Here is a 47,920-nt window from a genome sequence, read left to right as displayed (position 1 = left end):
GAGGACCGGGAGGAACGCACCGCTGGTGTACCTGTTATCGTGCCAACGGTAAACGCAGGGTAGCCATGTGCGGAGCGGATAACCGCTGAAAGCATCTAAGTGGGAAGCCCACCTCAAGATGAGTGCTCTCATGGGTTAACCCAGTAAGGTCACGGGCAGATTACCCGTTGATAGGTGCTCGGTGGAAGTCCAGCAATGGATGTAGCCAAGGCACACTAACAGACCGAGGGCTTGACCTCTGTTACTTCTGAAAACTACTCTATGCAGTCTTCTTTGTTTTGCTTATTTAACTTAATAGAATAGATAGAAAGTTAATTAAAGCTAACCTGAAAAACAAATAGGTTGGCTTTTGATTTGTTTATTATTATTTTGAATTTCAAAATCAAAAAAAGATCTACTCAAATCAAGTAGATCTAAGTCAAAAACATCAAACGATTCCACAAGTAACATTAACTGTTACGGTCTGGGACATACCGGAATTAAGTTAGCATTGAAAACGATTGTACCTGCTGGATTTTCATTGATTAAAATCGGATTACCTGTATCAACTTTAATCAATAGAGGATTTAAACTCAGACATTCCTGAATCAATTCACCCCATTCCTCAACTGCACGAGTATATTCTGCTCGGATACGAGGAATATCATCTAAAGTAACTCCATTCGGAATTGGGGGTAATGTAGCGAGAAAAACTTCGTCCGTAATAACAGCATCACTGGTAATGCTTTCATCAACCGCCATTTCATAAATGATTGGATATCTGAACGCACTCGGTAGAGTTCTATTTGGCCGATCTAGATTGGGTAAAGTTTCATAGATTGGCGGATCTACCTGATCCGGATTGGGATCAGTAAAGTCATCTGTAGATTCATCTTTTGGTTTGTATCGGTAATCAAAGTCCGACGGAACAGTAATTACACCAATTTGAGCTAAAGCTGACAGGGGTTGGCTAATGACCAGCATAGCGAACAACCCACCTAGAAGCTTAAACTTCTTCATGTTCATCTCCTCAGTTTCACCAAACTTAATAAAATTCAACGAACTCCAGCTCATAGCGAACTATCTAACCCAAAGCCTTCTTTGCTAAAAATAGCTTTTACTGACTGGCAATAGGCTTAATTCTCGCCAAAACTTGGAGTCCAGCAGAGCAATGCTTCCCTATATCATAGAGACATACTATCGCAATCTACCAAATTTTACCGAAGATATCAAGTTATGCTACGCTTATTACTCTACTTGTTCAAATTCCTGCCTGCTTATGTCTGTCGATGGGTTTGAGAACTTTACGATTCCGATTGCCCCGGATGGATACAAATCTGGCTTTGTAGGCATTATCGGCCGCCCCAACGTCGGCAAATCGACCTTAATGAATCAAATGGTCGGGCAGAAAATTGCCATTACTTCCCCTGTGGCTCAAACTACCCGTAATCGACTCCGAGGGATTTTAACCACACCGGAAGCGCAAATTATTTTTGTTGATACACCGGGAATTCATAAGCCTCATCATCAGCTTGGACAAGTTTTAGTTAAAAATGCTCAAATTGCCATTCGCTCAGTCGATGTTCTGCTGTTTGTGGTTGATGGTTCTGTGATGGCGGGAGGGGGTGATCGCTTCATTGCCGACCTACTCAACTCAACGAAAGTACCTGTTATTTTAGGACTCAATAAACTCGATCAACAACCTCAAGAACCTCAACGAATTAATGAAAGTTATCAACAGCTGATTGAATCTCATTCCTGGCCGATTCTTCAGTTTTCTGCACTGACAGGTGCCGGAGTTGATACCCTACAACATTTAATTATCGAACAACTTGAACCCGGCCCCTACTATTATCCCCCCGATTTAGTCACCGATCAACCTGAACGCTTCATTATGGGAGAACTCATCCGCGAACAAATTCTACTGCATACTCGCGAAGAAGTTCCTCACTCCGTTGCTATTTCTATTGATCGGGTAGAAGAAGATCCTAAAATCACTCGTATTTTAGCCACCATTCACGCTGAACGACCTTCTCAAAAAGGGATTTTAATCGGTAAAGGGGGTCAGATGCTCAAGACGATTGGAAGTGATGCACGTCAACAAATTCAAAAACTTGTTGCAGGTCAAGTTTACCTAGAATTATTTGTAAAAGTGCAACCCAAATGGCGACAATCTCGCAGTCGTTTGGCTGATTTGGGATATCGGGTTGAAGAATAAAGAGTTAAGATCACGTTTGCGCTGTTGATTCTTGAAATAAATCAAACTCTTGAGAACTAATTCGATTGGCTTGGTAGAGAGTGTCGGCAATTTCTGCTAACGATAGAACTGTATAACCTTGATAGCCATTACTTTTAAGTTTATCCATCACACCTCGACCATGATCAATAAACACGACAATATCTTCCACTTCTAATCCTGCTGATTTTAACTTTTCTGCCCCTCGCATGACACTATTTCCAGTAATCAAAATATCATCAACGACCACAATCTTTTCTCCTGCCTGAAAATGCCCTTCAATTAACCGTCCAGTTCCATAACTTTTGACTTCTTTACGAGGAAATATCATTGGACGTTCCATTCGCAGCGCTAAACCTGTCGCCGTCGGTAAAGAACCATAGGGAATCCCGGCAATCCGATCAAACTCTAAATCCTCAAGAATATCTGCATAAGCACTGACAATTTTATGAAAAATTTGGGGGATGGAAATAATCCGTCGCAAGTCAACATAGTAGGGAAAAATCTCCCCCGAAGATTGAACGTGTTCTCCAAAAATAATACAACCAATATCATAAAGCTGTAAAATCAAATTCCGATGGGGTTGATGCTCCAAAAAACAAATATCAGGCAACCATAAATTACAAGTCGGACTTCCCTGAACATCTTGGGAACGAATTTTATTAATTTTATCTCGAAATTCTGTAACAACTTGAGTGATATTTTCTGCTTCCAAGAAACAGGACGGAACTGGCAGCAATAAACCTTCTCTATTCTGATTTAATCCGGCTGCTAAAATCGGCGTTAATTCACTTTCTTCTATCAAATCATTTTCTTCAGATCTATCCCCTTCTAGTAAGATTAAGCGTTCTGGTGCAGTTTTTCTCACCCGAGCTAATGTATCTGCCATCATCCCAACTTCTAACCCCAGTTGTTCTAGCGTTCCCCAAGTTTGAGTTTCTTGGACTAATTGCAAATACAAAGATTGTTCAGGTGTTGGATATTCTTGCAATATTGTTGCGGAAGGATTAGAGGTTGCACACAACACAAATACTGCTTTATCTGGATAAACCAAAAACGGTGTTAGTTGATCTAATCCAGTGTAAGCTGAAACCGTACAAGCATCAATTTTCCACTGTTCAAAGATCAACTGAGCAAAAACATTGCTACTATTAATATCGCCGTATTTTGCATCTAAAATAATCGGTAAATCTGACGGAATAAACTGCACAATTTGTTCTAAAAGTTGTATTCCTTGCCAACCCAATGCTTGATAAAATCCTAAAGTAAGTTTATAAGCACAAACAACATCAACAGTTTGAGCAACAATAGATTTTAATTCATTATGCCATTGTTCAACAGTGATAACAGATTGATCAGGATTAAATGAATAACACTCAGGATTGGGATCAAGGGCAACATAAAGTAAGCTTTGATTGCGTTCAATCGCAGCGATTAGTTTATCAAAAAAGTTCATTGACGACTCAAATCACAAAAATAGGGATAATTTAAAGCAGTTAAGCCATTTGTATTGTAATCCCTAATTGAGAAGGGCAAATTAGAAAACAACAAAAATATATGTATCCAACCTGCCCTGACAATTTTTGTTTAAGCCAACTGACTCAACAACTGCTGAACATCAATTGCTAGAGTTTGCCCTAAATGTAACAACTTCCGCAATTGAGAAACTTGCCATTGACTTTCAACAGTCGTCTGAACCGCTACCCCAGAAAGAGTAGAGTGTTTTGCATTGACTTGAGGCGCATTCGCCTCTCGTTGACGTTGTAGCCACCCCAAACACAACGGAACAATCATTGTACCCAAAGAGTGCAAATATAACTCCTGAGCTTGAGCTAATGATAGATTGAGTTCTAAATGGTATCCGAGTTGAATTAATCGCTCTAAACTCTCAATTTCTACCTCTAGTGTTTTCGGATTATTCTGCTGTAAAATCAGGTACAGCGATCGCATAATTAACCGCTCTAAAGTCTCGCGAACTTCACTATTTTGAATTCGACAGCGCAATTGATGGGCTTCTGTGGTAATCACTTCTAACGCCGCTAAATGATTGAGACTTAAACCGTTACTACTTTCTGTTTCTAAGGCTCGTACTGTGGTTACACAACGATGAGTCAATGCCACTTCTACAGCAACCTGTAACTCTTGAGGAACGGGAAGATAATCTCGATGAAACGCCATAATCACCCCATAATTATCTCGATAAACTTGAGTATAAAGCTGATCCAAACGGGTCAGTGTTTCTTGAGACAATAACCCCATAATTCGCTGACGTTCTTCTGCAAATAAATCCTGCAAACTAAATGACTGCTCTCCAAATATTTTAACCATTGCTAAAATAACTTGAGGGGCGCTCGCTTGCTGTAACGCTTCAAACAAATGCTGTTTAAGTTTACTGTAAGCACGACGTCCGGCAAAAGGTTGAATGCAGCAATGAAAATCCCAACCCCCCAGATGCAAAACAGCAAATACAAAATCCATCTGTTCTCGGGTAATTTCAGAGGTTAATTGGACTCGACCCATAGCTAAGGTTAACGTGCCAATATGTCTGATTTGGTAATCGAGTTGCTGAGTATTATAACAATAAATTTGCTGTTGCCGAGTATAAGTGGTAAACAGTGAACTAATTGCGTAGTGTGCGGCAACTTGTTCAAAATTGATCTGAGCAGTTTTCACCAATTTACGGTAAACTTCATCTCCAGTTTGAAATAACTCTACATTACTGGGAGCGAAAGCTAATCTTTGTAAAAACTCCGCTTCTAAATCAATTCCTGTGACCTCAGATGCCAGTTCAATCGCCCGACAAGCATAGCGTAAAATTTGCGTCCCTTCTGGTCGAGAAATCTCCTCAAAAAACCAACCACAACTGGTAAACATCAACAAAGAATGACGCTGCATTTCTAACAAACGTAACGCATCAATTCGTTCTGTATCTGTTAATAAATGAGTTTGATGCTGAGTCAGAAAGTGATGAAGATTTGCCTCCGAACGATCGCCAATGACTCGAATATATTCATCGCGAACCTGCCAGGGATCATGAAAAAACTGATGTCCGTAGGTTTGATAAACCTCAATCAATTGATCCCGCAACCAATTGAGTGTATCTCGAAGCGGACGACGCCATTTCTGATGCCAAACACCACCTCCACCACAGCCACAATCATTCTGCCAACGTTCTACCCCATGAAAGCAACTCCAAGCGGTTACAGGCTTTAATTCAACTTCCCAGGTGGGAGGGTTTAAACTGAGGTAGTGGGCGAAGTTTGTAACAGTCCAACCCTGACGAGGAAATTCTTCAACAAAGGCATAAGCCAAACATTTCTCAGTACCTGTTTTGTGATGACCAAAGGTTTCCCCATCGGTAGCGACTGAAATCACCTGTGTGGGGCGTCCGTCCCCGTGAATGGCTTGGCTGAGTCGTCCGGCAAAATGTCCCGAACTACTGAGTACATCATCAAAGCCCATATCGCCAGAAATTGGCCCATCATAGAAGAAAATATCAAGATAACGGGATTTATCTTTTTCTCCCGTTTCATTTTTTAAATAACAACGATAGGGACGGGTGGGATCAATTTGACCTTCACCCACGTCTATCCATTCGGGTTCTGGTGTTTCTTCGGAGGCGAATAAACGACAGCGTTGGGCTTGAGAAGGGGCAAGGATGGTAAAACGAATTCCTTCATTAATTAATGCTTCTATGGTGGAATAATCAATGGCTGTTTCTGCTAACCACATTCCTTCGGGATCACGCCCAAACCGGGATTTAAAGTCGGCTTTTCCCCAACGAATTTGAGTGTATTTGTCTCGTTCGTTAGCCAGCGGCATAATCATATGATTGTAGACTTGGGCGATTGCATTTCCATGTCCATTGAGACGCTGACAACTGATGCGATCAGCTTCTATTATTCTCTGATAAACTTGCATATCATATCGTTCTAGCCAACTCATTAATGTCGGGCCGATGTTAAAGCTGAGATACTCATAGTTATTGATGATCCCCACCACTTCTCCGCGATCATTTAAGACTCTTGCTAATGTATTTGGGCGGTAACATTCATGGTAGATGCGTTCGTTCCAATCGTGATAGGGATCAGCACTGAGTTGAGATTCAACGGCGTTGAGATAGGGGTTTTCGCGAGGGGGTTGATAAAAATGACCGTGAATAACAACGTAAACTCCTGTTGCGGTTAACTGGGGATCATCGGTTGGAAATTGACGGGGATCAAGATCACTCTGGTGTTCTAAAGTGTATGAACTCTCGGTAGTATTTGTAACCGCTATAGATTGAAAATTGGAAGTAGAGGTCATAGTTTTTGTCCTGTAATGTTCAAATACTCACGCACATTCGCATCAATAGCCACAACAGAAGCTAAAGTCCGAGTAGAACTCAGTCGCATTCAGCCGATGTTTATTTGCTATAGAGTGGTGAAAATTTTGTTGACAGATCTAGCTTTGACAACTGACCAACGGATTGTTATGTTGATTGAAATGAAGACAGAAGCTCATTGAGTTATCGGACGTGAACTTAAGCTTTTGAAGTGAGAGTAATCAATTACTATTCTAGGATATAATATCTATCCGATTAGATATTAATACTTAACAAATATTTCAACAAAGATTGAGTTTAAAAAATTAACATTTGGAAAAGTTATGTTACCTTACTCTTGAAAAACTTAACACCCTAAATTTTAATGATTTTTTAAAGATTTCGCCGGAAGAAATATTTACCAGAGGTTGGGGCTAGGGCTGCGAATGGAAGTCAGAAGTTTTTTTCTCTCTGTCCCTATCTCTCCATCTCCCCACCTCCCTTTAACACCTGACACCTGTAAGCTACAAGCTGTAACCGATGACCTTTCTGGTCAATTTTCATGCTAATCTGCTAACCAATAGTGTCTTTTTTGCAAGTTAGTCTTGTTTCTAAGTTTGTTGTGCAACTGTGAGTGATCTCCTGGCGAGTCAATACTAATGCTGAATGCCAAAACAATCATTTCCGTCCTACTGATCTTCATTCCCATTTCCATTGCAGCTCACTTCTTAGAATGGGGTTCGACTGCTATTTTCATCACGTCTGCTATGGCGATTATTCCTTTAGCGGGTTGGATGGGAATTGCTACAGAAGAAATTGCTGTCGTTCTTGGCCCGAATTTGGGTGGACTGATGAATGCCACCTTCGGAAACGCTACAGAACTAATTATCGGTATTGTTGCTCTCAAAGCCGGACTATTGGATGTGGTGAAAGCCAGCATCACAGGTTCGATTATTGGCAACCTGCTGTTAGTGATGGGTTTATCGATGCTTCTCGGTGGCTTGCGCTACAAAGAACAAAAGTTTCAGTCCATTGTAGCTCGGTTGAATGCTTCGGCGATGAACTTGGCGGTGATTGCCATTTTAGTACCAACAGCAGTCCAGTATACTTCCACAGGCATTCAAGAAGCCACAATGCAAAATCTATCGAGTGCAGTGGCGATCGTGCTGATTGGCGTCTATATACTCACATTGCTGTTTTCGATGAAAACTCACGCTTATCTTTATGATGTGGGGATGGCTGAAACAGATGTTTCCGAACAATCTGAGGGACAAACAATTCCAATCTCAGAAGAATCTCATTCCAAGTCCTCTTTCTGGATATCGGTTGCGATTTTACTCGTTGCAACGATCGCAGTTGCATTTGAGTCTGAACTGTTGGTTGATAGTCTCGAAGAAGCAACAGAAAGCCTCGGACTAACATCTTTATTTACTGGAGTGATCTTGGTGCCGATCATTGGCAATGCGGCAGAACATACCACTGCGGTAACAGTCGCAATGAAAAACAAAATGGATTTATCCGTTTCTGTGGCGGTGGGTTCGAGTCTGCAAATTGCTTTGTTTGTCGCCCCTGTGTTGGTGCTTGTGGGTTATTTCATCGGTCAACCGATGGATCTTAACTTTAACCCCTTTGAACTGGTTGCAGTCATGGTGGCGGTTTTAATTGCCAACTCTGTCAGTTCAGATGGCCGATGTGACTGGTTAGAGGGGGTTCTCCTGTTGGCGGCATACACCGTTTTAGGACTGGCTTTTTACTTCCATCCGGTGATTGAAGGGTCTTTATAAGCGTCCCCAATTTCCGAACTCAAGACCTGGTAGGGGAGACAAAGCAGGAAAAGGAGAAACAACAACTCTAAGACTCTCAAGGGTTGCCCTCAAAGGCTTCTCTACCAACCTTCCTTCTGACTCTCCCCCCAAAGTTGTTTCATTAGCTGATCTTTCCTACAGGTATGAATTTCTCAGCCAGATGGTCAGCCTCTAAGTTATAGTGGAGTTAATCTGGCAACCTAGATTCGGGTTCTGGTTTTTGTGAGTTATTGCCTTAATCCCAACTGCCCAAGTCCAACTGACCCGTCGAATGAAAATCGACGTGTTTGTTGTCAATGCGGTTCAGATTTATTACTACAAGGTCGATATCGTGTTACCAAACAACTCGGCGGAGGTGGATTTGGTAAAACCTTTGAGATTACTGATGACCATACGGGGATCGACAAAGTTTTAAAAGTTTTGCTCAAAGAACATCCCAAAGCGGTTCAATTATTTCAGCAAGAAGCAAAGGTTTTAAGCAAACTTAAACATCCCGGGACTCCTAAAGTTGACAAGGATGGTTATTTTACCTTTATGCCCAAGGGAGGTAAAGAACCGATTCATTGTCTGGTGATGGAAAAAATCGAAGGTGATAACTTGCAAGACTGGATGAAAAGTCGCAAGAAAGAACCAATTTCCCAAGAACAGGCGATTGAGTGGTTAAAACAACTTGCAGAAATTTTAGATAAAGTTCATAGCTTAAACTATTTCCATCGGGATATTAAGCCTCAAAATATTATGCGAAAACCCGACGGTCAATTAGTCTTAATTGACTTTGGTACTGCACGGGAACAGACGGATACTTTTATTGCCAAAATGGAGGGAGGACAAAACGTTACAGGTATTATTTCTCCTGGCTATACTCCACCTGAACAAGCGAACGGAAAAGCAGTTCCTCAGTCTGACTTCTTTGCTTTAGGGCGAACTTTTGTTTATCTTTTAACAGGTAAACCTCCAACTGCATATCCAGAAAACCCCAGAACTGGAAAATTACTCTGGCGAAAAGGGGCACCTGATATTTCCACACAATTGGCGGATTTACTCGATTATCTGATGGCTACGTTTCCGGGAAATCGGCCTCAAACGCCTCAAGTCATTTTAAAGTGTCTTCGAGAAATTGATCTCACTCAACCCGTCTCCCCAAAACCTAAAGATCCTCCTCCTAAACCTCCGCCGAAGCCCAAGCCACGACCCAGAGAAGGAATACCATTTTATCGTCTACCTCGTCCCCTAATTAAATTAAATTTTCCGTTTAAATTTCTCTGGATTATGGGAACTTTCTTCTTAATGGGAGGTTTATTCTACACTCAGATTAATGGTTATTTACGGTATGGATTTATCCCGGCTAATCCAATTTTAATCCTCAAAAGTATACCGAGTAGTTTGTGGCTCCAGGAATATAAAAGTGCTGTTGGTCAAGTCTATACTGTGGCGATTAGTCCTGATGGTCAAACCCTCGTGGCGGGAAGTTTTGGTAACATTAGCATTTGGGATTTGCAAACCGGGAAGCTACTTCATAGTATTGCGGCTCATTCAAGTTGGGTAAAAGCTCTGGCGATTAGTCCAGATGGTGAAATCCTAGCGAGTGGAAGCAACGACAAAACAATTCGCCTTTGGGATCTTAAACAAGGGATTCGCCGACGGACGATAGAAGGTCATACAGAGAGTGTGAATACGCTCGCATTTAGCCCCGATGGTCGGACTCTAGCGAGTGGAAGTGATGATCGAACGATTCGGTTATGGGATCTCGATACTGGAGTGCGAATCTTGACCATTGCGGCTCATGATGGCCCCGTCAACTCGATTGCATTTAGTCCAGATGGTAAAACCTTAGCCAGTGGAAGCAGTGATCAAAGTATTAAACTATGGGGTTTGACTCAAGGAACTCGTAAATTAACGATTTCTGGACATTCTGGGGCGATTAATGATATTGCTTATACAACCGATGGTCAAAGTTTGGGGAGTGTGAGTGATGACGGTACAATCCGCCTGTGGAATCCCAATACAGGCGATCAAGTACGGCTGTTTTCTGCACAGGGAAATGACGTGAAATCAATGGTAATTAGTCCTGATGGTCAGACTCTCTTTAGTGGGAGCGATCGCGTTATTATTTGGGACTTAAAAACGGGAGAACAGAAAGCGACGCTTTGGGGTCATGCACAAACGGTTAATGCTTTGGCTTTGAGTCCTAATGGTGAAATATTGGTGAGTGGAAGTGAAGATAAAACCATCAAAATTTGGCAAGTTCCAGTCAATAATTAAATTAATCCTGGCCCCCCAATTTTTCCTCAGACTGGATTACTCTGTTAACTGTAGTGACTAGCTTGACGGCTGAACATTTCATAATGGGGTATCAAGTGGGTTGGGTAGACTGTGAATTTTACGGGTAATTCCGGCTTTTTCTATGGCTTTAAAAAGTGTGCGATCGCAGTTTAATTTCTCTAAATTTCCCAAGGCAATATTTTCACGAACAGTTAAAGGAAAACGAGCATAATTTTGTAAAACAACAGCGATTTTTTGACGCAAATCTTCGAGTTCCAAGGCACGTAAATCTTCACCCTTCCATAATATTTTACCACAATCGGGGTCATATAAACGACATAATAGTTTAGTAAGTGTGGTTTTTCCGGCTCCATTTTTACCCACTAAAGCAACGGTTTTACCCGGATCAATCGTCAAATTGATATTTTCTAAACTGGGATGGTTACTGTTTGGATAGTTTGGGGTTTGAGAGTAATACCGTGAATACTGTGTCACTTTCAAGATTTCCGACTTGTAACAAACCAACTACTGCGAAGGAGTGCCTGCAAAGGGGAAAGTTGAAGCGTTTGCATGGTGTCACCCTGCCTGAAAAGGATCAGTTTTCGTTTATATATACGTTAACCGGGAAGTATACCCTCTCAATAGACGCATCTTTGAGTGACAGAGTATGAAACCTCAAAGGGAAAAATTGACAAAATATTTTTACAAAAGTTTATATATAACTTGACACCAGGAGAATTGAAGATTGAGAGATGCTAAACGAGGTAAAGCATGACATTTCGGGAAACTCGGCCGATGAGTCAGTCCTGTTCGCCAGAGAAAATTAAGTGAGAAGATGATCCTCATGTTAAAATACGTGAAAATTATGAAAATAATGTTAGCGAGGTAAACGGATTCATGGAAGCAGCGTTGCTGTTGGCTAAACTGCCGGAAGCTTATTCAATCTTTAGCCCGGTTGTAGACATTTTGCCTGTTATCCCCGTGTTTTTCCTGCTGTTGGCTTTTGTTTGGCAAGCTTCAGTCGGATTCAGATAACAACGAGCGTTGCGATCAGCGTGATTGTTCTGGCGACGGGCTGACTAACTCATAAAGATTAGGATAACCCAGTTGTTTGAATAAAATGCTGATCGCTTAAGTTTGATTTTCGGTATATTTAGGTATTGCGAGAACCGATGGTTTTTTGGAATGCAGATCGTTCACAAACACGCTTTGTATAGTCGATCACAGCCGGATACGCACTTAAATCCAACTTTAACATGATCGGAATATAAGCTAAAATTGACCCAACTGCGACATCAGCGACATTAAATTCATCTCCCATCATATAAGGTTGTTTTTGGAAAATCTCGTTGAGTGCAGTCATTAAACGAGGGGTTTCTTTTTCCCGGTTCGCTTCGAGAAAAATACCATTGGCGAGAGTTGAGTTGGCAAACAACACCCATTGATAAATTTCACCTCGTTTTTCGGGGGAGTCTGGCATTTTCCCATATTTATCTGCTAAATAGAGCAGAATTCCTCCCGATTCCCACAATTTAACGTCTCCATCGACAATGGCGGGAACTTTCCCAATTGGGTTAATTGCCAAATAGTCGGGTTCGAGATGAGCGCCTGCTTTCATATCCAGCAAGACAAACTCGTAGGGTATACCGATTTCTTCTAAATACCACTGAACAATTGATGCACGGCTAAAGGCACCACCGTAGAGTTTGAGCATCAGTTCGACTCCTATAGTTTACTTGTTTCAGTGTGAACGGATATTCACATTTTACACTTTGTTACCCTAAAAACTTACAATCACTGAAGATTTAGAGAAAGTTTAAGCTTAATATCCACAAAGTCGATTAATCGTTTGGATCAAATCATCATAATCAGTAATTGGCTTGAGATAAAATTCATCAGCGTGAGAAATTTCAAGTAGAGATTGACGCTCACTTTCCAAAGCATAAGCTGTGATTAAAATAATCGGAATCTCAGCAGTTTGTGAGTTTGTTTTCAGCAGACAAGAAATATCGACACCACTGACATCTTTATCCTCCCAATGGGCTTCGGGTAGATTTACATCCATAATCACTAAATCGACTTCTCCTCCTTGGCAAAGCTGAACAATCTCGTTGAGTTTGTCTGTCACGAGAACTTGATAACCACTTAGGCGCTCAATGAGCTTTGCCATACCTTTAGCTAATAAGTAATCATCTTCTACAATTAGGATTCTTAAATTGTCTTTTTTTAAAATCACAATGATACTAGACTGAGTATAATCAACCAAGAGCAAAAATGTCAATTTAATAGAACTCTTTATGATCTCAGTTGCCAAGTTAGTGAGTTGATCACTTCTTTTATAATCAAATTAGAATTAGTAACTTAAAAATCATCAAAATTAATAATTTTAGTAATCCAATAAAAAAGGGAATAAGATAGCATTTTATTCAAACTTATTTTTACAGATAAAGACTTATGTAATATACCATAAGCAGAATACTAAGTCAAGACTTATCAGAGAGTTTAGAATATAGGATTGAAAAAAGACTTTAGCTTTTTACCCTTTTATATTGACAATCATAATTACTCTAGGAGAGGTTAAATTTATAACTTTTAACTTCAATCGCTTTATTGAGTTGACAGTCTTCTCAATAAATTTTTTTGCTGTTAATATCCGACTTGCTTTCTGGTATTAGGATCGAAAATAACCGCATAATTTAGATCAAGGGTAATCGAGATGCGATCGCCAGGTTTTAAACTGATTTGTACGGGAGTTTGAAACTGAATTAAGGTTTGGGAAAATTGAGAAGCATTAGACAAGACTAAATTCGCTCTAACGAGTGTTTCTCGACCTAAAGGTTCGATTACATCAACTTCAACTGATAGCAAAACTTGATTGGATTTTTGACGATTGGGCTGAATATTTTCTTGATTATAATCTGATGTAACTAAGTTAATATGTTCGGGACGAATACCTAGATTCAAACTTTGTTTATCTGTCGGGCTTAACTTTTCTTGAAGTTCAATAGGACAATTAAAAGATTGATTTCCAATCCAAAAAATACTGTTGGCATAGGTAACAGGTAAAATATTCATGGGAGGATTGCCTAAAAAGGTGGCAACCATTTGATTATTGGGATGTGCATAAACCGTTTGAGGTTCTCCAATTTGTTGAATTTTTCCTTGATCTAAAACGACAATTTTATCAGCCAATGTCATTGCTTCTGTTTGATCATGGGTTACATAAATTGTGGTAATCTTTAAACGTTGATGTAACTTTTTGAGTTCCGCTCTGGTATCATCTCGCAGTTGAGCATCAAGATTAGAAAGTGGCTCATCAAGTAGAAAAACTTGGGGTTCTCTGACGATCGCTCTCCCTAATGCGACTCGTTGTTGTTGTCCCCCCGAAAGTTGTTTAGGTTTACGATTAAGTAAATGATCGATAGAGAGAGAACGCGCCACTTTATGAATTTGTTCCTGCATCATTTGAGGTTGAACCTGACGCATTTTTAAACCAAATGCCAAGTTTTCTGCGACTGTCATATGGGGATACAGTGCATAATTTTGAAACACCATCGCCACATCTCTTTGACGAGCCGGAACCTCATTCATCAACCGATTGTTAATATAAAGATTGCCGCTGCTTGCCGTTTCTAAACCTGCTATTGTTCGTAAAATCGTAGATTTTCCACACCCTGAAGGCCCCAAAAGCACCCAAAATTCACCATCAGGAACTTCAAAGGAAATATCCTCAATTGCCGTAACATTATTATAGACTCGGTTGATTTTATCTAAGCGAACATTTGCCATTTTTATCCTTTAATCTTGAAAATTAATCCGATCTAAGTTAGAATCAAGTCAATCAGTTAATAGAGCCTAGTTTTTTCTAGGGTTTTGTCTGTTGATTCTGAACTTACTAACTGTTCGAGCTGAGAAACAACGCGATCCAATTCTTCAACGAGAGGCGTTATTTCTACCCGTTTAAAAGCGTCTACAATTGCTCGATAATACCAAAGTGTTCCCGATGCGCCACCTGTAAATCGTTCCCAAATGGCTTCCCCTACCTGACGATAATCTTGTACAATAGAACGGGCATTATAGAGTTTGTCGGCCGCAGAAACTAAACGCACAGACGCTTCGGCGTTAGGAATATGGTCAATGTAAGCTTGTTTTCGTTCTCGCCAAGGGGGTTTAGGAATTTGGTCTGTATCACTACATCCGTCTACAATGGTGGCGACTGTTTCCCCAAATCTACGCTGAATTTCTTGCTTAGTAGAAACTCCACCTTGATCTTCGATCGCATCATGGAGCAACGCCGCGATCGCTTCATCTTCCTTGGCTCCGTATTCTAACGCAATGCTAGCGACTCCTAACAAATGAGCGACATAAGGAACACCCGAACCCTTACGAACTTGTTCGGCGTGGAGTTCACAGGCGTAGACTAGCGCTTCACGAAAATGAGAGGATAGAATCATCTTTTATTCTCAATCTACTCTTAAAATAACATAAAATATTTCAAGAATATTGTAAAATCAAGGTAAGTCTAATATAGAAAATTTTATAAACTTTCATTATTTTTTGAGATTAATAAAATGGATAAATTTAGAGTGGAAGTCATCGCCCAAACTCCCAATCCTCAAACGGTCATTTATGCTGCAATGCACCAGGATTATTCTGATCAATTTATCATTGATGAACAGGAGAACTGGCCTCACGAAAGCAAATGCGGCGAGATTATTGTCAAGCGACTGTTAGCGGGAGAACGGGGACATTATGGCCCTTTAGAACACGTCCAAATTGTGTTTAATTGCGGTTATTTTCCCCATAGCGTCATGCAGCAAGCCCGAACACATCGAGTCGGAATTTCCTTTGATGTTCAAAGTTTTAGGTACACGGGGAAACAATTTATAGAAGTTATAGAAGGAAAAAAAGATCTAGAAGATGTGTTTTATTTACGTCCGGTTGGCGACTATACAAACCGACAAGGTAAAAAATATTACTACTCTCCCGAACAACGTCAAGCCGATTTAGACTGGTGTTTAGAAGCGGTAAAACGCTATCAAATAGACTTTGAAAGTGGAATGTCTGAAGAACACGCCAGAGGCAAACTTCCCTTTGATTATCGTCAACATTTTGTCGTCAGTTTAAATCTACGAACCTTGTTACATTTTCTCGATTTACGCTATAAAAAAGATGCTCAACTGGAAATTCAAAAACTCTGTGAACTGATGTGGCCCCCTGTTGAAAAGTGGGTGCCGGAAGTTGCCGACTGGTATCAAACAACTCGCATGGGAAAAGCTAGACTTTCTCCTTGAGATGCTAATATATAGCGTTTCTCGGACTTATAAAGCATAACCCTTCAATTTTAGAAAAGTTATGCTTTCAGTGAGAGTATTGGTTTGTAATTTTTTGGTATGCGGATGGCGAGACTCGAACTCGCAAGGCAAAGCCACACGCCCCTCAAACGTGCGCGTATACCAATTCCGCCACATCCGCTTAGGCTCAATGAAATTTCAGTCAAACTGAATGTTTCACTGCTGAACTTTAATTATATCACAAAATTCACACAGATCAAGTCAGTTCATTCAAGTTAGCGATCGCCATGTAACAAGATTGTTGCAGTTTAACTCTTTCCCTGTTGACCAAAACAGTTTATCCTAAACAGATTATTGACCGAGCAGCACAGAAGATGCGGTTTTCAAAGATCCTAATTGCCAATCGGGGGGAAATTGCCTTACGCATCCTCCGAACTTGTGAGGAACTGGGTATTGCCACAGTTGCCGTACATTCTACCATTGACCGCCATGCCCTTCATGTTCAGTTGGCGGACGAAGCCGTTTGCATTGGTGAACCGAGCAGTGGTAAAAGCTATCTCAATATTCCCAATATTATCTCAGCCGCGCTGACTCGCAACGCAACAGCCATTCATCCTGGCTACGGCTTTCTCGCTGAAAATGCCCGTTTTGCGGAAATTTGCGCCGATCACGATATTGCCTTCATTGGCCCGACTCCCGAAGCAATCCGCTCAATGGGGGACAAATCCACAGCCAAAGAAACCATGCAAAAAGTTGGGGTTCCCACCGTTCCGGGGAGTGATGGCTTAGTCACCAACGAAAAAGAAGCGGCGAAAATTGCCTTACAAATTGGCTATCCGGTCATCATTAAAGCAACCGCAGGCGGAGGGGGACGAGGAATGCGTTTAGTTCGTGAACCGTCTGAACTCTCCAAACAGTTTTCCGCCGCCCAAGGAGAAGCTGAAGCCGCCTTCGGAAATCCCGGTGTTTATCTCGAAAAATTCATCGAACTTCCACGTCACATTGAGTTTCAGATTTTAGCCGATAGCTACGGGAATGTAATTCACTTAGGAGAACGAGACTGTTCTATTCAACGACGTCATCAAAAACTACTCGAAGAATCCCCCAGTCCGGCAATAAGTTCCCAACTGCGAGAAAAAATGGGATTATCAGCAGTCAAAGCGGCTCAGTCTATTAACTATACAGGAGCGGGAACCGTTGAATTTTTGCTCGATAAGACGGGAAATTTTTATTTTATGGAAATGAACACCCGCATTCAAGTTGAACATCCTGTCACAGAGATGGTAACAGGGTTGGATTTAATTGCCGAGCAAATTCGGGTGGCTCAAGGAGAAAAATTGCGGTTAACTCAGCAACAGGTTAAACTACGAGGTCATGCGATTGAATGTCGGATTAATGCAGAAGATCCCGATCACAACTTCCGGCCTGGTCCTGGACGAATTAGTGCCTATCTTCCCCCTGGAGGCAATGGGGTGCGAATTGATTCTCATGTCTACACTGATTATGAAATTCCACCGTATTACGATTCTTTGATTGGAAAATTGATTGTTTGGGGGCCTGATCGTGACAGCGCAATTGCCCGGATGAAACGGGCTTTACGGGAATTTGCGATTACTGGAATTCCCACAACGATTGGTTTTCATCAAAAAATATTGGAAACTTCAGAATTTTTGCAAGGTGAAGTTTACACTAATTTTGTCGAACAGTGGATGAGTCGTCAATCCGAATAATATTGTTTGTGTTCTTTGAGACTACATCATCATTCGCAGTAAGCCTTGTTGACCGAGTAGAATTTCTCGTAAAAAACTAAAAATTCCCACCCAGATAATCGGGGTAATATCGACCCCACCCAAAGGGGGAATAATTTTGCGGGTAAGGGAGAGAAACGGCTCTGTTGGCCAGACAATCAGATTAAACGGGAAGCGACTCTGATCGACTTGTGGATACCAAGTCAGGACAATGCGGAAAATGAAGAAAAAGGTCATTACCCCCAGGGCAATGCTCAAAATCCAACTAACTGCGGTAAGCGTGGTCATGTTATTCTCGAAACTTTAAGTTTTGTAACTACAACGATTCATCAATATTCTAGCGGGTTAGGGGATATTCAAACACAAAGTCGAACTCAATGACTCAAGAGTGTAACCTATTGTTAAAATGATAAACTTAAAGCAATCTTCGTAAATTTAAGGATCAGCTTACTATGACACCTTCTTTAGCAAACTTCCTTTACAGCTTACTGGCAGGCACTTTAATTGTTGTAATTCCGGCCTGTATTGGTCTATTTGTCCTCAGCCAGAAAGATAAAGTCATCCGGTCATAATGACATCGGAGTTTTAACTGGGGCAAGGGGTTAGGAATAGGAAGAATCTTGCGCAGATATCTGTCAAAGATTGACCTCAATTCCTGACCCCAACTCAAACTTCAGAAAATATTTCTGTAGATATATAAAACCTTAGGGACACACTCCGCGAACGCAGAAAGCTTGTAGACTCTGGCTCAAGTAGAGAATAGACAGAGAACTCGCTAAGATAGGACTGGCATAGGAGAATTACTAATGGTTAATTTAGGATTGAACTGGAGCAGTCTGCTCGGTATTATTCTGGCAGTATCCGGTGCAGCACTGTATTTCCTCCGGTCATGGCGTCCCAAGCTAGCCCGGGATCACGATATATTCTTTGCGGCAATTGGCTTGCTCTGTGGCGGGATTTTACTGTTTCAGGGATGGCGACTTGATCCGATCTTGGCATTTGGTCAATTTCTGTTAACAGGAAGTGCTATCTTTTTCGCCGTAGAAAGTATTCGCCTGCGGGGTTTAGCAACAGCAAACGCAAAAGAACGCTCGTCACCCATTGTAGACGATGATCGCTATGTGAGTGATGTTTATCGAGTCGATGCAGAACTTGACGAACTCGAACCCAATGACGAATATCAACCGATGGCCCGTCAAATTAGAGGAAGTCGGGATACTCGTTTAAGTCGATCACAAGCCTACGAAGATGAAGGGCCTCGTCGTCGTCCGAGTAGCAGTCGCAGAAGTACAATAGATCGACCTCCGAATCTTGAAAAACCTGAACGTCCGGCTCGTCGTCGGAGTCCCCGTCCAGATAGTCGAAACCGTTCCTCCTATTCTGATGAATGGGAAGCTTCTATTGATTCGACACCCGAAAAAACTTCTCGCAGTCGTAGCAGCCGTCGTCCACCCTCTGGAACCGAAAGTTCCTTAAATCGCGATGACAATCGTTGGGATGATGTGAACCCGACGAAATCCTCATCTAGATCCCGAAGAACTCGTCCTCCAGAAGACACCCGCTCTAGAAGCCACAGTCGGGATCGCCTAGATCCAGACACCAGTAGTTCGACAGATTATGTAGACTATCGACCTGTTGACTACTCTGACGACGATTTTGAGAAGTTTTAACTCCCGGTTGCAATGTGTTGTTGAAGATCAAGTTCAGAGGAGGGGAAGTGCTAGTCTTACTACTGTTTCTCTCCTCTGGCTAATAGAGATTGAAGGTTTTCGGAGATCTTGTCAATGAAACGGCCAATAAGAGCGATCGCGATGATTGCCCTCTGTCTGATCTTGAGATTCACCCTGGTTGTCCCTGAAGTCGGGGCGATCGCTGTCAATAGTTCAGCCAGTGATGAGCAACCAACTTTGAGTGGGAATGGTCAGTTTTTAGCCTATGTCTCCAACCGCAATGGTCAACGTCAGATCGTCTTGTATGATTTACAACGACAAACATTGATCGATTTACCGGGTTTAAATCAGGGTTCGGCGATCGCCGAAAATCCGAGTCTGAGCAATACGGCGCGTTATCTGGTTTATCTGGCAAGTGATTCAGGACGCCCAGAAATTGAACTGTATGATCGCAAAACCAATCGCGTGCAGATTGTTTCTCAAGGCTATCGGGGGTGGGTACGTCATCCTCGCATTAGCCCAGATGGTCGTTATATTGTCTTTGAAAGTGGGCGTCGGGGTCAATGGGATTTAGAAGTGCTTGACCGAGGTTCTAAGGTAGAACTCGATACACTCGATCAAATTGAGAATCAGGGTGTCAGTGAAGAATCACAATAGTTTTCGGGGTGAGAATTACGCGCCGGAACTAAGGGATTTTAACTCTTTTTTGTTTGATCTTAATTGACTGTGAGCTGAGGATCGTGAAACGTTGTCTACACTTTGTTGTTATTGTCTTGATCGCTGGATTGTTGTTAACAAGCTGTGTTGGCTCTCCTCGGTTAATTAAATATCCAGTCGATACCCACGAAATGAGCCTCAATAGTCCGGCGGCTGAGTTTGATGCCCAAATCACCGATCGCTATATCGTATTCGCCTCAGATCGACGAGGACGACAGGATATTTACTTATAAGATAGACAAGAGCAGGCGTTGATTGATTTACCGGGATTAAATCGTTTAGATATGATCGCTTCGGCTCCGCTGATTTCTAGAGAGGGTCAATATATTGCTTTTCAAGGAACCCGAGGAAAACAGTCAGACATCTATCTCTATAACCGAGAAACCCGTCAACTGAGAAATTTAACCCAAAACCTCCAAGCTGAAGTCCGAAATCCCACCATGAGTGGAGAAGGGGGAATGGTTGCCTTTGAATCGAGTGTGAACGGTCAGTGGGATATCCTTGTTTATAATCGGTACGGACAACCCTTAAATTTACCTTTAGTTCCTCAGTAAATCCCAACACTGTTAAGCATAGTGGATTGGGAATCTACAAATAAGACAACCTCGAAACTTCTAGACAAGATTTCCTGATTGGTGAGCCAATCTGAGTGGATTTATAATTAATCATTTAAGCTGCTGAGATTCATGCACTCAATGCTGCAAAAGCTAACATTGAAGCAGGGAATCCAATTCACAAACCTTTTAGAGCTTCTGATTTTGTCCACAGGAAAGCGGTAGACCCGCCCCGTTTTCCAATCCACCTCCTAACTTAATGTTGGAGGTAAACTCAGCGGGAACGATCAATGAATCTGAAATTTTTGAGTTTAGCAACATCTGGACTCTTAGCCATTGGAACAGCAGTGAGTATCAATGGGGTTCACGCCAGTTCCTCTAAAACCCTTCTACTCGATTTAGCCCCAACTTCCAAGCAACCCGATTTGAACTCGAATCGTCTTCTCAATCAGTCTAATCAACTCTTATTAGCTCAAGACGACGGTGAAGAAACAAATATTCGGGTTTATGAACAAGCCAGTCCGGCTGTCGTTTCCATCGATACGGAAAAAGCCAATGGCAGTGGTACGATCATCTCGCCTGATGGTATGGTTCTCACCAATGCTCATGTGGTTTCTCAAGGGGGAGAAGTCACAGTAACGTTAGCCGATGGTCGAGAAATGAAAGCCGATGTGATCGCCTACGGAGAAGATGGGCTAGATTTAGCGGTTTTGAAAATTCAAAATGCTCGTAATTTACCGACAATTCCCATCGCTAAACCGGGTTCGGTGAAAGTGGGTCAACGTGCTTTTGCCATTGGAAATCCTTTTGGTCAATTTCAAGGGACGTTTACAATTGGAATTGTCAGTCGGATTGATGGAGAACGAAATCTGATTCAAACCGATGCGGCAATTAACCCCGGAAATTCGGGTGGCCCGTTATTGAATAGTAAAGGTGAATTGATTGGGGTGAATACGGCAATTTTTACACGGGGTCGTAGTGGCGGTAATATTGGGATTGGTTTTGCCATTTCTGTCGATAAAGTTCCGCCCTTTTTACAAGCGGTTAAAGAAGGACGCGCCCCCCGAGTTGCCCAATCCCAAAGGCCATTTGCTTTTTCGAGTGAACCTTCGGAAAAACTGATCCTTGACGGCCCAGAAGTTCGAGGTCGTTTAGATGAAAGTGATAGTATTTTGCCGATTGATAATAGCTTTTATGATATGTATTCTTTTGAAGGAAAAGCAGGTCAGCAAATTGCTATAGAAATGAGGAGTCAGGATTTAGATCCTTACTTAATTTTGCTCAATTCTGATGGGAGTGAACTTGCTCAAGACGACGATAGTGGTGGCCAGAAAGATGCCAAAATTATGATTACACTGCCTGAGGATGGTGAATATACTTTTTTGGCGAATTCCTATGAGGCGGGAGAGTCTGGCGACTATCGATTAAAACTCCGAATAGAGACGGAGAGGGTTAATCCCAGTGAGCGTAGCAATCGTTTGATTCTAGAAGAACAAGGAACCTTAGATCGCACAGATGCGGTGCTTCCTTCCGATGGGAGTCGGTATGAAGAGTATAGCTTTGATGGAGTTGGAGGTCAGACTGTTACAATTCGACTCGAAAGTTCAGATTTCGATCCCTATCTTGCTTTGTTTGGTCCAAATGGTCAGCTTGTGGGAGAAAATGACGATGCAAATTCGTCAGAGAAAAATGCAGCATTGACTGTAACTTTACCAATGACAGGCCGCTATCGAGTGGTCGTCAACGCCTATGATAGTACAGGTCAAGGTCAGTACCTATTAACCGTTCGCTAAACATCTACGAGTCGAAATCAAGATGGCACTCCTATGGGAGTGAATATCTAAACTTGTCAATTTTCCATCCTATTGAGGTTATTTATGCATCAAATTCAATTTTGGGTCGTGATTGCCAGTCTACTGACCGTTTTTCCTGCTCATGCTCTGAGTTCTTCTTTAACGGTTCAATCTCGTTTAGGAGAAACATCAACCGATACCGATGTTCGTGGGATCAAAGAGATTCAGTTGGGTGATCTGCTCGCTCAGGAAACACCCGCACCGGAAGCTGATCCTGAACCGGAAGCCTCTCCTGAGCCGGAAAGTAGTCCCCCGACGACAGAAACTCCGAGTCCGGCTGAGTCTCCGACACCCGAAGCAATTCCCACTCCCACTCCCACTCCCACTCCCACTCCCACTCCCGACGAACAGCCAGAGTCTCCTAATCCAGAAGATTCACAGACCTCTGATTTCATTTTAAATGAGCAGGGCGAACTCGGTGAAGGTGATTCTGTGCTGGCGTCTGATGGGAGTTTGTATGATGAATATACTTTTGAGGGAGTAGAAGGACAGGAAGTAACAATTACGCTTGATAGTAGTGACTTTGATACTTATTTAGCGATTTTTACACCGGATAATGCGTTGCTCGAAGAACATGATGATATCAATCAAAGCAACTCAAATTCTCAAATTACGGTAACGTTACCGAGTGAGGGGACTTATCGAGTGATTGTTAATTCCTACGATGATCAGGGAAAGGGCCAATACAACCTCAAAATTAAGTAAAAATAGGGAATGAGGACTGTAAAATTGAGTGATGATCAATTCCCTCATTCCTATTAATTCCTCTCAATTTTAACGTAAACCGAGCCAGGTGAATAAATCTTGACCCGTAAAAAACTCCAATCCCAAAAGGAGAATAAAACCCACCATTGCAAAGCGACCATTAATCTTCTCGGCATAGCGAGTCCAACCAAACCCAGGTTCAGCCGAAGTTGAGTTGGGAGGGGAATTGGAGTCTGTAGACGGAGGCGTAGAAGAACTCATTTTTGTTGCTCCAAACGTTGAACAGATTCGATCAGCGATCGCACGGTTTTTGTACCTTCTGAGGGTTCAAAGCTCAACGGAAACTTACCTCGAGTGAGCATTTTCAAGCCCAAAGGCCCCAAACCGAGCAATGCTTTGACATCACGGAAATAGTTCCCAATCACTAAAATACCAAACTTGCGTTCATCGACCCATCCGCCTTGTTTGACCAAATCCACTAGCACTTTGCGATGACGAATGGCAGTGCTATCCCCGGCATTTTTGCGTTCAAGGATTTCGTGTTTAATTTTGGTGATCTGATCCATCGGGGCAACTTCCATCGGACAGGCGGTGTTACAGTTGAAGCAGCGAGTACAACCCCAAACGCCTTCTGTTCCTTGATTGTAATCTTCTAAGCGTTCTTCGGTGTGATCGTCACGGTTATCGGCAATCATCCGTTGGGCTTTGGCCAGGGCATGGGGGCCGGCAAATTCGGGATTGACTTCTAAGGCATTACATTCTGAGTAACAAGCCCCACAGAGAATACAATTTCCCATTTGGTTGAGTTTTGCTCGTTCTTCGGGAGTCTGTAAAAATTCACGTTCGGGAATATCGCGACTCTGGGTACTAACATAGGGTTCAACTTTGTTGAGATTGCCCCAAAACCGCTTCATATCGACCACCAAATCTTTGATAACAGGCATATTTCCCATCGGTGCAATGGTAATTTCGGGAATGCCGTTGGATGCAGTTGGGGCGGAACTTGAGGCGGCGATTTGTTCTAAACGAGCCAATTCACTGGTAATATTTTCTTTACAGGCTAAAGCGGAACGGCCATTAATTCGCATTCCACAACTTCCGCAGATGGTATTGCGGCAATTTTTACGAAAGGCTAAGGTGCCGTCTAGTTCCCATTTAATGCGATTTAGACATTCAAGAATTGTATTTCCGGGCTCGACTTCTAGTTTGTAGGTTTGAATGCGAGGGCTGCTGTCTTGAGTTTGACGAATAATCTTAAACTGAACTTCCATATTTTTTGAGTGAGGCTTTATTTCTTAGTATAAGGACTGTCTGAGTGATTGGCTAGAATCGGCTGAAAATTTTCATTAAAACTCCAGATTTGCTTGATCAGATGAGCGGGTGGATGAGGTAGAAATCGATTACTCGATCACTTGTAATTTTTTGATTTGTTGTTCAGGAATCCCCCAACTTCTTAAAATTGTATAAGCCAAAATTTGATGACCTGCTAAATTAGGATGAATCCCATCCCGAGTCAGGATATTTTGAGCCTGTCCACCATAACGTTGATAGGTTAAAATTACATCTCGAAAGGGAAGATTTAGATCGAGAAATTGACATCTATTTTGAGTAGAAACGGCTCGCATAACGGCAATATATTCACGCAGACGGATATTTTCTCGACTGTTTAAATCTTCAGTAATAATAGTAGGAGACAAAAATAAAATGGGTATATTTCGAGCTTGTGCTGCTTTCACCATTGCCGTTAATTTTTGACGATAAGTTTCGATATTAGCTGTATTTTGTGACTCATTTGCAGCAGTTTTAAAACTTTGAATAATATCGTTAACACCGACATTAATTGTCACCAAATCGGGTTGTTTATCGAGAACATCTTGTTGAAATCGTTGTTGTAAATCAGCAGAAGTTTGACCGGAGACTCCGGCTTGAATCAGTTCAATTTTAGATTGAGGATAGAGAGTATTCAGATATCGCTGCATTAACCAGACGTAACCCCCATAATTTCCGCCTGCTTGGGTAATACTATCCCCCAATAAGATAATTTTTTGTTTTCCTTGTAGGGGAGTTAATTGTTGAGGTTCAGGAGTCGGTTCAACAGCAACCGGAGGTGAGGGAATGCTAATAACTATTCCCACAGTGAGTAACGCAGAAATTGCTCGTATCAGAAGGGAAAGCGGTAATATTTTAGTTTTATAAAAAGGGATTGTAGTGATTTTTTTCTTCATAGCAAACAGTTTAATTAACACTCCTGTAATTGAAGTTTATCAAACCTAATTCTCAGCTAAAATTTCTACCGTTCCTTGATAACCGTCAACTCGTACTCGTTGACCATTTCTAAACAAAGAAACTGCATTTGGAATATTCATCACAGCCGGAATTCGATATTCACGAGCGATAATTGCGCCATGAGAAAGTTGTCCACCGACTTCGGAAATAATTGCTTGAGCATTGATGAGCAAAGGCGCCCAACCTGCATCGGTATAAGGAACAACTAAAATATATTTTTCTGAACTGTTGTTCAGACTATCTCCAATACTCCGACAAATTTGAATTATGCCTTCTACACAGCCAACACTCGCTGGAATTCCAGTAAAAATCGAGGAATTTTGGGATTCAATTTTTGTAGAATTTAAAGTTTTAGGCAATGTATTTCCGTAAACCAAATTAGGAACTTTAAGGGTTTGATTTTGTTCAAATTTTTCTCGTCTTTCCTTGACTTTTATTTTCAGAGTACCTGTATTATCTTGACGAATCCAATCTTGAATTTCTGCAAATTCCAAAAAGAAAATGTCATCAGTTTTGTCTAAAAGATTTAGGGCAATTCCTTTTTCAGCAATGGCTAAAAATGTCCACCGGAGATTGGCTAAAAGTTTACCATAAGCTTCAGCAATTTTTCCTTTAATTATCGCTCTTTCTCGACATTGAGACAGTCGCCAACGTTGTCCAAAACTCAACTTATTTGGATTGAATTTTTCAACTTTAACCGTTGGATTTTGAATCATTGATAAAAAGCTTTTTTGAAACACTTCGGGTTGTTCTTTCCAGGTTAATACTGCAATATTAGTACCCACTTCACTTAAATAACCATAAGTATTTAACCACTCGGTAAATTCAACTTGTAAATCAGAGATTTGATTGAATTGTTGTTCTAATTCAGATAATGAAGCGGTTTCATTGATGGAGATTTGTTCTCGAAATTTATCCGCTAACGTTTGAAGCGAACACATTGCCATAACTTCGGGGTTGTTTTCGGTGGGCAACCATTCATCAGAAACTCGAAAAATAGTGCGTCGAATGGCTAACCCAATCGGCCCCAAAATATTATAATAAGTGAGAGATTTCAGTAATTCTTGAATCCGTTCTGTCCGGTCAAGTAGTTCAGTCAGAGATTGAGAATTCAAGGGAGAAGACTGATTATTAGACTCGGCTTTAAGTCGGTTTAAGGCAGGTAAAAAGGTTTGACGATAATCTCGCTGAAACGATTGAGCTAAAATCATTTCTCGCCGTACTAAACGTAACAACCCGGGTAAAGAAGGTAAAACTTTACTCAGGGGAGGTTTACCCATTTTTTGACCTCTTAGTAAGAACTCTAAGCCCTGTTCGGGTAATCCCATCATCCGAAAAATTGCACCGAGTAAGGTGGCATTAAAGTAAGCATGAGAACCTAACAAGGTTGCTGTTTCTTTAAAATCTAATGATGCGGCTTTTTCTTCTCCCAAAACCAGTGTAAAAATTTCGCCCCAAACCCCACAGGTTAAAGGACGATTAATTGACCACGTTAAAGGGGGAATTGTCCCCGGAATGACTTCTGAGGCAATTGTTCTTGTCCAAATGGGTCTTAAATTTGTAATGGGACGACTTTGTAAAATCCAGATATTCTCCTCATCCCAACCCCATTCAATATCTTGAGGTAAACCATGATAAAAAACTTCAATGTCTTGAGCCAATTTAACCAATTCAGCGATAATATTTCTCGGTAAAAGAGATGAATTTTTGAGAACATTTGACATCTCTTTTTTTGATTTCAGATTAGTGAAGTCAATCTCTAAATGAAGGGGTGTAAATTTACCCCCAACCACGCTTTCTGCACCGCCTGGTAACGCTTCAATAATCACTTTTGTAGACCCATCGAGGGGATGACGACTAAACATTACCCCGGCGGCTTTGCTACTAATATAAGGTTGAATTAAAATCGCAATTCCTTCATCTGGAATTTGGCGCTGACGCCGATAGGAAATTGCCTCTGAACTCCAATAGGACTGACGACAACAATCAATAGCTTCGATTAATTCTGTCTCTGTGGTAACAGGCCCAATTGTTTGATATTGTCCGGCGGCGGAATTGTTCTCGCTATCTTCTCCTATTGCTGAAGACCTGACAATTAAGGGCAGATTAGCATTCGGAATCGGTAGACTAAAATGAGAAAGTTTAGGTGAAGTTTGTGTTTTCAGTTTAAAGGCAGGTAAAACCCAACCGGAAGGTACTTTAAACCCCGCTCGTTTCAGTTGACTCAATCGACTGGCTTTTGCACCATAAATGGTTTCATCTAAGGGGTCTGATAAAGTTAATAAACGCTGTTTTTTATACAAACCAAAATCATCTCCTTGACGCAAATTAATAACTACTAAAGTAACCGCTAAACCAATAGCTGCCAAGATTTCTAAAAGAAAGTCAGCGAGGGAAGTCGTGAAGGGAATACGCCACAATCCTACCCAAAACGGCCCGCTTAGACAACCCCAACGCACAGCCCTGAGTCTGGCTTGAGTCGGATGAGAGGGAGTCACTAAACGCCCAATTTGCCAGATGACTAAGCCTGTGATGATTGTACTCAAGGTCACGGTGACAGAGTAAACTAGAGTTCCCCAAGTGGCGTTGGTAACACCTCCACCCCGAGCGACGAAATATCGCCCTAAAACTAGAAAGATTAATCCTACTAATTCTAAGGCAGAAATGCCAGGAAACCAGGCTTTTGCAAGTAGAATGGGTAGAATTCCTCGGGCTATCTCGGCTAAAACGGCGGCGATTCCGGCTTTTTTTCCCGCGTGGGTGAAGGCGGCGGCGACACTGACGTTCCCCGTACCGACTTGGGTTAAGTCGATACCCGTCAAAATTTTGACGACAAAGTGAGTTAGAGGGAGGGCACCCAAGCTAAAACTACTGAGAATGAAAACGATTAGTTTCCCAAAGAACATTTGATTATCGTTATGCGTAAGACAATATTCTCATGTTTTATCGTCAGATGGCGAACTCGGCAATCAAATATTTAACGATTGACACAATAATCTAGGTTCAATAAGACATAGGGAAAGGCAAAGGTAAACCAACCTTCCCAAACTTGTTCAGCCTGTTGACTATCAATAAAACTGTTGACCATTCTCCGCCACCGGGTATCGTTATTCGGTAAAGCTAACCCATAAAAATCACAGGTGAGGGGTTTTTCGGGAACTAAGGTGTAGTCTTCAATCGGAACTTTTTGTCTAAAGAGTTCTCCGAGCGTGAGAATTCCGTCATTAGCGAAGGTATCAATTTGGTTATTTGTTACTGCTTTCACGGCATCTGATATGGCATTTTCTCCGCGAAAATAAATGGGTTTTGTTTGCGGATATTGTTGTCGGATAAATTGTTCATTGCTTGAGTTTCTAACGACTCCGGTTTTGAGGCCATTTAAGCTCGTGTTGGGCTGAATTTGAGCTTCGTTTTTGGTTTGAATTAAAAATTGGGTTCCGGTTACAAAGAAAGGTTGAGAAAAAGTAACCCCTGGAATATTATTGCTAATTGTATTCGGGCCACATTCGAGATGGACAGTTTGGTTACGAACTAATTGAAAACGGTTATCAATATTAGATGGAAATCGAACTAATTGAACTTTAACAGATGTATCTAGTTTTTCGGTTAAATGATTCGCAAAATCATTCAAAAAGTCTGAACAATATCCTGTCCAATTCTGTTTCTCATCAATATAACCGAAGGGAACCGCATCCCGTCTCATGGCGGCTTTTAAAACTCCTGTGCGTTTAATTTCTTCTAAAATTGTTTCTCCTGTGGGGGGTGGGGGAAGCTCAACAATTGGGGATTTGGGTAAGAGTGGGGCGGGTGCTGGCCCTCCATAAGCGGCTTCGAGTTGGGACAGAGAAAGGGACTGAATAAAGTTAATATCTAAGCCGTCTTGACTGAGAGATTTATTGTAAGCAGAACTCAGGTAAGGTAAGTCTTGTTGACGTTGTTTGAGATAGACATTAAAAAATGCCGTGCTTAAGCCAAAGAAATAAGGTCTTCCCAAGTCAAAGTTTGTGCCAATAATAAATTTAGGAACACCTGCAACGCCTTTTGTATCCGAACGCAGTGTTGAAGAAAAATGGGTTCCGGGGTTTAATAACGAGAGATATTTTTCCGGGGAATTCAACCACAAAAAAGGATGAATTTGTTCTTGAATAACTGGAGTAACAATATCATTAGCACCCGCAACCATTAAGGTAGGAACTTCGACTTTACTCATTCCTTCCGGGCCGTATAATGCGCTCGTTAGGGGATGAGCGGCAACAATTGCTTTAATGCGAGGATCTCGTAAATCATAGTTATTTTGAGGGAGATAAACCGCTCGACATTGCAGTAATAAAGACACATTTAAGGTAAAGAGATCCGGTGTACATTGTTGTCTGAGTCGATTGTAGTTTATTTCTGCACCCCCTAAAGCTAAAGCTGTTGTTCCTCCAAAGGAATTCCCAATCGCACCAATTTGATCAAAATCAATTAGTTTTTTCCAAAAGGGATCGGTTTTAACTAACTTTTCAACCTCATCTAATAGATAAATAATATCTAAAGGACGGCTGATATATTCAATCGGACTGAGCAATAAATCTACCTCGCCTCGAATAAAGGCGTCTCGATATCCTAAACTACTTCCAATGTGTTCAGGAGTAGCAACAATAAACCCATAAGACGCAATATGTCGGGCTAAACTATCGTGACCTTTGTAGGAACCAAAACCATGACTAGAAATAATTAAAGGAACGGGTTCGGTGAGTCCTTCTGGGATGAGAAAATCGACATCGAGTTGATAGGAACCCGCTAAACCTGTCTCGGTTTGACGAATATTTCTAATTTGAAAGCTGACTTCTTTTTTAGTGAGTTTATAAGGCCCCGGTTCTCGTAAATCGGTTAATTGAGAAAAATCAACTTTGGGTTCGGATGCGGCTTCAGTTTGTGCTTCTTTAATGATGACTTGAGTTGCAACTTCTCGATATCCTAATAGAATAGGTAATTCTTCAGCAAGTTCAAAGATGAGATTAGCATCAACTTGGATACTTTCAGCCGGAAATTTCCGAATTACATTTAATAATGTGAACCCCTCCGGATCTGAAGCAGCAGTCATAATTGCCAAGCGTAAAGCCTCAGAACCATTGATATTAGCCTCGGTTTGCAAGAGTTGTCCTAATCTTTCAAATAACGGGTCAGCAAGGGGCATATTAATTGCCCGAGAAACAATTTCAGGGTTGACATCAAAACGCTGTCCTAAAATTTTACGAAAATCTCCCAATCTGTTTTTACCAATTAACTGGGCATAAACTCCAAAATCACCTGTTATTCTGCCCTCATTGACAAAAGTCTCCAAGTTCTGAACAGACATATAAACACTGATGGGAGGATAGGAAAAGGTAATCTGTTCGGCTCCCAAAGCGGCTTTTGGCTTGAATAAACTGGGTAATATTCCACAACTCAAAACTAAACTTGAAGAGAGTAAACTGACGAGACTGACTCGGGCTAGCTGAACGAGCTTGTTCATGTTGAATCAAACTTAAGGGTTATCATTTAGTATAGATAGTTCGGGTCACTTTTGATAATTTCCGGGTTATTTATTTGTACTCCCGATTATCTGAGTCAAAATATCTGTAAGTTGGTGGGAAGTTGAGGAGGAGAGGAAACTTAGGGTATGAGGTTCTTGGCTAATCATCATTGCATAGGAGGAACGTAAATAGGGCTGGTAGTTAGGCTGATTGGCGACATAAACTTGGAAAAATGCCAGACTCAAAGCATTAACATAGGATTCAACGACGGGTAAGTTTTGACTCACTAATTCCGGTAAAGCTTCTTCTTCTAAAGAACGCAATTTTTGCAACGCTGAAAAATTAAGATTGAGGTGTTGTGATCCTTTGGTTAGTGCAAAATATTTGTTTTTCGAGGATAACCAAGTGAAAGAATGCAGTTGTTCGAGGATCACAGGGGTTAGTCGATCATTGCTTCCAGAACCCCAAAAAATAGGCAGATTAACTTCACTTAAACTAGCTTGACCAAACACACTACTACTGACTGGATCGACTAGAAAAATGGCTTGAATTCGGTCATCTTTTAAGTTATAATTTTGTTGAGGAAGTGTGAGGGCTTGACATTGTAACAGACGAGAAAGATTTAAGAGTTCAATGGGAGAACGACAATCTTGTTTAAGTTGCTCAAAGTTTATTTTTGCTCCGGCTAAAGCAAGGGCGGTATAAGCACCGAAAGATTGACCTGCAATTCCAACTTTTTTGAGGTTCAGTTTTCCCTGAAATTGAGACAAGTTTCGATCTTCGAGTTCGTTGAGAACCTGGGTTATATCTAAAGGACGATTAATAAATTCTTGCACGTCAAAAACATCAGTCTCTCGTCCTTCAAAAAAGGCTTGTAAATGGCTAAAGTTACTTCCAGGATGATGAACAGTAGCGACAAAATATCCATGAGAAACGAGATGTTTAACAAGATGTAACCAGGTTTCAGATGTTGCACCTAAACCGGGTGAAATGACAATAATAGGAATAGATTCGGGTTCTCCTTGTAATTGCGTTGGAAAATAAAGATTAACATTAAATTCACGATTCCGTTGAGCATCTTGTAGTGTAAATGTTTCTCGGGAAACTTTATATTGACCTGTTGTACGAATATCTGCTAACTGAGAAAAGTCGGTTTCTGGCTCCTGTTGAGCTTCTGCTTGAGTCTTTATTTCTAAAGTTTTAACTAAAGAGAGCGTTTCTTGTCTTAAACTAGAGAAATTGTCAAATAATTCCTGAATTTTAAGAATATCAAGCTGAATTTCTCCAGGGAACTGACGGATGATATTTAGGAGAGTTAAACCTTCGGGATTAGCTGCGGCTTTAAGGACAGCATTTTGGAGAGCAACAGCGCCATTTTCATCCTCTTTGACCTGAATCATTTCTCCAATGGTTTCAAATAAAAGTTCTCCCATTTTAGCTTTAAAAACTTGCTGAACCTGTTGGGAATCAAATGTTAACTGCATTTTTAACAGTTGACGAAATTGTTCTTGTTGTTCTACCGTTAAAAGATTAAGATAGGGAGAAAGTTCAGGCTCAGTTTTATTATCTTTGGCATAACTTTCTAAAGTGGTCACAGAAACAGAAGTTTCCATTGAACCATAGTCAATGTAAATGCGTTCCGCCGCAGCAACCGGAAAGGAATTCAAAATAAAAGATAAAGCACCCAAGGCCAGCCAGCGATATTTTTTAAAGATATTCTTCATTTTTTTTAGTCAATTAATTTAGAGCTTGTTTGTTCGATGATGACTCCTCATTCTGATAAAATTACGAGAAGATCAACCCAGTAGAGGCATCCTTGATAGATTTTAAACCTTATTTCTAAAAACGTGTTCCTTTTCTCTCAGCAGAATTGTATTTTGCTTCAAAACTGTTTTAATCTAGTGACTTTAAATACCGTTTGAGATAAAATCTAAAATTAGAGTCGTAATGAAAACGTTTAAATCAAGTTTAAATTGTCCAAACAAAAACAATTATCAATCATCGGTTGGCGAGAGTGGATTGTATTACCCTCACTCGGAGTAACCGCCATCAAAGCAAAAATTGATACAGGCGCCCGTTCCTCCGCCATCCACGCTTTTCATGTCGAAACCTTTTGGAAAGATGAAAAGCACTGGGTTCGCTTTCAAATGCACCCTTTTCAACGAAATACATCGAAAATAATCACCGCAGAAGCTGAGATTTTAGATGAACGAGAAGTTCGGAACTCTGGAGGTCACGCCGAAAAAAGAATCGCAATTTTAACGACAGTTGAACTTCACGGACAACAATGGCCAATTGAACTGACTTTAACCAATCGAGATGTGATGGGGTTTCGGATGTTACTGGGACGGGCTGCGGTACGAGAACATTTTTTAGTCCATCCCGGTAAGTCTTATTTACTCAGTCATAAACCGACTGATTTAGGATTGTATGAACACGAAAATGACGATGAATTAGATTCAGATTAATATTTTTTTAGGAGTTATATCCATAATGAAAATTGATGTAAAAAAAATTAGTGTACCACCCGGTCATCAAGTTTTGCTGAAAGATATTACTTGGCAAGAATTTGAACAAATTTTAGAAGAACTCGGAGAAAGCCGTGCTTCTCGGTTGTCTTATAGTGATGGAGTGTTAGAAATTATGGTGCCTTTACCCGAACATGAAAAAGACAAAGAAATCATTGGGGAATTAGTTAGAATGTTATTGGATGCACTTGATATTGATTTTGAGGCTTTGGGTTCAACCACGTTTAAAAGTGAAAAAATGACCCAAGCCATAGAAGCAGATACCTGTTTTTATATTCAAAATCATCAAGCAGTGATTGGTAAAAATCGAATTGATTTAACCGTTGATCCGCCTCCCGATCTCGCTATTGAAATTGATATTACTTCTCGAACTCAATTTGACAATTATCGTTTGTTAGGAGTTCCTGAACTTTGGCGTTATAGTCGTCAAGGTCTAGAGATTAATTTACTGCAATCGGGTGAATATGTCAAGTCTGAAACTAGCCCCAATTTTCCGGGTATTCCGATTATTAACTTGATGAATCAGTTTGTCAAAAAAGCATTAACTCAAGGAAGAAGTCAAGCCGTTCGAGAGTTTAGACTGTGGATAAAAGACAATATTTAAGTGATTAACTGTTTAATTTTTTCTAACGCAATTGTTACACCTTGTTTTGCTGTTTCCGAGAGATTTTCACCCAATTCAAAATCAACACCCGGAACCGAAATTAACCAAGCTTCAGGCGTTTTGTTATACAGATTTTTTGCTAAAGTTAATAAAGACTGAGGATTGAGATGATGTCCCCAGTTCAGTTCTGTTTTTTCTAAGGGTTCTACAGCTAAAAGTTCTACAGTTTCTCCTGTTATCGACGCATCCACAAAAATTGCTACATCCACTTGAGATAAAGTTTCTGCAACTTCGGGAACTAACTGATGTAAACTTTGCGATCGCACGTTGGGAAGATTCCAGTTTTCGACTTCCGTTGCTACAGTTTGTCCGATCCCATCATCGCCGCGAATAGGATTACCATATCCCAACACTAAGACGGTTTTTTGAGTCATTTTTGAGTCTAAATTCATCAGATCACAAAGCTTATTTTTTCCCAACTCTACGAGAAGGCTAAGATTTAATTGTGCTAAAGCACAACAACAGACTTAAGTTATTATAAAATATATTAAGCTAAGATCATGTAAATAGTATGAATATCAAAAAAATAATTTACCTAATACTGGCAATAGCGGGTTTAATTTTTCCCTGGTATTACAATCTTCAATTTTTTGCTAACGGAAGTTTAGGGGAATTTGTGGCGGCTTCTTCGGGAAACTTAGCGACACAATCGATTAGTTTAGATTTGTTTATTGCGACTGTTGTTGGCTCGATTTGGATGTATTTTGAATCTAAACGTTTAAGTATAAAGTTCGGATTTATTTATATCCTCATTGGGTTTTTAATTGCTTATTCCTTTGCACTTCCCCTCTTTTTATATGTTCGGGAAGGCAAGTTAGAAGATGAACTAAATACAACTTATCCTTAATTATAACAATGTTTAAATAGAGGGAAAAGGTTTACTTTCAATCATCATCCTTTTCCCTTTTGATAGGTCTTAATTGCGGAAAACCTCGTTGGCAATGCTACCATCGGGGCGAATGAGTTGAACCTGTAGAGGCATTTGACCCATAGCATGAGTCGAACAACTTAAACAAGGATCAAACGCCCGAATTCCAGCTTCTACGCGGTTTAATAGCCCCTCTGGAATCTCGTTTCCATGAATATAATGTTGGGCAATTTGAGTGACCGTTTTATTCATGGCGAGGTTATTTTGTCCGGTGGCAATAATCAAATTTACCTTTTCAATTAAGCCATCTTCATCGACATTGTAGTGATGAAACAATGTTCCGCGTGGGGCTTCACTCACGCCAATTCCTTCTAAATTGTTAATCCCTGCTTTCGCCCGAACCCGTGAAGAAACGACATCCGGATCGTCAACTAAACGCTCAATTTCTTCCAAACAAGCGAGAATTTCTATTAGTCTCGCATAGTGATAAAAGAAAGAAGAAGTCGCAATTCGTCCACCCGCACGATCGCGAAATTCTTGTAATTCTTGATCGGCTTCTGGGGTGCCAATGCGATCGCAAACATTCAACCGGGCTAACGGTCCAACCCGGTACATTCCCTGCGGATATCCTAACGGTTTGTAGTAGGGAAACTTGAGATAAGACCAACTTTCAACCGCTTCTCCCAAGAAGTCTTGGTAATCATCTTCACTCAAGCGATCGGCAACAATATTCCCATCGCTATCAACAAACCGCAGATGACCCCCGTAATGTTCCCAGTCGCCATTTTCTGCAACTAAACTCATAAATAATGAGGGGAATTTTCCAAAGGCATCCACCTCATCAGTAAAGTGAGAATCCAGCAAATTTTTAAACAGAGAAAGGGCGTTTTTTGCGGTATCTTTTGACTCCCGAAGGCGTTCTTTTATCCAAGTTCGACCTTCTTCGGATAACGGCGATCTCACCCCTCCCGGCACCGCCCAAGCCGCATGAATTTTCTTCGCGCCTAATATTTCAATCACCGTTTGACCAAACTGACGCAGGCGAATTCCTCCCCGTGCTAAATCGGGATCGGAAGCAATTAATCCGAATATATTTCGTTTGGCAGGATCGCTATCCCAACCGATGAGAAAATCAGGACTACTGAGGTGGAAAAACGATAGCGCATGGGATTGAGTTAACTGGGCTAAATTCATCATTCGCCGCAGTTTTTCACCCGCCGGAGGAACTTGAACCGCTAATATTTTATCGCCTGTTTTTGCAGACGCTAATAAATGACTCACCGGACAAATTCCACAAATTCTAGCGGTAATTCCCGCCATTTCAAACATCGGGCGACCTTCGCAAAATTTCTCAAATCCCCGAAATTCTACAACGTGAAATCGAGCATTTTCAACTTCGCCCGCATCATCTAAATAGACCGAAATTTTAGCATGACCTTCTATTCGTGTTACCGGATCAATGACAACAGTTTTAGACATAAATAATCATCCTTTTTTTATCCAAATTTGAGCATTTCTCGCCCTTCAATTTGGGGGGTTTCTCCTTCTAATAAGGGTGCGATCGCAGCTTTAATCCGATCGGCGGATGGCGGACATCCCGGTAAAAACAAATCGACATCCACGACTTCATGGATGGGGCGCACCCGCTCAAGCAGTTCCGGGACAATACCGGGGTCTTTCGGAATTTGCGGCGTGACATCACCTAACTCTAAGTAACAACGTTTTAAAACAGGTTCGGAACCCCCTAACATATTTCGCATAGCAGGAACGTTCGCTGTTACTGCACAGTCTCCGAAAGAAATCAGCAATTTTGATCGTTCTCTAGCTTTTTTTAACAATTCAAAATTTTCTTCATTGGCGACCGCCCCTTCCACCAAACAAACATCTACATTTTCGGGGAATTCTTTGATGTCACTGCCCACCGGACTGAAGACAACATCAACTTTTTCGGCGAGATCAATTAGCCATTCATCTAAGTCTAAAAAAGACATATGACAGCCGGAACAACCCGCTAACCAAATGGTTGCAAATCTTATCTTATCCATTCTTTTTTCTCCCGTGCGGTAACGATAAAGTCAAGTTTAGAATGGTCGTGAATCATTTCTTCTACTGTAGATCCTTTTCGGAATATTGAACCCGTCGGACAAGCATCTACACATTTTCCACAAGAAGTACAAGCGCTAACTTGACCCCAAGGTTGATTTAACCCGGTAATCACTTTAGCATCGGCACCCCGTCCGGCGACATCCCAAACGTGGGCGCCTTCAATTTCATCACAGACTCGAACACAGCGAGTACAGAGAATACAACGGTTATGATCGATGCCAAATTGTGTATGAGAAATATCAACTTCTCGCTTGGGAAAATTGTAGGGAAAACGGGTATGATCCATCCCAACTTCTATGGCGACATCTTGTAGTTCACAGTTGCCATTTGACACACAAACTGCACAAACATGATTCCCTTCTGAGAATAACAATTCTACGACCATTTTACGATAGTCTTGCAGTTGAGAATTATGTGTTGTGACTTCCATTCCTTCAGAAACTTCGGTAACACAAGCAGGAAGTAATTTGTTAAGGCCTTTGATTTCGACTAAACATAACCGACAAGCCCCCACATCAGAAACTCCTTCTAAATGACAAAGAACGGGAATATGAACCCCGGCTTCTTTGGCGGCTTCTAAGATGGTTGAACCTTCTTCAACGGCTACATCAATGTCATTAATTTTCAGGGTTTTTACAGACATAAATGGTGTTCTCCTCTTTGAGTCGGATAGGTGTTTTTTTGACCTCTTTCTCGACCCCTCCCCAGCCCTCTCCTACCTCTCCCTAACCCTCTCCTACAAGGAGAGGGGGAAAATCGTGTCCCGAAGGGACTATTTATTAGTTGGAGGGGGAAAAGGTGTCCCTGGCGGGACTATTCTTAAATCGAGAGGGTGTAATTAGCCTCCTCCTTTTAGGGGGAGGTTGGTGGGGGTCAACCTAAACAAGCAGCTAAATCTTGATCCGGTGTTGTTATCGGTTGCAGGTTGTATTTTTCCGATAACAAATTCAACACGTTTGCCGATAGAAAAGCGGGAATTGTCGGCCCTAAGCGAATATCTTTAATTCCCAAATACAACAGGCTTAACAACACCGCAACGGCTTTTTGTTCGTACCAAGACAGAATCATCGATAACGGCAATTCATTCACATCCATCTCAAATGCTTGGGCTAATCCCAACGCAATTTGAATGGCAGAATAGGCATCGTTACACTGCCCAACATCCATCAACCGGGGCAAATTTCCAATCTCTCCCAACTGTTTATCGAAGAAGCGGAATTTACCACAAGCTAACGTTAAAACAATACAATCTTTGGGAACTTTTTCCACAAATTCGGTGTAATAATTGCGATCCGGTTTCGCGCCATCACAACCCCCAACCAGGAATAAATGACGAATTTTGCCTTCTTTTACAGCAGAAATAACTTGATCGGCAACATTTAAAACACTATTGCGGGCAAAACCTACGGTGACTTGACGGGGTTCTTTTTCTTCTGTAAATCCTGGTAATGCCAGGGCTTTTTGAATGGCGAGAGTATAGTTGGGGGTATTGTCTTCTATATCCGGCAAATAGCTAATCTCAGGATAACCCACCGGCCCAATTGTAAACAGTTTATCTTCGTAGGTTTCTTGGGTGGGCATTAAACAGTTTGTCGTGACAATAATCGCCCCCGGAAACTTAGCAAAATCTTTGGTTTGATTCTGCCAAGCCGTGCCATAATGCCCGTACAAATGGGGATATTTTTGTTTTAAAAGCGGATAACCGTGGGCGGGTAATAATTCGCCATGTGTGTAAACGGTAATCCCGGTATTTTCGGTTTGTTTGAGAATGGCTTCGAGTTGTTTAATGTCGTGTCCCGACACTAATATTGCTTTACCCAATTTCGGGTTTAACGGGACAACTGTTGGCGTCGGATGGCCGTAGGTTTGAGTATGACCCGCATCCAACAATTCCATTGCCAAATAGTTGATTTCTCCGACTTTTAACGCCAAATTCACCCAATCTTCTAAACTGAGGTTGTTTTGGTCTAAAGCGGCTAAGGCTTCGTAACAAAATTGGTAAATGCGGTCATCTTCCTGACCCAATTCTTGGGCGTGAAAGCTGTAGGATGCCAACCCTTTCACCCCATAAAGCACCGTCAGTTTTAGTGAAAAAATATCAACGTCGCTTTCTGACTGGGTGATAAATTTTAGGGCAATGTCTTGACCTTGTTGGGCTAAACTTTCGGTGTAGTCTGGTTCGTAACAACTCACCTCCGACCACTCAACTGAAGCTTCATGTTTTGCGACTTCAGCTTTTAAATTTTCCCGCAATTGAATGGCGTGTTGAATATATTCCCCGAAGCGTTTTTTATTGAAGTTAACGTTAGTCATTGTGGAAAACAACGACTCGCAGGTAAACACATCAACCTCATGGGTTAATATTCCCAATTCCTTCGCTTTTAAGGCAACAGGGGCAATTCCCCGCAAGCAATAAACGAGTAAATCTTGTACAGCATTCACTTCTGGACTTTTGCCACAAGCGCCCCACTGATGGCAGCCTTGTCCGCTTGCGGTTTGTTCGCATTGTTCACAAAACATGGTTAATTCTCTTTGAAACTTCAACGGGTTAACTAAACCAAAACCTTGCTATTAGAAACGTCTTGAGAAACCAATAATTCGGTGTATTCAGATTCAAAATAATGCAAGGTACTGACAATCGGATTCGGTGCCGTTTGTCCTAATCCACACAAACTTGTAGCTTTTACCATCTCACACAATTCTTTGAGTTTTTCGAGGTCTGCTGCGGTGGCTTGTTTTTTAATCAGTTTAGTTAAAAGCTGATACATTTGTACGGTTCCGGCGCGACAAGGAATACATTTTCCACAACTTTCTTCGCGGCAAAAATCCATATAAAATTGTGCCACTTGTATCATGCTAGTGCCTTGATCCATCACCACCATACCGCCCGAACCCATCATTGAACCTAATTTTGTTAAAGATTCATAATCGACAGGTGTATCTAACAAATGTACCGGAATACAACCGCCTGACGGCCCTCCTGTTTGTACGGCTTTAACTTCTCCATCGGGAACTCCTCCGCCCATTTCTTCTACAATTTCTCGGAGACTAATTCCCATTGGAACTTCAATTAATCCCGTATTTCTTATTTTACCCGTTAGAGAGAATATTTTGGTGCCTTTGCTTTTTTCGGTGCCAATACTAGCAAACCAATCGGCACCTTTACGGATAATTGGGGCAATATTTGCCAATGTTTCAACGTTGTTAATTAATGTCGGTTCTCCCCACAACCCTGAAACAGCAGGATAAGGAGGACGGGGACGAGGTACGCCTCGATTTCCATCAATGGAAGCAATTAAAGCGGTTTCTTCCCCGCAAACAAACGCGCCGGCACCGACGCGAATATCGACGGTAAAATCAACGGGCGATCCGAAAATTTGGGTGCCTAAAATGTTTTGACGTTTGGCTTGTTGGATGGCTTTTTGGAGACGAGAAATCGCTAACGGATATTCTGCCCGAACATAAATATATCCTTGAGTTGCACCAACAGCATAGCCTGCGATCGCCATGCCTTCTAAAATCCGATGCGGATCACTTTCAAGCACACTGCGATCCATAAAAGCGCCCGGATCACCTTCGTCAGCGTTACAAATCACATACTTTTGTCCGGGGGGCATTTTCGCCACCGTTGCCCATTTTAAACCCGTCGGATAACCGGCGCCGCCCCGTCCTCTCAAACCCGATTTTGTGATTTCTGCAACCACATCTTCCGGGGTCATTTCATAGATGGCGTGATGCAGGGCTTGATAACCACCAACACCTAAATATTCGCCTATTTTTTCGGGGTCAATTTTGCCGCTATTATCTCGAACCACTAACAGTTGACGGCTGAAAAATGGATGTTTGGGATCGCCGGGTGTCGCTTTAACTTCTCCCCCATTTAAACCCTCAATAATTGAAGCGGCAACTTCCGGTTTAACAATTTCATATTGTAAGCCTTCGGGTTCGACTTCGACAATCGGGCCTTTTCCACAAAATCCCATACAACCCACGCCAACCACCTGCACTTTATCTTGGAGTCCGGCTTTTTTAACGGCCTGTTCCATTTCTTTTTTAACGGCTAAAGAATTGGCGGCTTGACAACCTGTAGACGTACAACAAAGAATGCGAATACTTTTGAGGGATTGACGTTCTTGTTCGGCGAGTTCTAATAGATCGTTAAGTTCCATAGTGTTCTCTTCTCTCAAATTTAACTTGGGTTGAACTTGAAAAACCCAACTGTTTTTTATTAGAAGTTCAGAAGGAAAGAAGTCAAAAGTGATGAATTATGAATCTTTGCTTTTGCCTCTTACCTGTTCCCTATTCCGCTTGCCATTCCTTGATTTTTTCAACCGAAGATTCTGCGGTTTGTTGGGGTGCCATTTTGCCGTCATAGACCACAACGGGGGCAATTCCACAAGCCCCGACACAACGGGCTGTTACCAGGGAAACTAAACCGTCTGGGGTGGTTTCTCCTGAATGAACTCCGGTATGTTCTTCGAGGGCGGCTAACACTTTGTCACCGCCTCTGACGTAACAAGCTGTCCCCATACAGATGACGCAGTTATGACGGCCTGCGGGTTTGAGGGAAAATAGATGATAAAAGGTGGCGACGCCGTAGACTTTACTGAGGGGCAGTTTCAGGTTACGGGCGATGTACATTAACACGTCATCTTCGAGATACCCGAAAGCTTCTTGGGCTTTGTGTAGCACTTCAATTAGGGCATCTTGACGATATTGGCTGCGTTTCATGGTGACATCTAAGACCTTAAAGCGCTTATCGCCACTCGGATGAGTTGATGAATTTGGGGTTTGTCCCGATGCAGGGGGTTTTTTTGTCGAAGATTGCATAGTTCTTTTGGTGACAATTTCCGTTGCTTCTCGGTGTTGAAGGGTCTGTTCTTTCTATCTTTGACTGTTCACACCGTTGAGGGAATTTTAACGATCAACAAGACAATTCAAACTTGTTCAAAACAACAGCACGGTTGTTTATGTAAATTTGTTAACCAACCTCTAGTTAGGGTTCAATTTCTAATTTTAACTATATCGGAATATTTTGTCCGCAATTGTTAAATTTATTCTAAAATTCAGTCCCCAAAGTTTGTTAAGAATTACTGCTGAATAGACATCTAACCCGTCAATCGATTAAATTGAGTGGTAAGATCATCGTTTATTTACAAAAAGACGTGGCTATGACTGGAGAAATCTTCTGAAAAATCCCCCGAATCCAATCCTAGATTCAAGTTCTCGGCTGGAAAAAAGCAACAGAAAGTCACAAAGTATTAAAAAACATTAAGAGCCGATCCCTTTTCAGAACATCTATTGGAAGATCAACATAGAAGACCAGATCGGAGGTTGTCCCCGTTAAAATGTCAAATCTGCTCACCAACCCGCTCAACAAGTGAAAATGGGGGTAACGATCAGACTCTGGTGTGAAAGCCAAGATCAGAAAACAAAAACAGGCTATAAACGCCAACCCAGAATCAACAGAGTAAATTTTTAAGGGAAACAGACAACTTAACCCGACAACTTAACCCTAAATTTTTAACCGTTGATTAAAGAATATAGAACCGTTTATAATTGATATTGAGGAACTCAACACAACACAGCAATGATTGCCGTGAGTCGTAAAATTGGATGAGATTTTTTGCAGGTTTAATAACAGAAAGGAAAACCCTTAACCTTAACCCCATACAGTCGCATCAAACGAAGTCATTTTAATCAGTCGTTAATCTGCTGATAACCGCAGCATTGAGAGGAAATCCAAATGAACACAAAAACCTATGCAACCCTCGACGGAAACGAAGCAGTCGCCCGTGTTGCGTACCGTCTCAACGAAGTGATTGCCATTTACCCGATCACCCCCTCCTCACCGATGGGAGAATGGTCAGATGCTTGGATGTCCGAAGCCCAACCGAACCTCTGGGGAAGCATTCCGTCAGTGGTGGAAATGCAAAGCGAAGGGGGTGCAGCCGGGGCGGTGCATGGGGCCTTACAAGCGGGTTCTCTGACCACCACCTTCACCGCATCTCAGGGATTATTGTTAATGATCCCGAATATGTATAAAATCGCTGGAGAACTGACAAGCTGTGTGATCCACGTTGCCGCACGTAGTCTAGCCGCCCAAGGCCTCTCCATTTTTGGCGATCATAGCGACGTCATGGCTGCCCGGGCAACAGGGTTTGCGATGTTGTGTTCGGCCTCCGTCCAAGAAGCCCATGATTTTGCCTTAATTGCCCAAGCCGCTACCCTAGAGTCTCGCCTTCCCTTTGTCCATTTCTTCGACGGGTTCCGCACCTCCCACGAAGTCCAAAAAATCGAAACCCTTGATGAGTCGGTGTTGCGTTCAGTCATTGACGACAAATACGTTTATGAACATCGCGCCCGTGCCTTAACCCCCGATGCCCCCGTATTACGAGGAACCGCCCAAAACCCCGATGTTTACTTCCAAGCCCGAGAAACGGTGAATTCATTCTATACCGCTTGTCCGGCAATGGTTCAACACGCAATGGATCAAGTGGGAGAACTCACCGGACGGCATTACAAACTGTTTGAATATCACGGTGCGCCCGATGCCGAACAGATCATTATCCTCATGGGTTCCGGTTGCGAAACCGTTCACGAAACCGTTGATTTCCTAACAGCCCAAAACGAAAAAGTTGGGGTGTTAAAAGTGCGGTTGTATCGCCCCTGGGATAACCAATATTTCGTCGAAGCCATCCCCAAAACCGTTAAAAGTATTGCCGTTTTAGACCGCACCAAAGAACCGGGCGCAGGCGGTGAACCGCTTTATTTAGATGTTGTTACCGCTTTCATGGAAGCTTGGGACGGACAACTTCCGAAACTCATTGGCGGACGCTATGGTTTATCCTCGAAAGAGTTTACTCCGGCAATGATCAAAGGCGTATTTGATCACCTGGCTCAAGGAAAACTCAAAAATCACTTCACCGTTGGAATTAACGATGATGTTAGTTTAACTTCCCTTCCCTTTGAACCCGAATATTCTATCGAACCCGATAACGTTGTTCGGGCGATGTTTTATGGGTTGGGTTCTGACGGTACTGTTGGGGCGAATAAAAACTCAATTAAAATTATTGGCAACGATACCGACAACTACGCCCAAGGTTATTTTGTTTACGACTCAAAAAAATCCGGGGCGGTGACAATTTCTCACTTACGTTTCGGCCCGAACCCCATTCGTTCCACTTATTTAATTTCTCAAGCCAACTTTATCGGCTGTCATCAATGGACGTTTGTAGAAAAATTAGACGTTCTTAAATCTGCGGCAAACGGTTCAACTTTCCTGTTAAACAGTCCCTACAGTCCCGAAGAAGTTTGGGGTAAATTACCCATAGAAATGCAGGAAGAAATCGTTCGCAAAGAGTTAAAATTCTACGTGATTGATGCCGATACCGTTGCCCGAGAAAGTGGGATGGGACGGCGGATCAATACCATCATGCAAACCTGTTTCTTTGCCCTGGCGGGTGTTTTACCCCGAGAAGAAGCGATCGCCAAAATCAAGAAAACCATCGAAAAAACCTACGGCAAAAAAGGCGCGGAAATTGTTCGCATGAATATTCAAGCCGTAGAGAATACCTTAGCCAATCTGCACGAAGTTAACGTCAGTGAAGTTAATAGCGATTTGCATCGTTTACCGCCAATTCCTGTTAATGCGCCCCGATTTGTTCAGGATATTGAAGGGGCAATCATTTCCGGAAAAGGCGATGAATTACCCGTAAGTTCTTTACCCTGCGACGGTACCTATCCAACCGGAACTACAAAATGGGAAAAACGCAACGTCGCCCAAGAAATACCTGTTTGGGACCCCGATGTTTGCATCCAGTGTGGTAAGTGTATTATGGTTTGTCCTCATGCGGTAATTCGGGGTAAAGTTTATGAGGAAAAAGAATTAGAAACGGCGCCGGAAACCTTTAAATCTACGAAAGTTAAAGATAAGGAATATTCGGGTCAAAAATTTACCATTCAAGTCGCCCCAGAAGATTGTACCGGATGCGGAATTTGTGTCGATATTTGTCCGGCGAAAAACAAATCGATGGCATCCCGCAAAGCGATTAATATGGAACCCCAACTTCCCCTGCGGGAACAAGAACGAGAAAATTGGGATTTCTTCCTCAACTTACCCAACCCAGATCGCCGTCAACTGCACGTTGATCGCATTCGTCAACAACAATGGCAAGAACCGTTATTTGAGTTCTCTGGGGCTTGTGCAGGTTGCGGAGAAACGCCTTATATTAAGCTAGCAACCCAGTTATTTGGCGATCGCATGATCATCGCAAATGCCACAGGGTGTTCATCTATTTACGGCGGAAATTTACCCACCACACCCTACACCACAAACGCCGAAGGACGGGGGCCTGCTTGGTCGAATAGTTTGTTTGAAGATAACGCCGAATTTGGTTTTGGGTTCCGACTTTCGATTGACAAACACGCCGCTTTTGCCACAGAATTATTGCAGAAATTAGGCGGAATGATTGGCGATAATTTAGTCTCACAAATTCTCAGCAACCCGCAAAAATCAGAAGCCGATATTTGGGAACAACGGGAACTCGTCGCCCAACTCAAACAATCTCTGCGAGGTGTTGATGATCCCGATGCTCAACAATTAGTCAGTGTGGCTGATTATTTAGTGAAAAAATCGGTTTGGATTTTCGGTGGGGATGGTTGGGCTTATGATATTGGCTATGGCGGTGTCGATCATGTCATAGCTAGTGGTCGAAATGTCAATATTTTAGTGATGGATACCGAGGTTTATTCTAATACCGGAGGTCAATCTTCTAAGTCTACACCTCGCGCTGCGGTGGCGAAATTTGCCGCCGGGGGTAAACCTGCACCGAAGAAAGATTTAGGCTTAATTGCCATGACTTACGGTAATGTTTATGTGGCGAGTGTGGCGATGGGGGCGCGAGATGAACACACTTTAAAAGCTTTCTTAGAAGCCGAAGCTTATGACGGGCCATCATTAATTATTGCCTACTCTCATTGTATTGCTCATGGGATTAATATGATGACTGCCATGAACCTGCAAAAAGAGATTGTTGAAAGTGGTCGTTGGTTGTTGTATCGTTATCATCCAGAACTCGCAGAACAAGGTAAAAATCCGTTGCAACTTGATTCGCGATCGCCGAAGAAACCCGTAGAAGTTTCGATGTATCAAGAAAACCGTTTCAAGATGTTAACCAAGAGCAAACCAGAGGACGCTAAAAAGTTAATGCAACAAGCCCAAAAAGATGTTAATACTCGTTGGGAAATGTATCAATATTTAGCCAATCGTTCGCCGGAAATAAACGGTGATTCTGATAACGGTAACGACGAAGAACAAGTGCAAACCCCGGCCGGAGTTAAACCCACTTCCGAAGCCTAATTCTTAAATAAAACCCCCCTTTCTTAGCCCAGTTAGGGGGGATAAAATCTTTTGAGCGTGCCTCGACTTTCAATATTTGGAGACAAAAACAATGGATATAACGACAACCTATTTAGGCTTAAATTTACGTTCCCCTCTCGTTCCGTCTGCGGCAGCCCCCCTATCAGAAGATATTGATAATATTAAACGCCTCGAAGATGCCGGGGCGGGTGCGGTGGGGTTGCATTCACTGTTTGAAGAACAATTATTACGCGAAAAATTTGAACTTCAACATCATCTAGAATACGGTACCGAAAGTTTTGCAGAAGCGTTAACTTACTTTCCTGAACCCGATGAATTTCATGTTGGCCCCGAACTTTATTTAGAACATATTCGCCAAGCTAAACAAGCGGTTCAAATTCCAATTATTGCCAGTTTAAATGGCTTTTCTGCGGGCGGTTGGGTGGAATATGCCAAACTTATACAAGATGCCGGAGCCGATGCCATTGAACTGAATATTTACTACGTTCCCACTGATTTTAACATGAGTGGAGCGCAAGTTGAACAGAATTATATTGATACTTTGCGAGAAGTGAAAGCGGAAGTGAGTATTCCCGTTACAGTGAAACTCAGTCCGTTTTTTAGCAATATGGCAAACATGGCAAAACAGTTAGATGAAGCCGGGGCGGATGGGTTAGTTTTATTTAATCGTTTCTTGCAACCGGATATTAATCCCGAGGAATTAGAAGTTGAACCAGGTTCGATTTTAAGCAATGCTCAAGCTTTGCGTTTACCGATGCGGTGGATAGCAATTTTATATGGTCGAATTAACGCAGATTTAGCCTCAACCAGTGGCGTTCAACGGGGTCGAGATGCGATAAAATTGTTAATGGCAGGGGCAAAAGTCACTCATGTTTGTTCGGCGTTATTACGACATGGAATTCCCTACCTTCAGACGATGGAAATTGAGATCAAAAGCTGGATGGAGGAGAAAGAATATGAGTCTGTTAAACAGATGCAAGGGTCGATGTCTCAACTCCATTGTGAAGATAAATCAGCTTATGAACGCGCTCAATACATGAAAGCGATTACTTCTTATCGTCCTGAACGAAGTATCATCTAATATAAAGTTTTTTCCCTAGTTTTCTCAGCTAGGGAACAATTTTTATGGGGATTTAGCTTCTTCCCCAAGAAGCCCCACGTCTGACCCGACAGAGCAGCGTGAGATGAATTGCGGTCAGGGTTTATCGGAATTAGGTTTGTTCTGATTTTCGATATATTGTCGCCGAGTTGAAATAGTTATTCCACCACAACTAGCAACAAAGTAAGAGCCATTCCATAAAACATCTTTCCAGTAAAAAGAATTTAAGTGGTCGGAAAATTCTTGTCTAAGCTTTCGAGACGTTACAGATTTGAGATTATTAACCAAATTACTTAAAGCAATGTCACCGATGGTACTGAAAAAGAAGATGAACATGATTGTCTTCCCCGTTAAATTCAATTA

The 47,920-nt window shown here is 41.8% G+C and carries 41 protein-coding genes, 1 tRNA gene, 1 rRNA gene and 1 pseudogene; 20 read left to right on the top strand and 24 right to left on the bottom strand.

The features are described 5' to 3' along the window. Positions 1-239 (top strand): 23S ribosomal RNA (locus M595_RS18915); the annotation flags it as partial. Between the two features lie 217 nt (positions 240-456). Here M595_RS18915 and M595_RS18910 read toward each other — a convergent pair. After that, on the bottom strand, positions 457-999 hold the full coding sequence (locus M595_RS18910; RefSeq protein WP_232228580.1) for a hypothetical protein: 543 nt from the start codon (positions 997-999) through the stop codon (positions 457-459). Positions 1,000-1,258: 259 nt separating this feature from the next. On the opposite strand from M595_RS18910, the gene era reads away from it, so the two are divergent. Beyond that, positions 1,259-2,197 (top strand): GTPase Era, encoded by a 939-nt coding sequence (gene era / locus M595_RS18905; RefSeq protein WP_023067973.1) that lies wholly within the window; start codon positions 1,259-1,261, stop codon positions 2,195-2,197. Positions 2,198-2,207: 10 nt separating this feature from the next. Here the strand turns inward: era and M595_RS18900 are convergent, their stop codons facing one another. Further along, positions 2,208-3,671, bottom strand: a complete 1,464-nt coding sequence (locus M595_RS18900) for a bifunctional orotidine-5'-phosphate decarboxylase/orotate phosphoribosyltransferase (protein WP_023067985.1) — start codon at positions 3,669-3,671, stop codon at positions 2,208-2,210. A gap of 131 nt (positions 3,672-3,802) precedes the next feature. Next, positions 3,803-6,520 (bottom strand): DUF3536 domain-containing protein, encoded by a 2,718-nt coding sequence (locus tag M595_RS18895; RefSeq protein WP_023067963.1) that lies wholly within the window; start codon positions 6,518-6,520, stop codon positions 3,803-3,805. A 15-nt stretch (positions 6,521-6,535) separates the two neighbouring features. Here M595_RS18895 and M595_RS18890 point away from each other — a divergent pair, with 15 nt between their 5' ends. From M595_RS18890 to M595_RS18880, 3 genes are all read left to right on the top strand, one after another. After that, positions 6,536-6,721 carry a hypothetical protein gene (locus tag M595_RS18890; RefSeq protein WP_023067996.1) on the top strand — a complete coding sequence of 62 codons (186 nt, stop codon included), beginning with the start codon at positions 6,536-6,538 and terminating at the stop codon, positions 6,719-6,721. Positions 6,722-7,177: 456 nt separating this feature from the next. Continuing rightward, positions 7,178-8,302 (top strand): calcium/proton exchanger, encoded by a 1,125-nt coding sequence (gene cax, locus M595_RS18885; protein WP_040484343.1) that lies wholly within the window; start codon positions 7,178-7,180, stop codon positions 8,300-8,302. Positions 8,303-8,545: 243 nt separating this feature from the next. Next, positions 8,546-10,585, top strand: a complete 2,040-nt coding sequence (locus M595_RS18880; protein WP_023067987.1) for a serine/threonine-protein kinase — start codon at positions 8,546-8,548, stop codon at positions 10,583-10,585. A gap of 78 nt (positions 10,586-10,663) precedes the next feature. Here M595_RS18880 and M595_RS18875 read toward each other — a convergent pair whose 3' ends face one another. Then, on the bottom strand, positions 10,664-11,080 hold the full coding sequence (locus M595_RS18875; protein WP_023068001.1) for an ATP-binding cassette domain-containing protein: 417 nt from the start codon (positions 11,078-11,080) through the stop codon (positions 10,664-10,666). 402 nt (positions 11,081-11,482) lie between these two features. Between M595_RS18875 and M595_RS29435 the strand changes: the two genes are divergently transcribed. Beyond that, entirely contained in the window at positions 11,483-11,620 is a 138-nt protein-coding gene (locus M595_RS29435; RefSeq protein ID WP_009787676.1) for a photosystem II reaction center protein K, read from the top strand. 118 nt (positions 11,621-11,738) lie between these two features. Here M595_RS29435 and M595_RS18870 read toward each other — a convergent pair whose 3' ends face one another. From M595_RS18870 to M595_RS18855, 4 genes are all read right to left on the bottom strand, one after another. Beyond that, the gene (locus M595_RS18870) at positions 11,739-12,299 is read right to left on the bottom strand and encodes a glutathione S-transferase family protein (protein WP_023067964.1); all 561 of its coding nucleotides are present in this window, start codon (positions 12,297-12,299) and stop codon (positions 11,739-11,741) included. Positions 12,300-12,407: 108 nt separating this feature from the next. Beyond that, entirely contained in the window at positions 12,408-12,866 is a 459-nt protein-coding gene (locus M595_RS18865; protein ID WP_238987102.1) for a response regulator, read from the bottom strand. A gap of 365 nt (positions 12,867-13,231) precedes the next feature. Then, the gene (locus M595_RS18860; protein WP_023067983.1) at positions 13,232-14,374 is read right to left on the bottom strand and encodes an ABC transporter ATP-binding protein; all 1,143 of its coding nucleotides are present in this window, start codon (positions 14,372-14,374) and stop codon (positions 13,232-13,234) included. Positions 14,375-14,430: 56 nt separating this feature from the next. After that, positions 14,431-15,039, bottom strand: a complete 609-nt coding sequence (locus tag M595_RS18855; protein ID WP_023067965.1) for an HD domain-containing protein — start codon at positions 15,037-15,039, stop codon at positions 14,431-14,433. A 117-nt stretch (positions 15,040-15,156) separates the two neighbouring features. Between M595_RS18855 and thyX the strand changes: the two genes are divergently transcribed. Beyond that, positions 15,157-15,879 carry an FAD-dependent thymidylate synthase gene (gene thyX / locus M595_RS18850; RefSeq protein ID WP_023067968.1) on the top strand — a complete coding sequence of 241 codons (723 nt, stop codon included), beginning with the start codon at positions 15,157-15,159 and terminating at the stop codon, positions 15,877-15,879. A 100-nt stretch (positions 15,880-15,979) separates the two neighbouring features. On the opposite strand, the gene M595_RS18845 is transcribed toward thyX, so the two are convergent. Continuing rightward, positions 15,980-16,060: transfer RNA gene (locus tag M595_RS18845), tRNA-Leu, on the bottom strand. A gap of 193 nt (positions 16,061-16,253) precedes the next feature. On the opposite strand from M595_RS18845, the gene accC reads away from it, so the two are divergent. Beyond that, positions 16,254-17,609 carry an acetyl-CoA carboxylase biotin carboxylase subunit gene (accC, locus tag M595_RS18840; protein ID WP_023067986.1) on the top strand — a complete coding sequence of 452 codons (1,356 nt, stop codon included), beginning with the start codon at positions 16,254-16,256 and terminating at the stop codon, positions 17,607-17,609. A gap of 21 nt (positions 17,610-17,630) precedes the next feature. On the opposite strand, the gene M595_RS18835 is transcribed toward accC, so the two are convergent. Beyond that, entirely contained in the window at positions 17,631-17,915 is a 285-nt protein-coding gene (locus tag M595_RS18835) for a YggT family protein (protein ID WP_023067999.1), read from the bottom strand. A 164-nt stretch (positions 17,916-18,079) separates the two neighbouring features. Between M595_RS18835 and psbX the strand changes: the two genes are divergently transcribed. From psbX to M595_RS30210, 7 genes are all read left to right on the top strand, one after another. Next, on the top strand, positions 18,080-18,199 hold the full coding sequence (gene psbX / locus M595_RS29430; RefSeq protein ID WP_071809955.1) for a photosystem II reaction center X protein: 120 nt from the start codon (positions 18,080-18,082) through the stop codon (positions 18,197-18,199). A gap of 234 nt (positions 18,200-18,433) precedes the next feature. Beyond that, positions 18,434-19,297 (top strand): Ycf66 family protein, encoded by an 864-nt coding sequence (locus tag M595_RS18830; RefSeq protein ID WP_023067962.1) that lies wholly within the window; start codon positions 18,434-18,436, stop codon positions 19,295-19,297. A 114-nt stretch (positions 19,298-19,411) separates the two neighbouring features. Further along, on the top strand, positions 19,412-19,954 hold the full coding sequence (locus M595_RS18825) for a TolB family protein (RefSeq protein ID WP_023067998.1): 543 nt from the start codon (positions 19,412-19,414) through the stop codon (positions 19,952-19,954). 83 nt (positions 19,955-20,037) lie between these two features. Then, on the top strand, positions 20,038-20,247 hold the full coding sequence (locus tag M595_RS32430) for a TolB-like translocation protein (protein WP_023067995.1): 210 nt from the start codon (positions 20,038-20,040) through the stop codon (positions 20,245-20,247). 18 nt (positions 20,248-20,265) lie between these two features. Further along, the gene (locus tag M595_RS32425; RefSeq protein ID WP_023067992.1) at positions 20,266-20,568 is read left to right on the top strand and encodes a TolB family protein; all 303 of its coding nucleotides are present in this window, start codon (positions 20,266-20,268) and stop codon (positions 20,566-20,568) included. A gap of 290 nt (positions 20,569-20,858) precedes the next feature. Continuing rightward, entirely contained in the window at positions 20,859-22,361 is a 1,503-nt protein-coding gene (locus tag M595_RS18815) for a DVUA0089 family protein (RefSeq protein WP_023067991.1), read from the top strand. Positions 22,362-22,445: 84 nt separating this feature from the next. Next, positions 22,446-23,126 carry a PPC domain-containing protein gene (locus tag M595_RS30210; RefSeq protein ID WP_023067981.1) on the top strand — a complete coding sequence of 227 codons (681 nt, stop codon included), beginning with the start codon at positions 22,446-22,448 and terminating at the stop codon, positions 23,124-23,126. A 69-nt stretch (positions 23,127-23,195) separates the two neighbouring features. Here the strand turns inward: M595_RS30210 and M595_RS18805 are convergent, their stop codons facing one another. From M595_RS18805 to M595_RS18780, 6 genes are all read right to left on the bottom strand, one after another. After that, on the bottom strand, positions 23,196-23,387 hold the full coding sequence (locus tag M595_RS18805) for a CAB/ELIP/HLIP family chlorophyll-binding protein (RefSeq protein WP_023067982.1): 192 nt from the start codon (positions 23,385-23,387) through the stop codon (positions 23,196-23,198). Next, complete coding sequence (locus M595_RS18800) at positions 23,384-24,397, bottom strand: succinate dehydrogenase/fumarate reductase iron-sulfur subunit (protein WP_023067993.1); 1,014 nt, start codon at positions 24,395-24,397, stop codon at positions 23,384-23,386. The genes M595_RS18805 and M595_RS18800 overlap by 4 nt, the downstream gene beginning before the upstream one ends. Positions 24,398-24,526: 129 nt before the next feature. After that, positions 24,527-25,351: an SGNH/GDSL hydrolase family protein gene (locus M595_RS18795; protein ID WP_238987101.1), complete on the bottom strand. Its 825-nt coding sequence runs from the start codon at positions 25,349-25,351 to the stop codon at positions 24,527-24,529. 45 nt (positions 25,352-25,396) lie between these two features. After that, positions 25,397-28,318 carry a glycerol-3-phosphate acyltransferase gene (locus M595_RS18790; RefSeq protein WP_040484342.1) on the bottom strand — a complete coding sequence of 974 codons (2,922 nt, stop codon included), beginning with the start codon at positions 28,316-28,318 and terminating at the stop codon, positions 25,397-25,399. Positions 28,319-28,389: 71 nt separating this feature from the next. After that, positions 28,390-30,909 (bottom strand): alpha/beta hydrolase, encoded by a 2,520-nt coding sequence (locus tag M595_RS18785; protein ID WP_023067997.1) that lies wholly within the window; start codon positions 30,907-30,909, stop codon positions 28,390-28,392. Between the two features lie 66 nt (positions 30,910-30,975). Continuing rightward, positions 30,976-32,634 carry an alpha/beta hydrolase gene (locus tag M595_RS18780; protein WP_023067994.1) on the bottom strand — a complete coding sequence of 553 codons (1,659 nt, stop codon included), beginning with the start codon at positions 32,632-32,634 and terminating at the stop codon, positions 30,976-30,978. 249 nt (positions 32,635-32,883) lie between these two features. Here M595_RS18780 and M595_RS18775 point away from each other — a divergent pair, with 249 nt between their 5' ends. Together M595_RS18775 and M595_RS18770 are read left to right on the top strand one after the other, a co-directional pair. Then, positions 32,884-33,378: an ATP-dependent zinc protease family protein gene (locus M595_RS18775; RefSeq protein ID WP_023067989.1), complete on the top strand. Its 495-nt coding sequence runs from the start codon at positions 32,884-32,886 to the stop codon at positions 33,376-33,378. Between the two features lie 25 nt (positions 33,379-33,403). Further along, complete coding sequence (locus M595_RS18770) at positions 33,404-34,042, top strand: Uma2 family endonuclease (RefSeq protein WP_023067974.1); 639 nt, start codon at positions 33,404-33,406, stop codon at positions 34,040-34,042. On the opposite strand, the gene M595_RS18765 is transcribed toward M595_RS18770, so the two are convergent. After that, complete coding sequence (locus tag M595_RS18765) at positions 34,039-34,476, bottom strand: hydrogenase maturation protease (RefSeq protein WP_040484345.1); 438 nt, start codon at positions 34,474-34,476, stop codon at positions 34,039-34,041. The genes M595_RS18770 and M595_RS18765 overlap by 4 nt on opposite strands. A 137-nt stretch (positions 34,477-34,613) precedes the next feature. Between M595_RS18765 and M595_RS18760 the strand changes: the two genes are divergently transcribed. Beyond that, positions 34,614-34,949, top strand: coding sequence for a DUF2834 domain-containing protein (locus tag M595_RS18760; RefSeq protein ID WP_023068002.1), 336 nt, complete (start codon positions 34,614-34,616; stop codon positions 34,947-34,949). 69 nt (positions 34,950-35,018) lie between these two features. Here M595_RS18760 and M595_RS18755 read toward each other — a convergent pair whose 3' ends face one another. The 6 genes from M595_RS18755 to hoxE form a co-directional block, all read right to left on the bottom strand. Next, the gene (locus tag M595_RS18755) at positions 35,019-36,449 is read right to left on the bottom strand and encodes a Ni/Fe hydrogenase subunit alpha (RefSeq protein ID WP_023067990.1); all 1,431 of its coding nucleotides are present in this window, start codon (positions 36,447-36,449) and stop codon (positions 35,019-35,021) included. Between the two features lie 17 nt (positions 36,450-36,466). Then, positions 36,467-37,015 carry an NADH-quinone oxidoreductase subunit B family protein gene (locus tag M595_RS18750; RefSeq protein ID WP_023067976.1) on the bottom strand — a complete coding sequence of 183 codons (549 nt, stop codon included), beginning with the start codon at positions 37,013-37,015 and terminating at the stop codon, positions 36,467-36,469. Next, positions 37,003-37,719, bottom strand: coding sequence for a bidirectional hydrogenase complex protein HoxU (gene hoxU, locus M595_RS18745; protein ID WP_023067988.1), 717 nt, complete (start codon positions 37,717-37,719; stop codon positions 37,003-37,005). Before hoxU ends, M595_RS18750 begins: the two co-directional genes overlap by 13 nt. Positions 37,720-37,949: 230 nt before the next feature. Then, positions 37,950-39,596 carry a hydroxylamine reductase gene (gene hcp, locus M595_RS18740; RefSeq protein WP_023067978.1) on the bottom strand — a complete coding sequence of 549 codons (1,647 nt, stop codon included), beginning with the start codon at positions 39,594-39,596 and terminating at the stop codon, positions 37,950-37,952. Between the two features lie 32 nt (positions 39,597-39,628). Next, positions 39,629-41,245 (bottom strand): NuoF family protein, encoded by a 1,617-nt coding sequence (locus tag M595_RS18735; protein WP_023067970.1) that lies wholly within the window; start codon positions 41,243-41,245, stop codon positions 39,629-39,631. Between the two features lie 130 nt (positions 41,246-41,375). Next, on the bottom strand, positions 41,376-41,906 hold the full coding sequence (gene hoxE, locus M595_RS18730) for a bidirectional hydrogenase complex protein HoxE (RefSeq protein WP_023067979.1): 531 nt from the start codon (positions 41,904-41,906) through the stop codon (positions 41,376-41,378). A 916-nt stretch (positions 41,907-42,822) separates the two neighbouring features. Between hoxE and nifJ the strand changes: the two genes are divergently transcribed. Next, the gene (gene nifJ, locus M595_RS18725; protein WP_023068000.1) at positions 42,823-46,437 is read left to right on the top strand and encodes a pyruvate:ferredoxin (flavodoxin) oxidoreductase; all 3,615 of its coding nucleotides are present in this window, start codon (positions 42,823-42,825) and stop codon (positions 46,435-46,437) included. A gap of 91 nt (positions 46,438-46,528) precedes the next feature. Continuing rightward, positions 46,529-47,539, top strand: coding sequence for a dihydroorotate dehydrogenase-like protein (locus tag M595_RS18720; protein WP_023067975.1), 1,011 nt, complete (start codon positions 46,529-46,531; stop codon positions 47,537-47,539). A 114-nt stretch (positions 47,540-47,653) separates the two neighbouring features. Here the strand turns inward: M595_RS18720 and tnpA are convergent. Beyond that, a pseudogene (gene tnpA, locus M595_RS18715) lies at positions 47,654-47,920 on the bottom strand (IS200/IS605 family transposase); the annotation flags it as partial.

The organism is Lyngbya aestuarii BL J (assembly GCF_000478195.2).
Lineage (GTDB): Bacteria > Cyanobacteriota > Cyanobacteriia > Cyanobacteriales > Microcoleaceae > Capilliphycus > Capilliphycus aestuarii.
This window is presented reverse-complemented; position numbering and strand designations above follow the sequence as displayed.

Coding starts and splice junctions, on each gene's coding strand:
- era (WP_023067973.1), top strand. CDS start 1,259: ATGTCTGTCGATGGGTTTGAGAACTTTACGATTCCGATTGCCCCGGAT.
- nifJ (WP_023068000.1), top strand. CDS start 42,823: ATGAACACAAAAACCTATGCAACCCTCGACGGAAACGAAGCAGTCGCC.
- M595_RS18890 (WP_023067996.1), top strand. CDS start 6,536: ATGTTCAAATACTCACGCACATTCGCATCAATAGCCACAACAGAAGCT.
- M595_RS18735 (WP_023067970.1), bottom strand. CDS start 41,245: ATGGAACTTAACGATCTATTAGAACTCGCCGAACAAGAACGTCAATCC.
- M595_RS18825 (WP_023067998.1), top strand. CDS start 19,412: ATGAAACGGCCAATAAGAGCGATCGCGATGATTGCCCTCTGTCTGATC.
- M595_RS18765 (WP_040484345.1), bottom strand. CDS start 34,476: ATGACTCAAAAAACCGTCTTAGTGTTGGGATATGGTAATCCTATTCGC.
- M595_RS18755 (WP_023067990.1), bottom strand. CDS start 36,449: ATGTCTAAAACTGTTGTCATTGATCCGGTAACACGAATAGAAGGTCAT.
- thyX (WP_023067968.1), top strand. CDS start 15,157: ATGGATAAATTTAGAGTGGAAGTCATCGCCCAAACTCCCAATCCTCAA.
- cax (WP_040484343.1), top strand. CDS start 7,178: ATGCTGAATGCCAAAACAATCATTTCCGTCCTACTGATCTTCATTCCC.
- M595_RS18795 (WP_238987101.1), bottom strand. CDS start 25,351: ATGAAGAAAAAAATCACTACAATCCCTTTTTATAAAACTAAAATATTA.
- M595_RS18785 (WP_023067997.1), bottom strand. CDS start 30,909: ATGAACAAGCTCGTTCAGCTAGCCCGAGTCAGTCTCGTCAGTTTACTC.
- M595_RS18750 (WP_023067976.1), bottom strand. CDS start 37,015: ATGGATAAGATAAGATTTGCAACCATTTGGTTAGCGGGTTGTTCCGGC.
- hcp (WP_023067978.1), bottom strand. CDS start 39,596: ATGTTTTGTGAACAATGCGAACAAACCGCAAGCGGACAAGGCTGCCAT.
- M595_RS30210 (WP_023067981.1), top strand. CDS start 22,446: ATGCATCAAATTCAATTTTGGGTCGTGATTGCCAGTCTACTGACCGTT.
- M595_RS18835 (WP_023067999.1), bottom strand. CDS start 17,915: ATGACCACGCTTACCGCAGTTAGTTGGATTTTGAGCATTGCCCTGGGG.
- M595_RS18800 (WP_023067993.1), bottom strand. CDS start 24,397: ATGGAAGTTCAGTTTAAGATTATTCGTCAAACTCAAGACAGCAGCCCT.
- M595_RS18910 (WP_232228580.1), bottom strand. CDS start 999: ATGAAGAAGTTTAAGCTTCTAGGTGGGTTGTTCGCTATGCTGGTCATT.
- M595_RS18855 (WP_023067965.1), bottom strand. CDS start 15,039: ATGATTCTATCCTCTCATTTTCGTGAAGCGCTAGTCTACGCCTGTGAA.
- M595_RS18870 (WP_023067964.1), bottom strand. CDS start 12,299: ATGCTCAAACTCTACGGTGGTGCCTTTAGCCGTGCATCAATTGTTCAG.
- M595_RS18860 (WP_023067983.1), bottom strand. CDS start 14,374: ATGGCAAATGTTCGCTTAGATAAAATCAACCGAGTCTATAATAATGTT.
- M595_RS18760 (WP_023068002.1), top strand. CDS start 34,614: ATGAATATCAAAAAAATAATTTACCTAATACTGGCAATAGCGGGTTTA.
- psbX (WP_071809955.1), top strand. CDS start 18,080: ATGACACCTTCTTTAGCAAACTTCCTTTACAGCTTACTGGCAGGCACT.
- accC (WP_023067986.1), top strand. CDS start 16,254: ATGCGGTTTTCAAAGATCCTAATTGCCAATCGGGGGGAAATTGCCTTA.
- M595_RS18790 (WP_040484342.1), bottom strand. CDS start 28,318: ATGTTCTTTGGGAAACTAATCGTTTTCATTCTCAGTAGTTTTAGCTTG.
- M595_RS18770 (WP_023067974.1), top strand. CDS start 33,404: ATGAAAATTGATGTAAAAAAAATTAGTGTACCACCCGGTCATCAAGTT.
- M595_RS18805 (WP_023067982.1), bottom strand. CDS start 23,387: ATGAGTTCTTCTACGCCTCCGTCTACAGACTCCAATTCCCCTCCCAAC.
- M595_RS18830 (WP_023067962.1), top strand. CDS start 18,434: ATGGTTAATTTAGGATTGAACTGGAGCAGTCTGCTCGGTATTATTCTG.
- M595_RS18900 (WP_023067985.1), bottom strand. CDS start 3,671: ATGAACTTTTTTGATAAACTAATCGCTGCGATTGAACGCAATCAAAGC.
- M595_RS18720 (WP_023067975.1), top strand. CDS start 46,529: ATGGATATAACGACAACCTATTTAGGCTTAAATTTACGTTCCCCTCTC.
- M595_RS18895 (WP_023067963.1), bottom strand. CDS start 6,520: ATGACCTCTACTTCCAATTTTCAATCTATAGCGGTTACAAATACTACC.
- hoxU (WP_023067988.1), bottom strand. CDS start 37,719: ATGTCTGTAAAAACCCTGAAAATTAATGACATTGATGTAGCCGTTGAA.
- M595_RS29435 (WP_009787676.1), top strand. CDS start 11,483: ATGGAAGCAGCGTTGCTGTTGGCTAAACTGCCGGAAGCTTATTCAATC.
- M595_RS18780 (WP_023067994.1), bottom strand. CDS start 32,634: ATGAAGAATATCTTTAAAAAATATCGCTGGCTGGCCTTGGGTGCTTTA.
- M595_RS18815 (WP_023067991.1), top strand. CDS start 20,859: ATGAATCTGAAATTTTTGAGTTTAGCAACATCTGGACTCTTAGCCATT.
- hoxE (WP_023067979.1), bottom strand. CDS start 41,906: ATGCAATCTTCGACAAAAAAACCCCCTGCATCGGGACAAACCCCAAAT.